The organism is Bacillus sp. ISL-45 (genome assembly GCF_018613195.1).
GTDB lineage: Bacteria > Bacillota > Bacilli > Bacillales > Cytobacillaceae > Mesobacillus.
Map to the genome: position 1 here is coordinate 1 of NZ_JAGGQQ010000013.1, position 57,671 is coordinate 57,671.

At 42.7% G+C, this 57,671-nt stretch carries 49 protein-coding genes, 1 tRNA gene and 2 riboswitches (1 of these 52 running past the window's edge); of the genes, 15 read left to right on the forward strand and 35 right to left on the reverse strand.

Features of this window, described 5'->3' with window-relative positions:
- The first annotated feature begins 428 nt into the window (after positions 1–428).
- Complete coding sequence (locus tag J7E35_RS17485; RefSeq protein WP_214781887.1) at positions 429–605, forward strand: hypothetical protein; 177 nt, start codon at positions 429–431, stop codon at positions 603–605.
- Between the two features lie 71 nt (positions 606–676).
- Here the strand turns inward: J7E35_RS17485 and J7E35_RS17490 are convergent, their stop codons facing one another.
- Positions 677–1,216 carry a GNAT family N-acetyltransferase gene (locus tag J7E35_RS17490; protein ID WP_214781889.1) on the reverse strand — a complete coding sequence of 180 codons (540 nt, stop codon included), beginning with the start codon at positions 1,214–1,216 and terminating at the stop codon, positions 677–679.
- Between the two features lie 9 nt (positions 1,217–1,225).
- The gene (locus J7E35_RS17495; protein WP_214781891.1) at positions 1,226–2,140 is read right to left on the reverse strand and encodes a DMT family transporter; all 915 of its coding nucleotides are present in this window, start codon (positions 2,138–2,140) and stop codon (positions 1,226–1,228) included.
- A 154-nt stretch (positions 2,141–2,294) separates the two neighbouring features.
- Between J7E35_RS17495 and J7E35_RS17500 the strand changes: the two genes are divergently transcribed.
- The 7 genes from J7E35_RS17500 (at position 2,295) to J7E35_RS17530 (ending at position 11,483) form a co-directional block, all read left to right on the forward strand.
- The gene (locus J7E35_RS17500) at positions 2,295–2,990 is read left to right on the forward strand and encodes an MgtC/SapB family protein (protein WP_214781893.1); all 696 of its coding nucleotides are present in this window, start codon (positions 2,295–2,297) and stop codon (positions 2,988–2,990) included.
- Between the two features lie 107 nt (positions 2,991–3,097).
- Positions 3,098–3,170 (forward strand) — tRNA-Ala (locus J7E35_RS17505).
- Positions 3,171–4,152: 982 nt separating this feature from the next.
- Positions 4,153–5,997, forward strand: a complete 1,845-nt coding sequence (locus J7E35_RS17510; RefSeq protein WP_214781895.1) for an IucA/IucC family protein — start codon at positions 4,153–4,155, stop codon at positions 5,995–5,997.
- A 329-nt stretch (positions 5,998–6,326) separates the two neighbouring features.
- Positions 6,327–7,988: an IucA/IucC family protein gene (locus J7E35_RS17515; RefSeq protein ID WP_214781897.1), complete on the forward strand. Its 1,662-nt coding sequence runs from the start codon at positions 6,327–6,329 to the stop codon at positions 7,986–7,988.
- Positions 7,985–9,196, forward strand: coding sequence for an MFS transporter (locus J7E35_RS17520; protein WP_214781899.1), 1,212 nt, complete (start codon positions 7,985–7,987; stop codon positions 9,194–9,196). Before J7E35_RS17515 ends, J7E35_RS17520 begins: the two co-directional genes overlap by 4 nt.
- Before the next feature lie 3 nt (positions 9,197–9,199).
- Positions 9,200–10,393 carry a type III PLP-dependent enzyme gene (locus J7E35_RS17525; RefSeq protein WP_214781901.1) on the forward strand — a complete coding sequence of 398 codons (1,194 nt, stop codon included), beginning with the start codon at positions 9,200–9,202 and terminating at the stop codon, positions 10,391–10,393.
- A gap of 322 nt (positions 10,394–10,715) precedes the next feature.
- A complete protein-coding gene (locus J7E35_RS17530; protein ID WP_214781903.1) occupies positions 10,716–11,483 on the forward strand; it encodes an alpha/beta fold hydrolase in 768 nt (255 codons plus the stop codon).
- A 168-nt stretch (positions 11,484–11,651) separates the two neighbouring features.
- Here the strand turns inward: J7E35_RS17530 and J7E35_RS17535 are convergent, their stop codons facing one another.
- The 8 genes from J7E35_RS17535 to J7E35_RS17570 all read right to left on the reverse strand — a co-directional run bounded on the left by J7E35_RS17535 (position 11,652) and on the right by J7E35_RS17570 (position 17,676).
- Positions 11,652–12,347: a polysaccharide deacetylase family protein gene (locus J7E35_RS17535; protein WP_214781905.1), complete on the reverse strand. Its 696-nt coding sequence runs from the start codon at positions 12,345–12,347 to the stop codon at positions 11,652–11,654.
- 61 nt (positions 12,348–12,408) lie between these two features.
- Positions 12,409–12,801: a MarR family winged helix-turn-helix transcriptional regulator gene (locus tag J7E35_RS17540; protein WP_214781907.1), complete on the reverse strand. Its 393-nt coding sequence runs from the start codon at positions 12,799–12,801 to the stop codon at positions 12,409–12,411.
- Positions 12,802–13,001: 200 nt separating this feature from the next.
- Positions 13,002–13,682: a Dph6-related ATP pyrophosphatase gene (locus J7E35_RS17545; RefSeq protein WP_214781909.1), complete on the reverse strand. Its 681-nt coding sequence runs from the start codon at positions 13,680–13,682 to the stop codon at positions 13,002–13,004.
- Positions 13,683–13,825: 143 nt separating this feature from the next.
- On the reverse strand, positions 13,826–14,383 hold the full coding sequence (locus tag J7E35_RS17550) for a hypothetical protein (protein WP_214781910.1): 558 nt from the start codon (positions 14,381–14,383) through the stop codon (positions 13,826–13,828).
- A 2-nt stretch (positions 14,384–14,385) separates the two neighbouring features.
- Positions 14,386–15,018 (reverse strand): SCO family protein, encoded by a 633-nt coding sequence (locus tag J7E35_RS17555; protein ID WP_214781912.1) that lies wholly within the window; start codon positions 15,016–15,018, stop codon positions 14,386–14,388.
- A 310-nt stretch (positions 15,019–15,328) separates the two neighbouring features.
- Positions 15,329–17,014: a cbb3-type cytochrome c oxidase subunit I gene (locus J7E35_RS17560; protein WP_214781914.1), complete on the reverse strand. Its 1,686-nt coding sequence runs from the start codon at positions 17,012–17,014 to the stop codon at positions 15,329–15,331.
- A 15-nt stretch (positions 17,015–17,029) separates the two neighbouring features.
- Complete coding sequence (locus J7E35_RS17565) at positions 17,030–17,491, reverse strand: cytochrome c oxidase subunit II (RefSeq protein ID WP_214781915.1); 462 nt, start codon at positions 17,489–17,491, stop codon at positions 17,030–17,032.
- A 17-nt stretch (positions 17,492–17,508) separates the two neighbouring features.
- Complete coding sequence (locus tag J7E35_RS17570) at positions 17,509–17,676, reverse strand: hypothetical protein (RefSeq protein ID WP_214781916.1); 168 nt, start codon at positions 17,674–17,676, stop codon at positions 17,509–17,511.
- A 375-nt stretch (positions 17,677–18,051) separates the two neighbouring features.
- On the opposite strand from J7E35_RS17570, the gene J7E35_RS17575 reads away from it, so the two are divergent.
- Positions 18,052–18,216 carry a hypothetical protein gene (locus J7E35_RS17575; protein ID WP_214781917.1) on the forward strand — a complete coding sequence of 55 codons (165 nt, stop codon included), beginning with the start codon at positions 18,052–18,054 and terminating at the stop codon, positions 18,214–18,216.
- A gap of 99 nt (positions 18,217–18,315) precedes the next feature.
- On the opposite strand, the gene opuFB is transcribed toward J7E35_RS17575, so the two are convergent.
- From opuFB to J7E35_RS17625, 10 genes are all read right to left on the reverse strand, one after another.
- Positions 18,316–19,833 carry an ABC transporter permease/substrate-binding protein gene (gene opuFB / locus J7E35_RS17580; protein WP_214781918.1) on the reverse strand — a complete coding sequence of 506 codons (1,518 nt, stop codon included), beginning with the start codon at positions 19,831–19,833 and terminating at the stop codon, positions 18,316–18,318.
- Positions 19,830–20,777, reverse strand: a complete 948-nt coding sequence (locus J7E35_RS17585; protein WP_214781919.1) for an ABC transporter ATP-binding protein — start codon at positions 20,775–20,777, stop codon at positions 19,830–19,832. The genes opuFB and J7E35_RS17585 overlap by 4 nt, the downstream gene beginning before the upstream one ends.
- A 565-nt stretch (positions 20,778–21,342) precedes the next feature.
- Positions 21,343–22,332 (reverse strand): L-glyceraldehyde 3-phosphate reductase, encoded by a 990-nt coding sequence (mgrA, locus tag J7E35_RS17590; RefSeq protein WP_214781921.1) that lies wholly within the window; start codon positions 22,330–22,332, stop codon positions 21,343–21,345.
- A gap of 32 nt (positions 22,333–22,364) precedes the next feature.
- Entirely contained in the window at positions 22,365–23,300 is a 936-nt protein-coding gene (locus J7E35_RS17595) for an aldo/keto reductase (RefSeq protein ID WP_214781923.1), read from the reverse strand.
- 29 nt (positions 23,301–23,329) lie between these two features.
- Complete coding sequence (locus J7E35_RS17600) at positions 23,330–24,700, reverse strand: MATE family efflux transporter (protein WP_214781925.1); 1,371 nt, start codon at positions 24,698–24,700, stop codon at positions 23,330–23,332.
- A gap of 141 nt (positions 24,701–24,841) precedes the next feature.
- A complete protein-coding gene (locus J7E35_RS17605) occupies positions 24,842–27,772 on the reverse strand; it encodes a carbohydrate binding domain-containing protein (RefSeq protein ID WP_214781927.1) in 2,931 nt (976 codons plus the stop codon).
- Positions 27,773–27,894: 122 nt separating this feature from the next.
- A complete protein-coding gene (locus tag J7E35_RS17610) occupies positions 27,895–29,229 on the reverse strand; it encodes a glycoside hydrolase family 30 protein (protein WP_214781928.1) in 1,335 nt (444 codons plus the stop codon).
- A gap of 20 nt (positions 29,230–29,249) precedes the next feature.
- Positions 29,250–32,429: a cellobiose phosphorylase gene (locus J7E35_RS17615; protein WP_214781929.1), complete on the reverse strand. Its 3,180-nt coding sequence runs from the start codon at positions 32,427–32,429 to the stop codon at positions 29,250–29,252.
- Between the two features lie 26 nt (positions 32,430–32,455).
- Positions 32,456–33,790, reverse strand: a complete 1,335-nt coding sequence (locus J7E35_RS17620) for a GH1 family beta-glucosidase (RefSeq protein ID WP_214781930.1) — start codon at positions 33,788–33,790, stop codon at positions 32,456–32,458.
- Positions 33,791–33,809: 19 nt separating this feature from the next.
- A complete protein-coding gene (locus J7E35_RS17625; RefSeq protein ID WP_353050043.1) occupies positions 33,810–34,616 on the reverse strand; it encodes a glycoside hydrolase family 16 protein in 807 nt (268 codons plus the stop codon).
- 209 nt (positions 34,617–34,825) lie between these two features.
- Here J7E35_RS17625 and J7E35_RS17630 point away from each other — a divergent pair, with 209 nt between their 5' ends.
- Positions 34,826–34,984, forward strand: a complete 159-nt coding sequence (locus J7E35_RS17630; RefSeq protein WP_214781931.1) for a hypothetical protein — start codon at positions 34,826–34,828, stop codon at positions 34,982–34,984.
- 727 nt (positions 34,985–35,711) lie between these two features.
- Here J7E35_RS17630 and J7E35_RS23760 read toward each other — a convergent pair.
- From J7E35_RS23760 to J7E35_RS17655, 5 genes are all read right to left on the reverse strand, one after another.
- Positions 35,712–37,223: a response regulator gene (locus J7E35_RS23760; protein ID WP_214781932.1), complete on the reverse strand. Its 1,512-nt coding sequence runs from the start codon at positions 37,221–37,223 to the stop codon at positions 35,712–35,714.
- Positions 37,216–39,078 (reverse strand): sensor histidine kinase, encoded by a 1,863-nt coding sequence (locus J7E35_RS17640; protein WP_214781934.1) that lies wholly within the window; start codon positions 39,076–39,078, stop codon positions 37,216–37,218. Before J7E35_RS17640 ends, J7E35_RS23760 begins: the two co-directional genes overlap by 8 nt.
- A 194-nt stretch (positions 39,079–39,272) precedes the next feature.
- Positions 39,273–40,928: a type 2 periplasmic-binding domain-containing protein gene (locus J7E35_RS17645; protein ID WP_214781936.1), complete on the reverse strand. Its 1,656-nt coding sequence runs from the start codon at positions 40,926–40,928 to the stop codon at positions 39,273–39,275.
- A 211-nt stretch (positions 40,929–41,139) separates the two neighbouring features.
- The gene (locus J7E35_RS17650; RefSeq protein WP_214782060.1) at positions 41,140–41,967 is read right to left on the reverse strand and encodes a carbohydrate ABC transporter permease; all 828 of its coding nucleotides are present in this window, start codon (positions 41,965–41,967) and stop codon (positions 41,140–41,142) included.
- A gap of 84 nt (positions 41,968–42,051) precedes the next feature.
- Entirely contained in the window at positions 42,052–42,987 is a 936-nt protein-coding gene (locus J7E35_RS17655) for an ABC transporter permease (protein ID WP_225650232.1), read from the reverse strand.
- Positions 42,988–43,327: 340 nt separating this feature from the next.
- Between J7E35_RS17655 and map the strand changes: the two genes are divergently transcribed.
- On the forward strand, positions 43,328–44,071 hold the full coding sequence (gene map, locus J7E35_RS17660; protein ID WP_214781938.1) for a type I methionyl aminopeptidase: 744 nt from the start codon (positions 43,328–43,330) through the stop codon (positions 44,069–44,071).
- A 324-nt stretch (positions 44,072–44,395) separates the two neighbouring features.
- On the opposite strand, the gene cysI is transcribed toward map, so the two are convergent.
- The 10 genes from cysI to J7E35_RS17710 all read right to left on the reverse strand — a co-directional run bounded on the left by cysI (position 44,396) and on the right by J7E35_RS17710 (position 53,967).
- Positions 44,396–46,114: an assimilatory sulfite reductase (NADPH) hemoprotein subunit gene (gene cysI / locus J7E35_RS17665; RefSeq protein WP_214781940.1), complete on the reverse strand. Its 1,719-nt coding sequence runs from the start codon at positions 46,112–46,114 to the stop codon at positions 44,396–44,398.
- A gap of 27 nt (positions 46,115–46,141) precedes the next feature.
- Positions 46,142–47,953: an assimilatory sulfite reductase (NADPH) flavoprotein subunit gene (locus J7E35_RS17670; protein ID WP_214782063.1), complete on the reverse strand. Its 1,812-nt coding sequence runs from the start codon at positions 47,951–47,953 to the stop codon at positions 46,142–46,144.
- A gap of 105 nt (positions 47,954–48,058) precedes the next feature.
- Complete coding sequence (locus J7E35_RS17675) at positions 48,059–48,817, reverse strand: sirohydrochlorin chelatase (RefSeq protein ID WP_214781942.1); 759 nt, start codon at positions 48,815–48,817, stop codon at positions 48,059–48,061.
- A gap of 21 nt (positions 48,818–48,838) precedes the next feature.
- The gene (gene cobA / locus J7E35_RS17680; protein WP_214781944.1) at positions 48,839–49,615 is read right to left on the reverse strand and encodes a uroporphyrinogen-III C-methyltransferase; all 777 of its coding nucleotides are present in this window, start codon (positions 49,613–49,615) and stop codon (positions 48,839–48,841) included.
- Positions 49,616–49,633: 18 nt separating this feature from the next.
- Positions 49,634–50,242, reverse strand: a complete 609-nt coding sequence (gene cysC, locus J7E35_RS17685; protein ID WP_214781946.1) for an adenylyl-sulfate kinase — start codon at positions 50,240–50,242, stop codon at positions 49,634–49,636.
- 12 nt (positions 50,243–50,254) lie between these two features.
- Entirely contained in the window at positions 50,255–51,370 is a 1,116-nt protein-coding gene (sat, locus tag J7E35_RS17690; RefSeq protein ID WP_483297668.1) for a sulfate adenylyltransferase, read from the reverse strand.
- 50 nt (positions 51,371–51,420) lie between these two features.
- The gene (locus J7E35_RS17695; protein ID WP_214781948.1) at positions 51,421–52,491 is read right to left on the reverse strand and encodes a sulfate permease; all 1,071 of its coding nucleotides are present in this window, start codon (positions 52,489–52,491) and stop codon (positions 51,421–51,423) included.
- Positions 52,492–52,505: 14 nt separating this feature from the next.
- Positions 52,506–53,222, reverse strand: coding sequence for a phosphoadenylyl-sulfate reductase (locus tag J7E35_RS17700; protein WP_214781950.1), 717 nt, complete (start codon positions 53,220–53,222; stop codon positions 52,506–52,508).
- Between the two features lie 78 nt (positions 53,223–53,300).
- Entirely contained in the window at positions 53,301–53,411 is a 111-nt protein-coding gene (locus J7E35_RS17705) for a YezD family protein (RefSeq protein ID WP_214782070.1), read from the reverse strand.
- A gap of 409 nt (positions 53,412–53,820) precedes the next feature.
- Complete coding sequence (locus tag J7E35_RS17710; RefSeq protein WP_214781951.1) at positions 53,821–53,967, reverse strand: hypothetical protein; 147 nt, start codon at positions 53,965–53,967, stop codon at positions 53,821–53,823.
- A 280-nt stretch (positions 53,968–54,247) separates the two neighbouring features.
- A riboswitch (SAM riboswitch) is annotated at positions 54,248–54,351 on the forward strand.
- 90 nt (positions 54,352–54,441) lie between these two features.
- Positions 54,442–54,545: riboswitch (SAM riboswitch) on the forward strand.
- An 88-nt stretch (positions 54,546–54,633) separates the two neighbouring features.
- Between J7E35_RS17710 and J7E35_RS17715 the strand changes: the two genes are divergently transcribed.
- The 4 genes from J7E35_RS17715 to J7E35_RS17730 form a co-directional block, all read left to right on the forward strand.
- Complete coding sequence (locus J7E35_RS17715; protein WP_214781954.1) at positions 54,634–55,665, forward strand: methionine ABC transporter ATP-binding protein; 1,032 nt, start codon at positions 54,634–54,636, stop codon at positions 55,663–55,665.
- The gene (locus J7E35_RS17720) at positions 55,655–56,305 is read left to right on the forward strand and encodes a methionine ABC transporter permease (RefSeq protein ID WP_144478840.1); all 651 of its coding nucleotides are present in this window, start codon (positions 55,655–55,657) and stop codon (positions 56,303–56,305) included. Before J7E35_RS17715 ends, J7E35_RS17720 begins: the two co-directional genes overlap by 11 nt.
- A gap of 16 nt (positions 56,306–56,321) precedes the next feature.
- Positions 56,322–57,158: a MetQ/NlpA family ABC transporter substrate-binding protein gene (locus J7E35_RS17725; protein ID WP_214781955.1), complete on the forward strand. Its 837-nt coding sequence runs from the start codon at positions 56,322–56,324 to the stop codon at positions 57,156–57,158.
- 217 nt (positions 57,159–57,375) lie between these two features.
- Positions 57,376–57,671, forward strand: the start of a protein-coding gene (locus J7E35_RS17730) for a M20 family metallopeptidase (RefSeq protein WP_214781957.1). 919 nt of this gene lie beyond the right edge of the window; 296 of the gene's 1,215 nt are visible here — the first part of the coding sequence; the start codon lies at positions 57,376–57,378; its stop codon lies beyond the right edge, outside the window.

A 57,671-nucleotide genomic window follows, 5' to 3' on the forward strand; every position in this document is an offset into this window, starting at 1 on the left:
TCCAAGAAAGAGTTATGAGTTAGCTCATAAGTTAAAACGTTGGCTCATGTTCTTATAGAAGAAACATGATCATTTATTGTTTGTTGACGCTTGTTTGTTTAGTTTTCAAAGAACAAGTTGTTCAGTCCGTCGCCCAGAAGCGACTTTATTAATATAACACGCTGATTTGTTATTGTCAACATCGTTTTTAGTTTTTCTTTTTGGTAAAAACCGATGTTTGATTTTCAATTCAACGTTGTTTTCCTGAAGCGAGATTAAATATACCATGGATAAAATATGTTTGCAATATAATTTTAAAAGAATTTTTCACAATAAGATCATTCTTTTCAGGTTTTCCGAGTTTCTTCTTATTTAATGTTTTTAATAATAATTTCTTACAAGTCCTCATATAATGCGTTGGACAAACTATTTTACAGAGGTGATCCTACTTGCTGCAATCAATTGCACTATATCTATCATTATTAATGGCAATCCTTTTATTTAGCATGGCCTATATTGAAGCCATTAAAATTGCAAACACTGAAGGAAAGGTACACGGAGGAACTCTTATTTTAAGCTCTGTCTGTGCATTATTATTTTCAAGGTTCACTTACCTATTCATTTAAAAACATTTAAAAAATCCCCTCTATGAAGGGGATTTTTTTTGTTTACACCTTAAGGTTTTGCATCTATACTCTTACAGTTTTTCTCTAGCAGCCTGGCGCAGCAGTTGTAAATCTCTCCACATATAAGCTACTTCGACATATTCTCTGCCTGCAATTTTCACAACTTCCTCCCCAGCTTTTTGCGGCTGAAGGCTTTCATAAAATTTCCGGCTTTCGTTATCGGCTAACACCCACACGAGGATGGATTCGTAATTTTGATTCAGCAAATCATCCACACCGGCTTGCAGCAGCCTCAGGCCCAGTTTTCCTCTTTGATACTCTTTAAGGATATAGATCACGTACAATTCTCCATCGGCTTTAAAATTCCCTGATCTTTCTTTTCCAAAGGATGCAAAGCCTACTATTTCCCCTTCTGGATTAATAGCGACAAAAACCGGAGAGATATTAGCACTTTCTGATAAGCTTTTTTCCCATAAAGGTTTCCGGTCCTCCACCTTTAAAGTATCCAAGTAATCCTGGCTTATAATCCCCTGATAAGTTTCTTGCCAGCTTCTGACGTGAACCCTGGCAATTCCGCTTGCATCATCTTTTGTAGCCTTTCTGATCTGCACATACATCCCCTACCCCGATATTGATTTGATTTCGGCTTGATTTTTCAGCTTCATTTTTCTTTCATCTACTAAAAACAAAGTTATGCCTACGATAACAACTAGTCCTCCGATAATCTGAGTCCAAATGACTTTTTCACCGAGCAGATAGAACGCAAGTACGGTTGCGCCAACTGGTTCAAAAAGTATCGCCATCGAAATAACTGAGGCGCTAATCCATTTTATAGACCAGTTAAACAATGTGTGGCCAAGCAAAGTTGGGATCAGCGCGAGGAGGATAAAGTAGACCCAATCGCTCGTAGGATATGGATAGAACGAGTCACCAACAGCTATTACATAGAAGAACAATGTAATTGAACTGATGCTATAGACGATAAAGGTATAGGTTATTAAAGACATCCTTTTTCTGACTGTTTGGCCAAATAAAAGGTATACGGTTACCAATGCACAGGCTACAATCGCCAAAAAGTCCCCAAACAGTGCACTTCCGCTGATTTTAAAATCACCCCAGCTGATGATGACGCTGCCGCCAATCGCAATCACACCGCTTAAAATCGCTTTAGCTGAAACACGCTCTTTAAAGAACAGATAAGCACCCACGAATGCAAATAGAGGCTGAAGAGTGACCAGCACAGTTGAGCTTGCTACCGAGGTATAGTTTAGTGATTCAAACCAGAGGATAAAATGGAAGGCCAGAAATATCCCGGCTATTCCGGTGAATACCCAATCCCGTTTCGTAATAAGACGAAGTTCCGAAACATACTTTATAAGAAATACCGGCAGCATTAATAGTACTGAAAAAAATAATCGGTAAAAAGCTATGACTCCGGACGGCGCGGATGAGACCTTGACCAGGATCGCAGAAGTTGAGACTGCCACGACGCCGATTGCTACCGCCATATAAGGATTTACTTTAGGTGACTGCATTTCTATTCTCCTTTAAGTTACACAATGTGAATTAAATGTATTTTACAATGAATTCGAACTTTTATCTTGAATTAAATTTTATTTTTTATAAAAAGTTTAGTCTGTGATTTTTAGGGAAAGTAAATACATCTTATTTAGGGGCAGGAGAAACGATATGTTCTATTCAATTGATATGGAAATATTGCTAAAGTTGGGGATTTCCGCATTCTTGGGCCTGGTGATCGGGCTCGAACGGGAGATTAAAAGAAAACCGGTAGGACTTAAAACAAGCCTTGTTATATCGATCGTCAGCTGTCTTTTAACGATTGTATCAAGTGAGTCGGCTTATATGTTCCCTGGGGATGAAGATGTGAATATCACGATGGACCCGCTCCGTTTGGCAGCGCAAATCGTCTCAGGGATAGGTTTCCTAGGTGCCGGAGTTATTTTACGAAGAGGGAATGACACAATTTCAGGTCTGACCACGGCAGCGATGATTTGGGGTGCCGCTGGAATTGGCATCACGGTTGGCGCCGGGTTTTACTGGGAAGCCATTGCTGGTGTTGCTCTACTCATTGTGAGTGTGGAATTCATACCGTTCCTGATGACTTTCATAGGTCCAAGACAATTAAGGGAAAAAGAGATCCGGCTGCAGTTTAATGTCAATAGCCGGGAAAGCATAGCCGATATTATTACCAGGATCAAAGAGGAAAAAATCGCCTTAAAAAATGTCCGTATTAAGGATCTTGCAGAGGGAAATCAGCTGGTGCAATTGATTGTAACCGTGGACTTCCGCAGAAAGACGACGGATGTGTATGAAACGGTGTCGGATATTGAAGGGATCAACAGGGTTGAAATTGAAGGTTTGTAGGAGGAAAGCCGCTGAATTGCGGCTTTTTTATTTTTACATAAAATTTTGTCTTGCATGTCCAGCGAGATGGTTATATAATCTTTCTTGTACCTTATCTATTCAGATACGGGGGATTAGCTCAGCTGGGAGAGCGCAACGCTGGCAGCGTTGAGGTCAGGGGTTCGAGCCCCCTATTCTCCACTTACTTAAAAAGCCGTCAAACCAATTGGTTTGACGGCTTTTTTCATTATTGATTATTTTTTTATAATAAACTAAAGTTTCATATGCTCTTAATTTACCTAGTTCCTCTTCTATAATTGAGTACAATCAACTCTGCACCAGCAAGCTTCGTTAATAAAGCTTCTTCTTCAATCACAAATTCATAGATACTAAAGTTACACAACACAACAAGCTTTTCATTCTCACTTCTTCGCAGCTGAGATGCAAAAATTTGGTCCTTAAATCTTAGATTGAAGTCACCTGTTGTGAGGACTTCTTATAACTGCCCGCCCATCTCCATAGAAATCCATGATAACTCGATATAAACTTACCCTTTTCAAGATATCCTTGTACTTTTGAATCCTTAATTTGGCCATTTTCTATTTTCAACTCTGTCTTAAAATAAACTCTTATAAAAATCCTTTCAGTCAGCTTTTGATTTTTAAAATAAGGACTAAAAAAATAGAACCTGTTCAATTTTAGATACAATCATATTTACCTAGTTCCATTTTGTTTATTAACAAAGGTGTTATACTTTAAAATTTTGTGCCTTTACACCAATGACTTCTAAATTCGCTAAATTAGAATGATCTCCTTCTTTCACTCCCCATTTGTTTAACAAAAACGGTTAATTCTTACTGGATCCATGTACTTAGTCGTAAGGAATAAGTATTAAAATTATAAACTTCCTACTAAATACACAAAACATCCTCTATTCGACCAATTAAGCCCACCGTTCATATTACCAGTTGAGTTGCTTTCCAATTTTTATTGTCTTTTAATCTCTCTTTTTTTCAGGAGTTTCTTTGGTATTTTGTATTTAAGCACACCTAGAAAAAAGGTAAAGCACTTTTGGGTCCTTTTTCCTTATTCACATTATATCGTTGACATTGATAATCATTATCAACTATTATTCATTGTAGTTGAAAAAGATTCTCAATTAAAATTGTAAGGAGGACCTTTTATGTCTTTGTCGTTTCCTGAAATTCGAACAGAAAAGAAGTACCAGAAATTTTTACCCCTCTCTCAAAAGAGAATCCTGCAAAAATTGATTCAAGCGGTGATTCGCGAAAAAGTATGTGAGTATGAGTGGAAACCAAACGGGTTTACAGGACGTACCTATATTCTCAAAGCTCCCCTCAATCGCACTATACAATTCGACGTAAAAAAGATCTACTATTTGGGACACATTGATATAGATGGACCAATCCTTCTTGCCGATAATCAAACTCATAGTGAATTGACTCATCCGGTACAGTTTCTTCAAGTGCTTTTCGAAACAGACATTACATCAAATTCAGTACAAACATTAATAAACGAACTGGATAACAGCGTGACCAATGATGCGATTGCCTTAACTGCAAAGGAATACAGGAGAGTGTCCGAAACCAGTACCTCTGAAACAAGGGCCTTTGATACCTTGATTAAAATGAAGAACAAGGATCCCCACTTTAGTCCATTGACTTATCTTGAACAATGGGCTACGGAAGGGCACACCATACATCCTTGTTCCAAAACAAGAATAGGCTTATCCCCGGAGGAGAATCAAAAATATTCTCCAGAGTGGGCTGCAGAAGTCCAGTTGGTACTGCTCGCAGTACATGAGAGCCATAGTACCTCCTCAAGTATGAGTGATGAGGAAATTAAGGATCTTTTACTTTCCGACTATCCATTTCTTTCAAAGGAAATGGACGAACTGGCCTCCTATGTCCTTATCCCGGTTCATCCCTGGCAGTATGAGCATATGATTAAAAAGTATTATCGGGAAGAGCTGGATAAAAAGCTTATCATCCCTTTACACTCCGTTATACCGGTTAAGCCTTTATTGTCTTTCCGGTCCCTGGCTCCAAGCCTTGGGAGGAAACTACATCATATTAAGACTGCAGTGAATATCCAGATGACCAGCGCCAAAAGGCTCGTCTCACCGGCATCTGTCAATAATGGGCCTGTCATTTCAAAGCTGCTGAAAGAGATTGAGAAAACGGATCCCCTTCTAAAAGAAAGGGTTGTTTTCCTTCCAGAGGTAGCCGGATGCCATTTTAGTTCCAGCCGGAAATTCCCCGGCATTGACCTCGAGAAGAATTTATCATGTATTATCCGCGAAAATCCTGAGGCTTACCTCGCTAAAGACGAGCTCGCTGTCCCGGCCGCTTCCTTAATCAACACATTACCGTTCTCATCGGGTACATTAATGAAAGACCTTATTTTAGGATATAGGGATAAAAATATGGTCTCCATTGAAAAGAGTGCAACCGAGTATTTGGATCTTTATGCAAAAACCGTTATACCATGTCTTGTGCAATTGGTAGTTCAATATGGAATCAGCCTAGAAGCACACCTTCAAAATGCCATTGTCGTTTTTAAAGAAGGGAAACCTTCTAAATTGATGATTCGAGATAACGGAGGTATTCGGATTCATAGAGGGAAATTTAGCCAATGGGTTGATTCAGTGAAACTTGATAATTCCACTAACCTTTTGACTGACAGACCAGAGGATCTCTATCAAATGTTCTCTCACGCTGTCCTTCATAATCACTTTGGGGAAATAATTCTCAATCTGACAAAGGAATTTGGAATTAATGAGTCTATTTTATGGACCCAGGTAAAAGACGTATTAAGCAAGGTCATAAGTATTATCGGTAATCAAAATAATTGTACTGAACAAGCATCTGAGTTTGAAACATGGGTTCTTGGACCGCACACTTACCTTAAAGCTCTCTTGAAAATGAGGCTAAATCATTCGGTTACCGATAACATTTATGTTCCTGCACCAAATCCACTATTACCAGGGAAGGGAGAAATAGAATGAGACGAAATCCATCATACAGCCAAAAGGCAGAATCATTTATAACCCAATGGTCAAAGGATGAATTAACTTGTATAACTGAGCTGCGAAGGAACAATTCTCCCCTGGCAGAGAGCTATCCATATTTCGCTAATCTTGGACGTCGTCATATATTGAATAAACTGGCTTCCGCACTGCTGCGGGAAGATGTGAAGAATCTTTATTCCCAGTCTGTAGAATTGAAGAGAATCGGCTCAGTTTACGTGACAAGTTTACTGAAGGTTTATAAAAAGTGGGAACCCTTCCTTCTTCAGCTGCAGACTTTATCTTTAAAAGAAGATTTAGTCTATCGAATGACAGCCTTTGATGATTATATACTTCTGTTCCCTATTAAAAAAGAGTACGCCTTTAACCGGCTGATTTTAGAGGGAGATATCCTCCTGATCGGCAAAGACTGGAACCGGACAGTCGAAACTGCTAGTGAATTGCTGAGGCTAATTGGCTTGGAGCAGAACAACAATGACCTAGGAAGGGAGCTGGACAACGGTACAGCCAATATTACAATGGCTTACGTACGCCATGACAGTTGGTCAAAAAAATTGAAAGACGAAGGGGAAGCACTTAAGGTTTCGACAATTCTTCAATATGCTTTAGCCAAAAAGGCAATGCAACCCGAGTGGAGCTCTTTGTTACTTTTTGAACAGCTTGCCTTAGAGGGGCATCATCTTCATCCGGGCACAAAAACTAAGACAGGCATGTCACCTTTGGATGTCGCTCGATATTCGCCAGAGTTTCATGAGGAGTTTCCAATTTGCTTTGCTGCAGTCCACAAGGATTATCTTCTCTCAACAGAAATAACACAAAATACAATCGAGAGACTATTTCCAATACAAAATAGGAAATGCAGAGAGATCCTAAGCGGAAAAGGTCTGAATCCTTCAAACTATCAGCTTCTTCCTGTTCATGAATGGCAATTCAAACATACACTGACCTCCATGTACGGGGCGGAAATCGAAAGAAAAATCATTGTTCCCCTTCCTTCTATAAAGGACATGGGAGCAGCTACCTCGTCATTTCGTACCCTGCTGCCTTCGACAAAAAATTGTTTTATAAAGCTTGCAGTAAACAGCCAAATGACATCAACTGTCCGTTCAATTTCTACAAATACAGCCATGAATTCCACCGCTTTCAGCTGTATGCTAAATGAAATCCTAAGAAGAGAACAACATCTGGACAACTTTTTACCGCTAAACGAGACGGCGGGCTTTGCTTTTACATCAAATGACAATGACCTGGCAAGAAATTTAACGGTAGTGATAAGAGAAAATAAAGAAAATGAACTTGCCCAAGATGAGATCCCTATTGTAGGCAGCTGTTTGTATAATAGCTCTCCGTTTACAAATAAGACCGTCCTTGAAGAAATTATCGAAGAGTATAATCAGCATCACCAGTTATCCAAAAAAGCCGGGGTCATCAGCTTTCTAAATGACTATTTGTCAATTACAGTTCCAGGATTTCTAACTTTAATGACTAAGTATGGTGTTGCTTTGGAGGGGCATCTCCAAAACAGCATTCCCGTTTTCAAACACGGAAAGCCGGTACGATTTTTTTTCCGCGACTGGGGTGGAGCGCGGATTTATATAAAACGGTTGGAATCCTGTGGCCTTGACCTGAAATTTCATCCGGGAAGCATGACGCTCACAGATGATCGTAACGAGATGTATGCGAAGGCACATTATACAATTTTCCAAAGTCATTTTGGGGAAATTATCCGCTTGCTGACAGAAATATCTGGCGTAAATGAAAGGATATTCTGGCGCGAGGTAAAAAGAGCATGTGATGAGGTATTTTCTTCATTATCTTTTGAAGTTGAGGAATCCGTCAAAGAAGATCAAGCATATTTTTTTCAAGACAAAGTGAAGCATAAAGCACTGGCAAGCATGAGAATAACTAAAGCGGACAACTACATGTACAGTACGGTAGCAAATCCATTAGGGAAGAATAATCAATCATGATGCTTTTCGAAACGTTGCGAAGTGATTTCGCTTTAAAATCAAGTTCATATCGTCGGTTTTTATACGGAAGCTTCTTTGTCAGGACAGCCGATTGGATGGAACTTACCATTTTAAACTGGGTGGTTTATCAATGGACCTCTTCGGCTGTTGCTCTGGGAGCAGTAAATGCCTGCAGGTTGCTGCCTGTCTTTCTCTTTTCTGCGGCTGCTGGTTCTGCAGCTGACCGGTTCCAGCGCAGGAACTCACTATTTATTCTTTACGGCGCTTTATTCCTGATGACAGTATGGATGTCCTTTAACATCAAAGACCCATCTTCATTCGGTATGCTCACTTTTATTATCGTCTTAAAATCTATCCTGATGAGTTTTGAAGTTCCTATTAGAAATGCATACCTGTCAGATATTGTACCAGCATCTATGCTCGGAAGTGCCATTACACTTCAAACCACCTGCATAAATGTTGCTAGAATGATTGGACCAGCCTTAGCGGGAGTATTGCTTGCATCCTTTCCTCCCGCCTTGTTGCTTTTTTATGTATCGCTTGGTACATTGTTTGTTTTGCTTTCTCTATGGACCATTCCTCAGGACGAACAAAATGTTTATAAAGGTAACCAAACTCATAAATCAATAAGCGAAACCTGGCAATATTTAAAAAAGGAACCAGCCATCCCCTCTATCCTTTTGCTGGCAATTGCACCTATGATCTTTGGGTTCCCATATACAACTATGCTTCCCCTGCTATCAGAGGAACTTATGGACACAGGATCAGAGGGTTTTGGCTTACTACTCTCCGTTTCGTCTGCCGGTGCAATCATTTCGACAGTAGTCTTATCGTGGAGGCAGCCATATACCGGAGGCAAGTGGCTGATTCTCTCATCGCTTGGTTTCGGTGCTAGTTTAATTCTGTTTACAGCCTTCAGCCAAATCAAGGTCCTTGCTTTTATATTAATCTTCCTAGTGGGATTTTCCAGCCAATATTACCGTACTCTTAGCAGGATTATAGTTCAATTAAAAGTAGCCGAAGAACACCGTGGCAGGATCCTCAGCTTCGCTTTAATGGACAGAGGGTATATTCCTTTGGGCGCTATACTGATTGGATTCGTTGCCAATATTTTTGGCGCTTACAGTGCAGGACTTTTTATGGGAATAGGAACCATAGTAATAACACTAATTATTTCACAAAGCAACCGAAGAATGTGGAAGGAGTAAACTATGAATCTTGAAAGACTCAAAGAACATTTGGGCTGTATGGTTAAAAAAATTGATAACAAGCCAATCTGTTCCTACATATATGATTTACACAGTTTAAAAAAACATGCCCAAAGGATTGTGGACTCTCTTCCAGACTTTTGTTCCGTTTTTTACGCCGTCAAGGCGAATCCCGATGAAAGACTGATATCGGTATTGACGAACATAGTCGATGGTTTTGAAACTGCATCGGAGGGGGAGGTTAATAAAATCAAGAGACTATCAACCCTCCCAATCATTTTCGGAGGACCAGTTAAAAAAGACCAGGAAATTTCCTATTTAGCCGATGGAACTCTTCGAATGATGAATATCGAAAGTGAACATGATATGCACCGGATCAACCAGTTTGGCAGAGAAGCAGATAAAATACTGCCTGTTTTACTGCGTGTTAATTTGAAATATAACGTTAGCAGCAGTTCTCATAAAATGGCAGGTGTCCCGACACAGTTTGGGATTGAAGAGAAAAGGATTCCTAAGATTCTGGGCCAGCTAGATCTTTTTCCATATTTAGATGTGAAAGGCTTCCATTTCCATGCAATGAGTAACAATCTTCTTGCTGATGAGCACCTTACTTTTGTTAAGATGTGCCTGGAAAATACTTTGAAATGGAAAAGATCATTTTCATTAGAATTGGAAACGGTAAATATTGGAGGCGGGATTGGTATCAATTATGATACGCCTTCAGAACCATTCGATTGGGATGTATTTAGTGAGGGAATTCATCAAATGAGAGAATCATTTCATGAAAATAAACTAAGGTTAATAATCGAACTCGGCCGTTATATGACTGCACATTGCGGGTTTTATGTGACAGAAGTAATGGATATAAAAAAGAATTACGGGGAATGGTTTGCTCTCGTTAGAGGCGGTACCCATCATTTGAGACTTCCCGCAGCATGGAAAATGAGCCATCCATTTTCAGTGTACCAAGTAGAGCATTGGAGGTATAAACCACTCCCAAGACCTAAAGTTAAAAACGAATTGATCACCATTGCCGGTGAGCTTTGTACCCCAAACGATCTTCTCGTCAGGAAAGAATTCCTTAAAGACCTTAAAGCAGGAGACCTTGTCATTTTCCATTTAGTCGGAGCTTATGGTTGGACCATCTCTCACCATGATTTTCTGTCGCATCCACGCCCGGAGTTTCAGTATCTTTAATAAACGGACTTGCAGCATGATTAAAAGGATTACTCTTCGCTTTCTCAGTCCAAAAGATGCAATGCCAGTAGGACTTTTTCTACTGGTTTTTTTACTCTCCTAGTAAAAAAGTTGATTCTAGCTGTACTTCTCTCCATCGGCATTTGGATTCCTTGTTTGTTAATGATGCATTTTTCTTAATAAAGTAAGGAAAAATACTCATTGAGTCCTTCAGTCTTTTTAAGGCGAATTAAATCATTGCAAGTTTTGTCTAATTAGTCAAAGAACTTTAGGTTACAAGGATATAAGTATTTGCTTATATAGGAATTGAGGTGACAATTAAATGCCATTGCTAAATATGAGTAGTGCCAGCCTGTACTATACAGTAAAAGGAAGCGGAACTCCGATTGTTTTTATCCATCCTCCAGTATTGACTTCAGTCAACTTTCAATATCAATTAGAAGAACTCTCGAAAAATTTTCAGATAATTACCTTTGACATTAGAGGACACGGAAAAAGCCCTTACTCCCCAGAACCCATAACCTATCAACTGATTATCAAGGATATCATTTCACTATTGGACCACCTTAATATAAACAAAGCGTTTATATGCGGATATTCGACGGGCGGTTCTATTGTTTTAGAATTCATGCTGACGTTTCCTGAGAGAGCTTTGGGGGGAATTTCGATTGGGGCAATGCCCGATGTAAATGATGATTACTTGAGAAGGAAGATATCCTTAGCAATCAAGCTTTCAAGCAAAGGGGCTATAAACTTGTTAGCCTGGTCTATTTCATGGAGTAATTCAAATAATATAAAGCTGTTTAAATATATGTTTTCGGAAGCTAAAAAAGGGGATTACCGCAATATTGAGCAATATTATCGGTTTAGTCTAAAATACAATTGTGTCAATCAACTACATAAGATAACTTTGCCTATCTTATTGGTTTATGGCAAGAAGGATAAGCCTTTTCACTCTTATGCAAGGCAATTGCATGAAAAATTGCCTCAAAATGAATTGCATTTTATCGAGAATATTGACCACCGGATCCCGACTAAGGCTGCAAAAGAACTTAACCAGCTAATTTCTCAATTTGTAAACACAAAATGACAGGTATCCAAGGGTATCTGTCACCCTTCTTTAGTGTTCGCTTTCTTTATGGGCACTTTGAGTATAACAGGAACATTTCATAGTATCCCTACTCGAGTTGATTCGGAGGTTAAAGTCCCATACTCTCCACTATCTAAAAAAAGCTAAAATCAAATTTTAAGTCATTCATCAACTCTGAAGTTCGTTTACCGTAATGAATCTATACCCTTCTGTACTCAATGTCTCCAAGATTCCATCTAGTGTCTTAAGCTCTTCGCCTGTCTGATCGTACATCGGATGCAGTAAAATAATGGAGCCCGGTTCTATATTGTTCTTGATGTAATTTATTTTGTCAGATGAATTGGCGTAATAGGAATCGGGTTCCAAATTCCAGGTGATCGTGTCGATATTTTGCTGGTCCAGGTAATAAGGGAGGGCGAGCAGTTTTTTACCATTAGGCGGCCGGAAGTCAATTTCACCGTTAAAGCCGGCTTTTACTATCAGTTTATTGGTTTTCTCGATTTCCTCTTCGATAAAGGAAGGGGATTTGAACACCATCCGGTTGTGGGAGTATGTGTGATTCCCGATTTGATGTCCTGCCCTGGCAATCATTTCTGCCGCTTCTGGATTTTTTTCGATTTCATTGCCAATCAGGAAGAATGTTGCCTTAGCATCGTACTTCTCTAGTATTGGCAAAATGTCTGCCACTTGTTGTGTCGGGCCATCATCAAAGGTTAAAGCGACTACTTTTTCGTCGGTAGTAACATGGGCTGTCAGTCCGCCGAACAATTGAAAAGTCCTCGAATTCATCAATGTATAAGCCCCTAGCAAAAGAAGGATGATTACTATAGTTATAGTTCCAAAATAGATGATTCTTTTTTTCATAAGTTACCTCTTAATCAACTGATTTTTTCGCCATTCTGTTGTATATTTCCCTGCTTTATATTCAAAGCTTCTCCTTAAACAATCCGATCCGCTTTATTTCTTCAAGATGAATCGCAGACAGGCCCTCAAGGATTTCCATTCCTTTATGTGTCACATCTACAAAGACACTCCGCCCATCTTCCGGGTTTTTCCTGCGTGAGACCAGTCCTGACTTTTCACAGCGGTCAATCAGGCCAACGCATGAATGATGGGTGATTTGCATTCGTTCTGCCAGCTCGCTCGGTGTAGCATAATCTCTTTCCGGGTACCCTTTTATGGCTAGCATCAATTGATGCTGCTGGGCTGTGATCCCCATATTTTCTGCTGCTGTTTCACTGAATTTCTGAAACTTTCTCAATTGGTATCGAAACTCAGCAAGGTACTCATATACGTCTTTACTAAGCAAAAATTCCACCTTACTTTCTTATTGATAAATATATCTTAACACGATATAATTAAAATACAAAATATCGTAATACGATATTTATATTTAAATAAAGGGGTGCTTTTTATGGATTTTTTTCATTATCTATCTCCACACTCTATTTCCGGAGTCATTATTTTTCTAGCCGGCAGTTTATTAACCATTTATTTGAACATTAAAGTTTATAAGCTTTAATACGGGATTAAATCTATATACAGGAATCGATCTTTTTTAGTAAAATAATCCTTTGTCACTTTTTCCTCGCCTAATCTATAGTTGATAGGGAATGCAAAGTTAGGTCCATCGAACACAAATGAATGGAATTCTCCATTCTCTCCGCAAATATCATGGTCTTTCGGATAATCCTTGATAAACTCCCTGTCATATACTTTGCCTGCATAGGATGGGGCCAGCGCTTCTAAATCAACACATGTAAGGACCGTTTTGAATCCAAAATCGATAAACTCCCGGCTTACTTCCTCCACTGGTAAACCCCAGAGCGGAAAAACAGGGGATAATCCCGATGCTGCAAACAATTTCTCCCGATATTCCCGAACATCCTGAAGATGTATGTCGCCAAAAGAGATATGGGTAACTCCGTCTTCTGTCATGCCAGCTATAGCTTTTCCCATTATTTGCTGATACTTTTCATCCGGACAGTCCTGCGGAAGCCAAACCTCTCGTAATGGAATTCCCAATGACTCAGATTGGAGCTTCAACAGCTCATAGCGAACTCCATGAATCGATACCCGATCGAATCCTTCTGTCAGCGTCACGAGCAATGAATCAACCTCAAAATCAGGGTTGTTTTGTATTTTGTAGAGTGCCAGCGTAGAGTCCTTGCCGCCACTGAATGAGATTGCAATTTTCATTTTGGTCCTCCTATACTCTGATTCGCCTTTTTCCGCTGATTGTAAATGCACCAATTACCGCTTTTAATAAAACACCTTCAACTTATTATACCTGATTACGCAGCTTGTGACATGTTGGCCAAATGGTTACAGAGTTCAACTTCCTACTCATATAATGAAGGATCCACTACTGCCGTATAGACTAAGTAAACCACCATACAGATGGCCATTGTGATGAATCCCCATCCGAGAATGATTTGATCAACTACTAAATAATTATTGCATAGCTGATCGTTTGCTTGAATATATAAGCAGCCCATACCCAGAAAAGCCAATGTAAAAAATCCAATGGTATAATTTTTCCGGTTCTTGCTGAGTTTTTTCCAGGAATCTCTTAGAGGCACTCCCGCGAGGAATGGCAAACTGATAAACTTGAAAAATTCTATACTATTTACAGTCAAGGCTTCATCCATGGTGCGCGGCAGCATCCAATAACCCATTATGATGATAAAAAGAAAGATTCCAGGGATGCCATCTTGATTATATTTTGAAAAGAAATGAGGAAAGCGCTGCTGGAAAAAAAGCCCCATGAAAAAGCCGGCGATTACCAGCATCGGCATTTGCATATGCATGTGAATGATCATGACGGATTCCATTAAGTTTGCAACTGGAGGAAGCATTAAACCGATTAAAAGGACAAGCCCGATTAGAAACTGATTCATCGTTATTTCCCCCTGTCTGCTTTTAGAGTCTCTAACAACTTATCTGCTGCCTCATTTACCTTTGTAAAATCCATTACATCCACTAGTGCGCCTTGCCGGTCAACTAAATAAAACGCTGAATTATGAGCGAAGTTCCCATATCCATCTGGAATCACAATGACGCCAAACTTCTCCAGCAAGGTATCTAACTGATCCTGATCCGGTATCCTGGCCATTCTCCATGTCTCCCCATTACTTCCGAATAAATCCTTATACTTGTTTAAGGTAGCGGGATCATCTTTGCCCGGTTCAAAGCTTATGCTTAAAAAAACAATATCCTTGCCTATATATTCACTCGGAAGCAGATCATACACCTGCGACATATTTTCTTCTAATTTAATGCATATCGTAGTGCAGCCTGTATAAATAAAAGTGATAAAAACATACTTACCTTCAAATTCAGATATAGAATAGGTCCGACCCTCACTATCCTCAAAGGTTACTTGTGGAAACTGGGGCTGTTCCTCAACCAGCTTTGACACTCTTGCTGTCTCAGCTGTATAAGCAGTGAATCCGTCTGTTCCTGTATAAAATAAAAGCAGTCCAAACACCAGAACAACTATACAAGATACGGTCGTTTGCCGATTTTTGATCAAATTGATCACTTCCCATTTTTTCTTTGGTAAAAATCTCGATTTCACATATCGTGCTGATTTGAAAGAGATAGCCCTGAAACAGGAGCTATCTCTTCGATTACTTTAAAAAAGGTTTTTGCATGGAGATTGGTGTCCAGCTCCAGCGCCTAGCCAGTTTTCATCCTCGAATTTGCTCCTCGAGTATCTTGCGAGAAGCGGCAGCTTTGAGCAGCTCGAGTCGTTTCGGTCCTGCCAATGAAGTCAAAGAACGACTTCAATGGCAGGCCCTCCAACGCTTGTCGGGGCTGACCAAGGCGCTTGCGCTTTTTTTTTACCAAGTTTTAAAGGGCGGTGATCCTGGAGGAGCATTCATGATCATGTCTGCGATTGGCAAGACGTAAGCCATTGAAACAACCACCAGCATAAGTACAACCCAGATTCCCCAGCGCTCTGTCCAGTATGGAGTTTTCGCCGCTCCTGCTTCCTCTTCCGCAATTGGGAATTCGGTTACTCCCTTTGGTGCAAAGAACATGAGGTTGAACACCGCATAAACCTGGAGGATCACGCCAATCAGCAATAAGCTTGCTCCAATGCCTACAGCTGCCATATAAGGATTCCATCCAAGCGTTTCTGCAAAATTTCCATAGGTTGTGAATGAAGTTCTTCTTGGTGAACCGAAGAGACCTGCAGCATGCATGGAAATCGACATGATCACCATACCGATAGTCCAAATGACGGTTTGAATGACACCCAGTTTATTCATGGCAGGAGTCAATACACGTTTTGACAGGTACGGAACCAGCCAGTAACTGATGCCGAAGAAGGTCATGATGACAGACATACCAAGCGTTAAATGGAAGTGGCCTACCACCCACATCGTATTGTGTACAACCTGATCCAATTGGTTCGTGCTTTGCGCAATTCCGCCAGCTCCAGCGGGAATGAAAGCTACCATGGCGATAAACGGCGACAGGAATCGTACATCTCCCCATGGCATCTTTTTATACCAGCCAAGTAAACCTTTTCCGCCTTTCGCTCTTGCTGTACGTTCAAAAACCCTGAACATCGCGTATGCGGTCATTAGAGAAGGAAACCCGATTGCAAGGCTCATGAATACGTGCATATATTTGATGGACTCTGAAATGCCCGGATCAATGATCTGATGGTGAAAACCGCCGGTTATGTTCATGATTACTAACGGGATGACAACAATACGTGTTAAAAGATCATTCCAGCGGTTTCCCCCGATTATTTTTGGTACGATTACATACCATGCTGATACAGCCGTCAGATACCAAATGTTAACGGCAGTATGGCCAAATGCCCAGAAAAGAGTACGCGCCAGCAATACATTTATGCCGTCAGTCCATCCAAGTGTCCAAGGAATGATCATGAAAAGGACTTCTACGGCAACAAAAGCTGTTGCGCCGACTAACAGGACAAAGACACCAGTTGCAAAGAAGGCGAGGATCGGGAGATGTTGTCCCTTGTGATTCCTTCTCCAGTTTGCGACCTGAGTAAACGCTCCCAGCGAAAGCATCCAGATGCCCAGAACAATGAATACCAAGCCAAAGTAAAACATTGGCGATGCAGCCATTGGCGGGTAGAAGGTGTACATGACGGAGGCTTCATTCTTTAAAATCGGAATGACGACCAAAACAAATCCGAAAATCTTCATCCAAAAACCGATCCATGCCATTTTTCTTACTTTAGGAAGCAATCCTCCAAGTGTGTGGGAGAGGCCGGCATAAAAATATCCTATTGTGAAAAATGCGGATAATACAACAACTAACAGAATTCCATGGGCCGTCAGCACCTGGTAATAGTTAAGCCATGGCGGCAGTTGCAGGACACCGGCACGATTGAGCCCTTGCAGCAAGCCCAAGAAACCGCCTAGCAGCAATGCGATAAATGCGATAGATAAGTATGATTTCGAGATTCTTGCATCTTCCTGGCTGATTCCTAATATCTGATTTGTTTTGTGATTAAATGAAGTTGTTTTTAATGCAGGTTGCACATTCTTTCCCCCCTTTTATTTTACGATGATTTTCGTGCTCATTGCCTGGTGCCCAGCACCGCAATATTCGTTGCATAACACCAAATATTCACCTGGTTCATCAAACTTTTGAGATATTTTTTGGATATGCCCCGGCATAACCATTGCGTTCAAATTCGTATTTGCCACCTGAAAACCATGGACAACATCTTTTGACGTTAAAGTGAAATGGACAGTTGATCCAGCAGGAACTTCGATTTCCATCGGTGTAAAACTAAATACCTGAAGGGTCATGACGACTTCAAACGCATTTTCACCAATTTGTTTGATTCCCGGCTCGTCAAACGGAGCTGTTTCATCAACCTTTTGGGGATCGATCGTTTCTTTATGGCTTGGGGGCCCCATTCCCAATGCCACTGCCTGGTACCCAGTAAAAATCATGAACCCCATGATCATGCCAAAACTTAAAAACAGCCAGATTTTTTCATCCAAATGCATCTTGTTCGCTCCCCCTTCTATACTCTTGCCATATAGAGTCCAAATAGAATAAAGTACGTAGCAAGAATCACTGCTCCTACTACTCCAACTGATATCCAGGTTCCTATCTTCGATTTGTCACCACTGGCAACCTCTCCGATTTCATCCTGAACTTCTGCCTGGGCCTTTCCGTCTGTTGCTTTCAACCAAATCCCCTCCTTTGATTTCTTACCTTCATCTTAATTGCGAATGATTATCAATGTAGTGAGTCAAATCACATATAAAACCCCTGGGAGTACTAGAATTTTATCTTTTTTTAGGAATGAATTCCGAATCTTAAGCAAACAAAAACCCTCGCTGCTTGTGACGAGGGTTTTTAAAAGTAAGTTGAAATTTCCCGAAAAAATTTTAGCTCGATTACTCCCCTTCATACGCTTCGAACTCCCTATGTAGTTCGAAATGAGTTTATTAGTTTTCAAAAGAGGGTAAACAATCATCTATCAAGAAAGCTAACTTCGGTTTTTCCATCATGGGATTTTTAAATTTCTCAGCACGTAAATAGTACAACAGGAGGATTTCATATGTTTAAGGATATTTTGACTTCAGAAGAACATAATTTAGTGAAAGAATTAAAATATAGGGTTATAGATGTGGCTAATAAAAACGAAAGAGAATCCATTCATGGCGAAATCAATGCCATTTTTGAACAGGCAAAAGCTCGTTTTCTATCCAATTTAAATAATTAGTCTTTATTAATTCTCCACTGACAAAGAGGCAGAAAAACCAATTGGTTTTTCTGCCTCTTGTCTTTATCAATCCTTTTCTTAACTGATGTTCCTGAATTTTCATTTCAATAATCCAGCTTCTCTTAAATACTCCCGTGCTGTCTCCTCAGCCGACTCCCCTTCTACATTCACCTGGTAATTCATTTTCCGCATTTCGTCATCAGTGATTTTACCGGCCAGTTTGTTGAGTGCCTTGACGATTTCGGGATATTTTTCTGCTGTTTCAGCTCGCATAAGAGGGGCTCCCTGATATGGAGGGAACAAGTTTTTATCATCTTCAAGTACAACTAGGTTGTATCGTTGGAGCTCACTGTCGGTTGAGTAGGCATCAACCAGATTTATCTCACCATTTTTGATCGCCCTGTACCTGAGTTTCGGTTCCATTGTAATCAGGCTTGGCAGGTTGAGTCCATAGAGTTTTTGGAGTCCTTTATATCCATCTTCCCTATCTGAAAATTCAAGTGTGAAGCCTGCTCTTAGCGAGGGTTCAATCACTTTTAAGTCAGAAATGGTTTTCAGGCCATTTTCTTCAGCCAGCTGTTCAGGAACCGCTAGAGCATAGGTATTGTTATAGTCCATTGGCTGAAGCATTTCCATACCAAACTCTTTTTTCATCCCTTCCCTTGCCTGCTGGTATACTTCTTCCCTGTTTGTGCTGCTGGCTGTTTCTTTTAAAAATTCCGAAATAGCCGTGCCGGTGAATTCAGGATAGATGTCAATATTGCCGTTTTCCAATGCTGCAAAAACAAATGAAGTCTTTCCCAGTCCAGGTTTCAACTGGACAGAATGGTCCGTTTCTTCTTCAATAAGAAGTTTATACATATTGATCAAGATCTCTGGTTCGGAACCCAGTTTTCCTCCAATGACAATCTCTTCTTCATTTTTTCCGCCTAAAAATGGAATGACCATTATGAAAAGGACTGCTAAGGATAAGGCACCAATGGTGATAAGGGATTTTTTAAAAGAAACCGTTTCAAACCTTCTAAGCACAAGGTCGAACAGGATGGCAAGCAAGGCAGCGGGTATTGCGCCAAGAACGATTAATGCCGTGTTATTCCTGTCGATTCCGAGAAGGATCAGGTCACCTAATCCGCCCGCTCCAATCAGCGCGGCAATCGTCGCAGTTCCTACAATCAAGACCATCGCTGTTCGAATTCCAGCCATAATGACCGGCATCGCCAATGGGAGTTCAACTTTAAGCAAACGGCGCTTGCTGTTCATTCCCATGCCCCGAGCGGCTTCAATTAATGATGGATCCACCTCATTTATTCCTGTATATGTATTCCTTAAAATCGGCAGCAGCGCGTATGCCACAAGGGCAATGATTGCAGGGACTTTGCCAATCCCGAATAAAGGAATCAACAACCCGAGCAGCGCAAGGGATGGGATTGTCTGGAGGATCGCAGTAATCCCAATGATTCCTTCTGAAATCCGCTTCCTTCTTGTCAGGAAAATTCCAAGAGGAATGGCGATTAAGACTGCAAAGAACAGCGCAATGAAAGAAATCTGGATATGCTCCAGCAGAGCACTTAAAAGCTCGTCTTTTCTATCTGTAAAAGTGGAAATCCAGCTATTCATTTAATCCCCTCCATCTGCCGGGATAAGATCCGGATCATTCCCTGTCTATCTATGGTGCCGATAATTTCTTCCATTTCTTTAACAGCTACCTGTTCATGTTCACTCAATAAGGCGAGGATTTCATTTATCGGCATACGGGAGGATATGACAGGTAGCTGGTCCATTTCTCCTTGATTTGCAGGCTTGACACCTTCACGAATATCCACGATTTCTGCCTGGGCCTGGTCAATCCCGACAAACTCTCGGACAAAGTCATTCGCAGGCTGTTGGAGCAGCTCTTCCGAAGTTCCGGTCTGGATAACTTCTCCATTCTTCATCAGGCAAATCCGTTCTCCGAGTTTAAGTGCTTCACTCATATCATGCGTCACAAATACGATGGTTTTCTTTATGTTCTTTTGCAGTTCGATAAGATCATCCTGAAGCTTCTCTCTGCTTAGGGGATCCAAGGCGCTGAATGGCTCGTCCATTAATATAATGGGCGGGTTTGCCGCAAGCGCCCGGGCGACGCCAATTCTTTGCTGCTGCCCTCCTGATAATTCATGAGGCAGTCTTTTCCGGTACGTTTTTGGATCGAGTCCAACCATATCCAGTAATTCATTTATTCGGTGATCGATTTTTTCATGCTCCCATCTTTTCATTTCCGGAACAACCGCAATATTTTCTTCAATCGTCATATGTGGAAATAAAGCAATCTGCTGAAGGACATATCCAATGTCCCAGCGAAGCTCGTGAATATCATAGTCACTGATTTTCTTATCCTTGATTTTAATGTATCCTTTTGTAAGAGGAATCAACCGATTGATCATTTTTAGAGTTGTCGTTTTTCCGGAGCCGCTCGGACCAATCAGGACAAGCAGTTCCCCTTCTTTGATATGTAAATTAAAATTCTTTACCGCAAAGGTTCCATCGTCATATTTTTTCGATACATCTTCAAAGCTGATCACTTTTTCACCCCTATATCTCTCTTGATTTTCTTTGATATTGTTAGCACTTTGAGGATTTCTTATTTTTGGTTATGTATTAGAAAGGCTTTCACAGGAATACAAACTACATACTATCAAAAGTTCAGCCTTTTTGAAAAAAGAAGGGCTGCTGAGCAGGTACTTTGATAGGTGAAACATTAAATCCGTTATCCTAACCGGCTATATCACTTCTTTATGTGACCCGTTTCCTCATTGCTTCCCTTAACCGGGCACATATCTCTGCTTTATGTGACCCGTTTTCTCCTTGCTTCCCTTAACCGGGCACATATCTTTGCTTTATGTGACCCGTTTCCTCATTGCTTCCCTCAACCGGGCACATATCTCTGCTTTATGCGACCCGTTTTCTCATTGCTTCCCTTAACCGGGCACATATCTCTGCTTTATGTGACCCGTTTTCTCCTTACTTCCCTTAACCAGGAACATCCTTAATATGATTGATTTCCCCCCTTCCTTTACCCTGACCTAAGAAAAATATTCCAATAAAAAAACTGTAAAACCATTTGGCTTTACAGTTTTTTTGTAGTCCTTATTTTAAAATTTCATCAATCATGTTCAGTTCTGCTTCACTGAAATTAAGACGATTCAGCGCAGCGACGTTTTCTTCAATCTGGCTGACCTTGCTTGCACCGATGAGTGCTGAGGTGATTTTCTGTTCCCTGAGCACCCATGCAAGTGCCATCTGGGCAAGTGACTGGCCGCGTTCCTGCGCCACTTCATTTAGCTTTCTTACCTTTATCAGAACCTCTTCAGATACATCTCCTTCGTTCAGGAAGCTGTTTGGCTTCAAGGCCCTGGAATCTGCCGGAATTCCATTGATATACCTGTTGGTCAGCAATCCTTGTGCCAGCGGAACAAATGCGATTGATCCGACTCCTTCTTCTTGAAGCAAATCAGTGAGTCCATCTTCTACCCAGCGGTTGAGCATCGAATAGGCAGGCTGGTGGATCAGCAATGGAGTGCCCAGCTCTCTTAAAATTCCGATTGCCTGCTTCGTTTCTTCTACACCATAATTGGACAGCCCTACATACAACGCTTTTCCTTGCCTTACGACATGGTCAAGCGCCATCATTGTTTCCTCCAAAGGCGTTTCCGGATCTGGTCTGTGATGGTAAAAGATATCGACGTAATCAAGGCCCATCCTTTTCAGACTCTGGTCGAGACTGGACACGAGATATTTTCTTGAACCCCAGTCGCCGTAAGGCCCCTGCCACATTCCATAGCCAGCTTTTGTCGAAATCACCATCTCATCACGGTATCCTGAAAAATCCTTCCTGAGAATTGCACCAAAGTTTTCCTCTGCTGAACCAGGTGGCGGACCATAGTTATTCGCAAGATCAAAATGAGTAATGCCTAGATCAAAAGCTTTCCTAATTAACGAACGGCCATTCTCAAAGGAATCCTGTCCTCCGAAATTGTGCCATAAGCCCAGGGAAATGGCCGGTAATTTAAGGCCTGATTTGCCTAACCTGTTATATGTCATTGAATTATAGCGATTGCTGTCTGGTTGATAAGCCATTAATTAAAACCTCCATTAAGTAGTCTGTTTTTTTACCAACCCAACGGGTCAGCTTGCAGCTTTTGTTCCCAAATCTCCTTTATTTTTTCTGCTTTTTCAATAGAGATGCTTGTATCTGAAGCAGATAGATTTTCAATCAGCTGCTCGAGATTCTTGTTTCCAGGAATGACGGCAGAGACCTCCTGATAATAAAGAATATACCTTAAAGCCAACTGGACCAACGATTCTCCCGGCTCCAGCAATTCCCTAAGAACAGGCAGGAGCTCTGCTCTTTTCATAAGCTGTTCCCGGCCCCAACGACTCCGGATGTCAGTGAAAATACTGTTCTCATCATATTTGCCTGAAAGCCACCCAGAATCAAGCGGAACTTTTACAATCAGTCCCACTTTTTTTTCTGCTGCCTTTTTGAAGGCTTTTCTTGGCTCCTGGTGAAAAATGTTGAACATCACCTCAATAACCTGGCTTCCGGTATTTCGAATCAGCTCGTCCATTTCTCTCGCAGTGTCCACTGAAGCTCCATAAGCACGGATCTTGCCTTCCTGTTTGAGTGACTCCAATACTTCAAAATGATTTGTGCTTCCAGTCAGGATTTCAAACGGCGGATTATGAAGCAAAATGGAATCAAGATAATCCGTTTTAAGCCGGCGCAAGCTATTTTCAACCGAACTGCGGATTTTCTGCGAATCAAAATTCAGGGTGTTATCTGGATGATGACCGAACTTGCTATTAATCACGGCCTCACTCCTTCTTCCAATAAGAGCTTCCCCAAGCAATGACTCACTATTGCCTCCGCCATAATTAGGGGCGGTATCAAAGAAATTGCAGCCCTGATCAAGCGCTTCATGCACCAGCTTGATTGCATGATTGTCCTCCATACCTTCCCAGTCCCTGGCGTTCCCGAGCTGCCATGCACCAAAACCAACTTCCGGCACCTTTATCCCTGTGCTTCCAAGCTGCCTGTAATTCACCTTCTTGCCCTCCTCTCAAAAATCAACGATCACGCTGTTTGCACCCTGTCATCAACCAGGACCTTCTTCTCCCAGACTCGGCTCTTCCATCTAATATACATGATGATTCCTCTGAACCATTCATCAATGATAAAGGCAATCCAAATGCCAGAAAGGCCTAAACCCATTGTGATCCCTAAAAAGTAGGCGAGCGGAACACTGATCCCCCACATCGAGACAAGAGCCATCTTCACCGGGAATACCGCATCTCCGGCTGCCCGGAGAGAACTGATCACAACTATATTAAAGGTTCTCCCAGGTTCAAGGATCAGACACAAGAGCAGAACCTTGCTTCCCTCCCTGATGATTTCCTTGTTATCGGTAAAGACCCCAAGTATAGGTTCTCTGATTGCAACGATTACCACGGTAATCGCCATTGTGATGATGATACTTAGTTTCAAGCTTTTTAATAGTTGATGGTAGGCCTTATCAAACTCTCTTGCCCCTACTTTGTATCCAATCAGTATTTGCGTGCCCTGGCCTATCGCGATGCCGAATAGCATCATAAATGACATGATGTTAAAGGTGTATACCCTTGTTGTCAGTGCCACAGCCCCAAGCAATCCTATAATGACGGTAATTGCCATCTGGCTGGTGTTATAAACAACATTTTCGCCAGCGGAAGGAACACCTATCTTCAAAATCTTTTTGATAAAAGATTTATTGAAGTTCAGATAGTCTTCTAAAGCAATTCTCATAGGGAGCCTGCGGTATAGTAATCGGAATATTAGAATCACTGCGATTGCACGAGATATGGCTGTCGAAATAGCCACACCCTGAACCCCCAATTCCGGGACGCCGAATAGTCCGTAAATAAATAAACTGTTACCTGCTAGGTGGATGATATTCATGACGACCGAAATCAACATTGCCTCTTTTGTTAATCCATTTGCCCGCAGTATAGCTGATGCCGTAACAAGGAGCGCCTGGGTAAAAAGTGTTCCGCCAACAATCGTTAAATACTGTTGAGCAAGACGGTGTATTTCGGGCGTCAGATTGAACAATTGTAAAAATAAATCGTTGAAAGCAACAACAATGATACTGACCAGCACTCCAAATATGAGATTCAGAGAGAGTGAGAGACCTGAAATCTTTCTTGCATCAACCTGGAGTCCAGCTCCAAGGTTTTGTGATACCAAAACTGCAGTTCCTGTGGCAACAAAACCAAATACGAGGATCATGAAAAATACGAGCTGATTGGCCACCCCTACAGCCGCAACAGCTTCGTCCGAAATATGGGACAGCATGAAAGTATCTGTGCTGCCCATTAACATATGCAAAAATAATTCTATAAATATAGGCCAGGTTAGAGCTAATAAGCCAATCTGTTTAGGCAGACTGTTGATTTTCTGTATAGTCATATTGCATTTCCACCTTTTAAAGTTCACTATGATGGTCAGTATTACGCTGGCCTTGTCATATTCAAAAGCAAGTTCAAACTTATTTTCTAAAATGGAAGAAAAAGAGGCAGAATGTAATTGCTGTTCTGCCCCCTTGAGAACTTAGTTTTTTGTGATGCTTACATTGTCCAGATAGACATTCGTTGCGGCATTACCTTCTAAAATATTGCCAAGCTCGAAAACGATCTTTCCATCAGCATAGGTTTCTTCAGTCATAACAAAAGTGACGCTGTGATGGACCATTTCTGTCGTTAAATCAACTGTGTGTGTTGGCATATAGGCTATGAACCAAGGGTCGTATGACAGCTCTTTCCCTATATTGACATTCATTTTTCTTGGTACTTCCGCTCTTGCATCAAACGTTACTGTATATCTGCTGCCATTTTCAAATAGCAGCCCCTTTTGAAAGACCTGCGGGGCATATGATTGAGCGCCGACCTGTGAAATCGCAACCTTCAGTTGTTCATTTTCAATGGTCATCTCTCCACCTGCATATCCGCTCCATTGATCGCCCCACCATGCTGACCAGCTTTCAGTTCCATCCGAAAATGTTCCGTTGTCAATGCCAGGTGTGGAAACAGGCTCTTGCTCGGACGGAGCGTCTTTGACCTTTAACACCACGTTATCGATAAATACGTCATGTGCGCCGATTGGAGACGAAGCGTTTTTGCCAAGAAGCAGCTTCAAGGATACGATTTCATCGGCAGGCATAGTGAATTCATACGTGAATTGCTGCATTTCGGTATTAAGTGGTAACACTTGACTGAAAAATCTAGTGTAAGCAGCGTTTTCAACCGTAACCTCAGCCTTTCTCTCCTTTGTAGAACGAGCGGCAAAGCTAAGCTCATAGACTACTCCCTTAGCAAGGCTTAAATTCGGCTGTTCAAAAAGGACGCTCCATGGTTCATTGCCTTCATGGCCGATTGCCACTTTTGCTTCGCTGTTTTCCACAGAAATACTTGCTCCAGCATCAAAATGAATGTAACTCGTCCATGGAGAGATGCCGTCCGAGAAATCACCATTCTTCAATGGGTACAAGTCAATGTTCCCGTAATCCGGAATGTTTGAGGTCTTAAGCAAAACTACATCATCCAAGTAGACATCTCCAGTTCCCGATCCAAGATTAAAGACAATTTGTGCCTCCGAATCAGAAATTTCTTCTCCCATTGTAAAATCGAGAGTCTTCTCTTCCATACTGGAGGTAAGCTCGAATGTTTGCATTCCTGAATAATCCACAGAACCATCCTTATTCAAAATGCCCACCTGAATCGTTCTCGCTTCGTCAGCTCTTGCCTTAAATGTCGCTTTATAGTCATTTCCATTAATAAGATAAAGTCCTTGTTGGTTCAACTGGACAGCTGCAGGTTCAGTACCTCCATCTTCAATCGCTACATGGAGCTCTCTAGAGTTTTCAGAAACAGATGCCTTTGCAGCTGCCTCTCCGACAGAAAAATTCCAGAACATTAAGCGGTCCATTCCACCCTGGTCAAACGTTCCGTTATATACATGATTTCCATCAGGTAGCGGCTGTTTTGGTTCATTTTCGTCTACTGGTGTCCCCGTGATATCCTCGACTCTCACATTGCCGATCCATACTGGGTTTGTTCCGTTCCCGCCAAGATTAAATTCAAGCCTGGCTCCGATATCCGTTCCATTCAGCATATCAAAAGTAAATTCATAGGTTTGCAGATCGCTCGTCAGGTTGAAAGACTCTTCATTTGAATATTTCACCCAACCTCGGTCAGCGCCCGCACCGACCTTTACCATCATGCTTCTGTCTGCTGTCGACTTTGCATCAAAGCTGACTTTGTATTTTCCGCCATTGCCAAGCGAGATGTTCTGAATCATTTGCAGGGAATAAAGCGCCGACCCCGGATTTAAAATTTCCGTTTTGGCAAAATTGGTGCCATCCAGGTTTTCAACTGAAAGGCTGCCAGCTCCGCCAAAATCCGGTAAGTGGACAAAATTCCAATACGTTGAATTCAGCTCATCACCAGGCATACTCACATCAGTAATTGCTTCCTCAAAATTCTGGTCATAAACTAAATTCCCGTCTTCCAACGGCTGTTTCGCATCTGCAGGCAATTCGACAGGCTCAGCAGACGGTTCTACCGGCTCACGGTAATCGCGTTTTTTCAGATCATATACCCTTACATAATCTATTTCCATCTGACTCGGAAATTTCGTCGTCTCGTCAACTTCCCCGTCAAACCAGCCGCCAACTGCGAGGTTCATAATTAAATAGAATTCCTGATCGAAAGGTGCTGGATAGGAAAAATTCGCAGCATTATCCTTTCCCTTTGAATACCATTTATTCTGAGTTTGATAGAGTTCTCCATCGACATACCAGCGCAGCTCGCCAGGCTCCCACTCGAGGGCGTATGTATGCCACTTGTCGATCCCTCTGTTTTCAGGAAGCTCGAATTCCTTGCCGGTATACTTGTTATTCGGCCAGCCTTCGCCATAGTGGATCGTTCCTGCCACTTTATGCGGACTGCTTCCCCATGCCTCCATAATATCGATCTCACCAGAGGCTGCCCAGGACCCATATTTGTCTTCCTCAGGAAGCATCCAAATCGCCGGCCAAAGCCCTTTGCCTGTCGGCAGCTTCGCCTTGATTTCGTATCTGCCGTATTTTTTGCTGAACAGGCCCTTGGTCTTTAACTTTGCAGAAGTATAATCATAGGTGCCGAATTGGTCAGTAACCTGCTCTTTTTTTGCTTTTATCACAAGCTTGCCATCATCGATGAAGGCGTTTTCACTAGAATCCGTATAATACTCTTTTTCATTATTCCCCCATCCATTGGTGATTCCATTGCCATCCTCGTCCACAATCCAGTTCCCGATATCATAGGTCCATTTGCTGCGGTCGATTTCCGGGCCGCTGAACTCATCTGACCAGACAAGCGACCACTCTGATTTGTTCTGTTTGTTTTTCGTTTCATCATTTCCAAGTTTATCTTTTGGAGCCGCAATACTTGCTGCAGGCAAAATCATCATGGCACTCAGCAAAAGAGCCAATGTCTTCTTCATACCAATTCCTCCTTCATTATTTTACAAGCGTTAAGATCGGTTCCTAAAATAAATCCACCTCCTTATCATGTAGATCACTTAGCGTAAAGCACATTTTGTCATGACAAGGAGGTGGGCAGGCCTTAACTTTTTATAATGAATGTTGTAATCGAATGACCAGGCAGCTCGGCTTTGGCAGTCTTGCCTTCGACCGATAGTGAGAATGACTCTGTGGTGTCTGTATCATTCATGACGACCGCGACAATTGAGCCATCTTCATTTTTAAATGATACTGCTTTTAATGTTTCATGATTTAATTCATGCCCGATTCTAACTGCATCCGGCTTAATGAACTTGCTGAAGTGTCCAATATAATAAAAGGAACTGTTATAGTGAACCTCTCCGGTTTTAGTATCGACGATGACCGGTGCATCGCAATAATTGCCTACATGGTTCGGCCCGCCCTGTTCGTTCAGGACGATATTCCAGTCAATCCAGCCTTCAAGCCAGTTGTTGATATCTCCCATAATGTTCCTTGCGTAGCGTTCTCCAGTATGCCATGCACCCAGCTGTACTCCGCCTTCAATGCATCCTTCTGTGAAAATAAGGTGCTTATCAGGAAAGTCTTCATGAATCTTGCTCAAATTCTCGAATTCCTCTGATACATACCAATGGAGACCTGTGCCCCAAATATATTTTGCAGCCTCGGAATCTGATAAAATCGTTTTTGCCCGCTCATAGGCGATATCCCTGTTATGATCCCATATGATGATTTCTTTATCTTCCAGGCCTTCCTGTTCCATTACAGGCCCTAAATGATTTTTAACGAAATCGCGTTCTTCTTCTGCACTATATCTGCAGGAGTCCCACACTTGAGTTGCCTCCGGTTCATTTTGAACGGTGATGCCCCAGATTGGGATTCCTTCTGACTCCATTGCCTTGATGTATTTCGTATAGTACAAAGCCCAAGTATCATAAAATTCAGGCCTCAGCTTCCCGCCGTTGTTCATTTCATTATTCGTCTTCATCCAGGCTGGAGGGCTCCAGGGAGAAGAAAGGATCGTTAATCCTTCCCCCCTGGCCTCTACAGCATCCTTAATGAGCGGCAGTACGTATTTCTGTTCGCGCTCTATCGAAAACGTTTTGAGTTCGACGTCATTTTCCTCGACATAGGTATAATTCTCAAGGGCGAAATCACAGCTGTGGATATGGGTCCTGCCAAGGCTGTAACCGAGACCTGTCTCCTTGTTAAAATAGCTGTCGATTATTTTTGCGCGTTCTTCCCCGGGGATTTGCGCCAATGTGTACGCAGCTGCTTCTGTAAAAGCTCCCCCAAATCCCATGAAGCTTTGATATTTCTTTTCTGGATCAAGCTTCATCACGAGATCTTGGCCAGGCTCATCTGTAAAAGAAATATTACCCTTGTCCGCAAAGCGTTCCCCTGTATTCTTAGCTGTCTGAATCATTTTTAATTCCATGCGTCAGCACCTCAGTTCTATTAATCTAGATAAACATCTATCTTTGTTACTTTTCCTTCCCTAACAGCTTTTGCATATGATTCCTGCAGCTGCTCGCTATGAATCTCAACCTCCTCACCATTCATATGGAGGACATATTTTACTGTCTTGGCACCATCGTCTCCGAAAGTATCTCTCTTTGATGGATTATGATAGGTTACCTGAATTTTGCCCAGCATTGTAAATTGCACCTTGCCCTCTGAATCGAAAAGCCATGAAGGAAGAATCGGCCCAAGCTTCAATGTCAACCCTTCTTCATTTACGTCGAAAAGCTTTTTCCCCATCATCATCAACTGCCAGATGCTTAAGAACTCTGCCGTTGTTCCACTCAGCCTCGCAACAAATCCTTGTCCATGGAGGCTTGAATCAGGGTTCACGCTGCTCGCAATAAAGGATGAATTTTCAAGGACGCTTCTTCCGTACACTTCCGCATCCATGAATGGAGGCATCGCATAGTTGATATCTTCATAGAACTCTTCATACAATCCGGACTTCAGGACACTGAGCAGATACTTGAATTCCATATGCATGAAGATGGATTCGCGCTCAAGCCATCCAGGAGTGAATGCCCTCGCCCGGCCGATATCAAAGGTTTGGTCTTCAAGAGACCCAGAAGTTTTGTACATTTTCAGCTTACTGTCGTAAATTTCCGAGTTCCTTACATGCTGATATGTCAACCTTGCTGTTTGCTGGTCTGCAGTCTTCAGGGCCCTTGCAGGACCTTCAAGGAAATGCGGCAGAACAGACACTTCAAAGCTATTGACCTTAACTAAAGGCAAGCCCTTTTTATTCTGTTTTTCATTTCCGCTATCATCCACAATTTTTTCCCAGTCAACAGCTTCGAAGGAAAAATAGGTTGGGATAAGCCCCTTGCCAAGATCTGTCGCTTTTTCGATTCCTGCTTTTGTTTTATGAAGCATTTGCTTCGCATAAGCAGTAAGCTTTTGCAACTCGATATTCTTTTCCATACCTTCAAAACCGTTTTTCACTAACTCGCGATATTTTTCTCGCGCCGCTGCTGTTTGATCCCAGTAGCTGTAATCATTCAGCTTGCCATTTTCAAATTGATTCAGGAATTCTACAACTGTCTCAGTCAAATCGGCTACTTCTGCGGGCAGGCTAATCTCCAGCTCGCCAGCCTCTCCAGAAGTGATGACAAATTCGAGCAGGCGTTTCAGCTCCAATGTCTCACTCATGGCTGAACCGAAAATTCCTGGCAGGCCATTCATGGAATCATTCCAGCCTGGCTTATTGGCTTCCATTTCCACACCCATACCATAAGGATCCAATGTGGAAAATTTCAGCAATGCCAGCGAGAACAGTTTGCTGTAAAGATTGGATGTAAAGAACTCACCGTCAGGCTTCCTCACCCAATTTGACTCTTTCTGATGTCCAAATTCAGTAATGGCATCGTATTGGCGGACCTTGCCATTTGCCAGGACATATTTTTCAGAACGCGGGTTCACAAATACTGGGCTAAGGAAGTATTTGTAGCAATAATCATCAAACAAAAGCTGCGCTTTATTTTCCGGATAAACCTTCAAATAGTTTTCAACCAGGTCAAGATTGTACGTCCAGTGGTCCATCCAGTAGCCTTCTCCAAACTCAGCTTCAATGTTCTGGGCACTCCTTGAAAGGACTTTTTTCAGGAAATCCGGAAGTGACAAGGCAAGCTGAATGTCGCTATCCGATATCGTTTGAAGTAAATCGCCTGGTGTATAGGTTCCGCTCAGCTTCTTCTTAATGAATTCAGCATCCTTTTGCAGAGGAACCAGCTCATCCAGCCATCCCCAATCAGACTGATCTTTTAGTTCAAAGCTTGCTCCTTTTACAACGAGCGGATTATAGCCATCCGCCTGAATCAGGCTCATGAACAGCTTGATATTGTAGTCTCCCGTCTCAGGATGGAAAAAGACATCATTCCTCCGGTTCTGGTTCACATCCCGGAAGTTTCCGTTCCCCTGCGAGAAAAATTCAGGCGCAAGCGAGAAAAAGTTATAATCCCGCTCTAAATCCCCGTGCTTGCGGGAAAAAACATAATAAGTAAATGCCGAATCATCACTCTCCAATTCAATCGGTAAACCGCCGCGCAGCACATTGTCAAGGTAGCTTTGGTTTACATAAGCATCGAATAGCGGTGAAGCTGTCTTCGTTTCAACATCCTTCGTTATCTCTGTAACAAGACTTTGCGCTTCTTCGTATTTTCTTTGCATATATCCGGCAGTTCGAATGTCAGCTGCTTTTTTATTGATAATTTCGATGTCCTTGACATGACCGATTAGTGTATGGAAGCTCAGCTTTCCACCCTGTTCAAGCACTTTGCCCATACCGGAGAAACCGGAAGGAACCTTATTTGAGGTTACCGGCTCAGCTGCTATTAACTCATCAATAGACGATTTTCCAAACTCATCAGGATAAGACAGTGAACTGTTGGAACCAAAAATCAGTTCCGCGTCCACGATTGGCTTAATCAGCTGACCTTCATCATCAAAGCTTAAATAAAAGTGTCCCTTGGATACCTCTTCTACTTCCGCTGAATCATTCGTAGATGAGCGGACTCGATAGTATGGGATACTATTTTCAAGATTGAATACATCCATCCAGCTTTTCAGCGTATTCCCTACTGCTTTATAGGCAGCGTCATCAATTCCGTAGGGGATGATCGCGGGAAGCCCATCTATAATCTCAAGTGCTATCGGTGCCTCAGAAAGATTTTCGACTTCCACCTTTCTTGCCAGAGCGCCAAAGTTCTCATTCGGAAGCGTGAAATACGTTACTACTGTTTTCACGCCATATTGATGGTTGATTTCTTCGAGCTTCATCTCATTTTCTTTTATATACATCGTTCTCTTTCGGTCTTTCTTGCTTCCATATGAAGAAAACGGCTCAAATACGGTATTTCCATTCAGCTTGATGAATGTGCGGAATCCATTTGTTCCTACTCGCTGGTACGCCTGGTTTGCCGGGAAAAATTCAGTTATAGCATGATTTTTATCCTGCACACCGAAGCTGACAATTCCCTGTCCGCGGTTGACGTAGAACGCCCAGATCGGTATACCGTATAACCCTGCCAGGCCAGGGAGAAAGCTTGAGAATGTTTTTGCCTGGTCGAATTCCTGTATTACAAGATATTGATTATCATCAAAGCTGTATCTTTCCATTATTGATCACTCCGAAGTCATTGGATTTAGATTGAACGGTTCCTGATAATTTCTGCATAACGGTAACCGCTATCTTTAAGGATTCTTTCCTGAGTTTCAAAATCAACATAAGTGATTCCAAAACGTTTGTCGTAGCCAAATGCCCATTCGAAATTATCGAGCAATGACCATAGATAATATCCAGCGATATTCATGCCCTCTTCATTAAGCTCGGCCACGGCCCGAATATGTTTTTCAACATAGTCCTGTCTGTCAGAATCATGGACACGATGGTCCTCCAAAACATGATCATCGAACGCTGAGCCATTTTCGGTTATATAGATTGGCAGATTCGTATATTCCTTGCGCAAGCGATGGATCAGCTCTTTAAATTCTGCCGGCGATATATCCCATCCCATTCCGGTCTTCGGATAATCTGAATAGGCACTCTTGAACAGGAAGTCCGATGCTGCATTGAATTCTACAAGACTGCGATTATAATAGTTGATTCCAAAGAAATCACATTCTGCAGAAATCTTCTCCATATCTCCTTCATGGATAAAATCAAAAGAATGAACATATTTGGAGAACAGGTTCATCATGTCCACAGGATAATGTCCCTTCAGCACAGGATCCAGGAACCATCTGTTCGTGTAGCCATCCGAATTATTGGCAGCCAGCTGATCATTTGCAGAATTGCTTGCACCGTACATCGGTGACAGATTCAGCGTGATTCCGATCGGAGTTGCGGAAGCAAATTTCCCTTTAAGCAAGGAAACCGCCTCACCATGGGACAAAAGCATATGGTGAACAGCTTTCAGCGCCTCTTCCATATTGGTATGGCCTGGCGCATGGACTCCCTGATGGTAACCGAGGAAACCTGCACACCATGGCTCATTATGGGTAATCCACATCTCGACATGTTCATCAAGTTCCTCAAAGCATTTCTCTGCATACTCGATAAACCAATTCACGGATTCTCTGTTTGTCCAGCCGCCGTTTTCATGGGCCCACATTGGCAAATCCCAGTGGTAAAGAGTCACCGCAGGCTTTATTCCGTTTTCGATCAGGCGTGTGATAAGCTTTTTATAAAAATTCATCCCTGCTTCGTTATACTTACCTTGCTCAGGGAAAATCCTTGGCCAGGCAATCGAAAAGCGATAGGAATCCACTCCAAGTGTCTTTAAAATTTCAACATCCTTCTCATATAAGTGGTAATGGTCACAGGCGATATCCCCGTTATCCATATTGAAGACTTTGCCGGGAGTGCGTGAAAATGTATCCCAAATGGAAAGGCTCCTGCCGTCTTCTTTATACGCCCCTTCAATCTGATAGGAAGATGTAGCCGTTCCAAAAATAAAATCTCTTGAAAATCTAGTCATCTATTTCTCACCTCAACTGTTATTGGTCTTCTCTTTTGTAAACTTTGATGTAATCCACTGTCATCCGCTGAGGAAACTGGGTTGTTTCATCAGGATATCCAGGCCATTTTCCCCCGACAGCAAGATTCAGCTGGAGGTAAAATTCACGGTCAAATGGTGCAAAGCCAGGCTGCTGTTCCTCTGAATCCGGAGCCTTGCTGAACCATTCAGTCTGCCTGGCATACAGGACATCATCTACATACCATCTGAATTCGCCTGGTTCCCAATCAAGGGTGAATACATGAAAATCATCAGAGAATTTTTTACTGTCGGGAAGCGTATAATTTTCACCTGTATATGTGTGAGGCATGCCGTAATGTAGCGTTCCATAAACCGTACCAGGCTGATGGCCGATCAGCTCCATGATGTCAATCTCCCCGCAGGCAGGCCAGCCTGTATACTGTTCCATGTCTTCCGGCATCATCCAGATTGCAGGCCAGATCCCCTGTCCTTCCGGCAATTTTGCCCGAATTGAAAATCTTCCGTATGTCCAGGCTGCCTTGCCTCTGGTCGTCAATTTGGCGGATGTATAATCCATCCCGTTGTACTCTTCATTCCTGGCCTCAAGAATGAGCAGGCCATTTTCGATTCGCGCGTTTTCATTCCGTCTTGTATAGTACTGGGATTCTTCATTCCCGAACCCAGTGCCGGCCTCAACAAAATTCCAGTTGTTTTCATCTATTTCAGAAAGACTAAAGTTCTCTTTCCAAACTAACTTCCACTCTGCTTCCGCTTTTGAAAGCGTCATCATTTCTTTGTGCAATTTCCCATGTTTTTTTGACTCCACCTAAATTTCCCCCTTCTGAAAAAACTGAATGCTTTGAACAAAACATATCTCACTTCCTATTCTACCTTTGACAGCCAGGCTTCTTGAGATAGAGAATTTTGTTTAGGGTGTCAATATTTTAGAAGAGCGGAATTCCCTGTGAAAATGCTTCCAAAAACTCCTAAAAACGCGTGAATTTTATAGAGATGTCTTGCGGGGGGATGTTAAAGATGGCTGAAAAAGGAATATGGGGATGCTTCGGACAATATGGAGACGGTCCGATGGGTTTTTGTCCGAACTTGGGATCACTTCAGACAAAATGGAGATGGTCCGGCGGGTTTTTGTCCGAACTTGGGGTAACTTCAGACAAAATGTACCCGCTCCAATGATTTTTTGTCCGAACTTGGGGTCACTTCAGACAATATGTACCCGCTCCGATGATTTTTTGTCCGAACTTGGGATCACTTCGGACAAAACGAAGCTGCTCCGGCGGATTTTTGTCCGAACTTGAGGTCACTTCAGACAAAATGGAGACGGTCCGGCGGATTTTTGTCCGAACTTGGAGTCACTTCAGACAAAATGGAGACGGTCCGGCGGGTTTTTGTCCGAACTTGGAGTCACTTCAGACAAAATGGAGACGGTCCGGCGGGTTTTTGTCCGAACTTGGGATCACTTCGGACAAAACGAAGCTGCTCCGGCGGAATTTTGTCCGAACTTGGAGTCACTTCAGACAAAATAGAGACGGTCCGGCGGGTTTTTGTCCGAACATGGAGTCACTTCGGATACACTGGAGACGGTCCGATGTTTTTTTGTCCGAACTTGGGATCACTTCGGACAAAACGAAGCTGCTCCGGCGGTTTTTTGTACGAACTTGGAGTAACTTCGGACAATATGTACCCGCTCCGATGTTTTTTTGTCCGAACTTAGTATCACTTCAGACAATATGTACCCTCTCCGATGATTTTTTGTCCGAACACGGGACAGCTTCAGCAAATGGAGTCACATACGAGATAAAAAAATACCCAATCAGAAATTTTGACAGTACTTTTGCAATCTCCGTCTTGAAATTTCAGCAATAACTTTAAAAACTGAAAAAGAGAGCCAATTCAGCTCTCTTCATCCATTCATTTCCCGATATTCTTTTGGTGATATACCTTCGACTTCCCGGAACACTCTCGCAAACTGTTTAGGGTTCTTGTAGCCGACCATCTCACTGATTTCCAGTATTTTAAAATCAGTCTCCTTCAACAGCCGCTTTGCACTTTCTACTCTGACCATTTTCAGATAGTCAACGAAGTTTTGTCCAATATACTCCTTGAACATATGGCTGAAATAGGAGTAATTCAATGAAATGTAATTGGCAACTACGGCTAAATTCAAATCCTTATGGTAGTTTTCTCTTATATACGCAATTGCCCGGTCCATGTACTTTTGCTCTGAATACACTGCTTTTACCTGTTTATTGTATTCATGGATTCTCATCAGCAAATCCTCAAGGGCATGGAAGTATTCATGGAAGTTGTCAAAGTTATAAATATTGTCTATCTTATTTAAGAGCTCGAACGTTACAAGAGATTCTTCCCCCAACCTCTTGAAAAAGCTTTTGAAAATCGCCTCATTGATTTCCTCGTTAAGGTTTTCAAGATAATCGATGCTGCTGTGGGCAATGACATCAAAATCCATAATCTGTCTAAGGTTATCTTTAATTTCCTTTTCACGGTCAGTCCCCAGCATATTGGAAATTTTATTGATCAGGTCTGCCGGAAGGGAGGCTACTTCTGGTTTCTCTTTAACATTCTCATATAAAATGATTTGACGACGCGGATAAAGGAAATGATACTTGATCGCTGTGGCTGCCTGACCATAGGTTTTTTTAAACTCTCTTATATCCTTTGACTTTTCGCTAATTCCAATGGTAAAAATCGAATGCCTGTCCCTGCCAAGCTGTTCTTTCAGAATGGAGAATTTCTCAAAGTCTGCTGAAATGATCGTCACCCGGCCGTCTTTATCAAGGAATGGTATACTGTCGCTGCTGGAATAGAGCAGCTGATTAATCTTATTAAGAAAGTCCTCTCCATCTATATCTCCATCCACCTGGATGATTCCCACGTAGTACCCATCCGGATAAGATTCTATTTTCATTTTCTTATAAAGATCTTCTACAACTTCCTGTTGAATATTAGGATTAAGCAAAATGTAATTCAGTTGGCTGGCACGATAGTCATCCATGTGCTGGTAGGTCATTTTCTGGCTATTTTCCAGTTCTTCTATGATGGTATTCAAAGTTTTGAATAACTCTGTGCGGTTTACCGGCTTCAATAAGTAATCTTTTACCTTATGTTTGATTGCTTCCTTGGCATACGTGAAATCATCGTATCCGCTGAGGATCACAATCGATGTTTTTATTTCTTCTTGCTGTTGGAGCTCTCTGATTAATTGAATACCATCCATCCTAGGCATTTTAATATCAGTGATCACGATATCCGGTTTATTTTCCAATATACCTTCAAGGGCTTCCTGTCCATCTGAAGCGATGAATGTTTCAAAAGCTGGAAATTCTCGCTTGATCATCGCCTGTATACCCAACCGGATATTTTTCTCATCATCTGCTATAAGAACTTTATACACTTTGGCTGCCTCCTTTCATGATTTTACTAGGCATTTTTACCGTCACCATTGTGAATTTGCCTTTCTCACTTGTAACAAACACTCCATACTCCGTCCCGTAGTAAAGCTGGATTCTCTCATTCACATTTTGAATACCTATGCCATTTCCACCTTTAGAACCAGAATTTTGATTTTCGGCCCCTGTTTGAATAGATAAGTTGAGCGACTCACACTCTTCTTTTGTCATCCCCACACCATTATCTTTTATCTCAATGATGATATGGTCCACTGCACATCTCGCATTCACCTGCAGGATGCCTTCATTTTTCTGGTCGTTAGGAATGATTCCATGTTTGATTGCATTCTCAACGATCGGCTGCAGCGACATTTTCAGAACTTCCTGGTCATACAGTTCATGGGGGACGTCAATATTCAAGGTTAGCAAGCCATCTAAACGCAAATTCATAATCTCCACATAGTTCTTTATATAATTCAACTCTTCATCAAGTACTACAAAGTCATTCTTCCATTTAAGATTGTAGCGCATCATTTCACCAAGGGAGGTCACGGCATCAGAAATAGGATACTGTCCTTCTATTTCTGCCATCATCTTGATGTTTTCCAATGTGTTGTAAAGGAAGTGAGAATCAATTTGGGTTTTCAACGCCTTTAATTCTGTTTCTTTTGCTGTTGCCTGCTTGTTAACAGCTTCGGCGATCAATCCATTCATTTTACCAAGGAGACTTTTAAAATGAAATGCCAGCTCCGAAATCTCATCTTGTCCATCAATTTCAACATCAACAGAAAAGTCGCCTTGTTCTACCCGCTTCATTGAATCTCTCAATTTGTACATTTTTTTCAGAAGCAATAAAACCAGGACATAGGTGACAAAAGAAAGAATAATAACAAGAAAGATAATTCCGCTAAAAATGACATTCCTCGTCTTGGCCGTTTCCGCATATAGGCTTTCAAGCGAAATAACATTCAGCAAATAGGCATCCAAATCATCAATATAGGCAGTGATGACAAGATAAGGTGTTTCATTGTTTTCGAATTGAAAACTGCCCGTGCCTTCGTGTTTTGATTTGTTTAATTTAAGTTTGAGTTCTTCAGTGTCAATGCCCTCATCTTCAAAATAGGTGTGATGGAAATTCCTGATCATGTTGTTATCCTTATCAATGACGACATAGACCGAATCAGGGTCCTGCACCGTTCCGAACATCTTTGGGAAAAAGTTTTTAAGGAACATATTGATTTCAATGATGCCTAAATGTTCATCCTTTGGGTAATCCAATTCCCGCAGCAATGAGATTTTCGCTGTGTTTTGCGAAGGCAGTCTTTCAAGGACATCATCTGTCTGCTGGTCAAACCACCAAACTTCCATTCCTTTCCTGTTGATGACCTCTTCTCTCCATGGCTTATCCATGATTCGATCCTCTTTAAAGAGAATCGGCCACATCTCGGTTATATATGGGTTGGTGGTATACAGGCGGATATTTTCAATCGCAGGGTTATTGGCCTGCAGCCTGGTTACATTCGACAGCTCATTCATTCTGAAATTAATCAACTGATCAATATTTGCTTCGTTCCTGTTTTTCACAAAGTCAATGAATTCTATGTCCGAAACGACCATTTGGGCCGTTCGTCTCATTGATTCAATATTGTTTTTTATATGGATTTTCTCGATTTCAAGAGCATTTTCACTTTTAATCCTGATTTCATTGATCGCTCTGTCATACACATTACTGGAATAAATAGAAATGAAAATGATAATAGGAATAATGATAATAATGATATATAAGGCAATCAGCTTTTGCTGCAGGGAAAGTTGATTTAACCACGATGCAGCTTTGTTAATTGTTTTTTGAAAATCCATATTTTCACATCCATTTTATCCGCATAAAAAAATTATAAATTATATTCAATATTAATATTGTGGTAAAGTGTTTCAATTTGATGAAATTATGTTGTGTAATCTATAGCAGTGATTCTTGCCTGTATGCAAAAAGAGGAATAGACTGCCCCCTCAAGAAATTTAATTCTAGAAGGAACAGTCTTTCCATCAGTTATTTATTTTGCTGCATCAAGTTTCTCTTTGTTCTTTTCATAAATTCCTTGCTGATACTTTTCAACTTTTTCATAGCCGAAAGAATCACGTTTCTTCAGGAATCCTTCAAAGATTTTATCGAACTCTTTATCGGATTTAGCTAAAAGCAGCTTAGGAAGAGTTTTGCCCCATTCCTGTGCGATCTTGCTTGCTGCTACACCTTCAGCTGAAGTTCCAGTCGGGCTGATGCCGTCAAATTCCGCATAGCTGACTGTCTTACCTTTTGTCCAGTCTTCCATTTGCTTAAATGGTTCAGAAGCAGGCGGTGCCCATGCAAGGCTCATATTTGTATCCATCAGCATCCAATATTTGAATGATGCGCCATATTGCTGGTCAAATGCTGCACGGTCTTTGTTCAAAAGATCCAGTACTTCTGGCTTGAATTCAGGCTTACCGTTTACCATATCATACGTTTCGCCTTCTTTACCCATGTAAAGGTCCATTTGTCCTTCTTCACTGATCATGTAAGTCAGGAATTGAATCGCTCTTTCCTTGTCTTTAACATCTTTAGAGATCAAAGTGACTGTCCAGCCTGAGATGCTGTCACCTGCTAATGCAGGGTCGTCTCCATTTGAGTTCGCTGGTCCGTCAACTGCGATATACACTGAATTAGGATCTTTTGCATACAATGCGTGCTGTTGTGCTGCCAGGTCACTGCGCTGGTATAGCATAGCGAAGTATCTTCCCTGTGAAATCTTTTCTTCCATTTGCGGGCGCTTATCGATAAAGATATCCTTTGCAAGAAGACCTTTGTCATTTGCTTCTCTGAAAGTCTTTAACCATGCAAGATACTCTGGATCCTGGCTGCGGTCATAGACCTTACCGTCTTTTTCCATTGGGATATTAAGGAAGTTTTGCAGATAACCTTCAAGAGAAGTATTACCTACATCAGTAAACTCATTCAAACCGAACGGAATCAATGGTGCACCGTTCACTTCTGGGAATTTTTCTTTAGCAGCTTCAAGTGCCTTCAAGAATCCTTCAGGCGTGCTCATATCCGGGCTGCCAATTGCCTCGTACATATCTTTTCTAACAAGGAAAGTCTGGTTAGAAGGCTTAAGGTCTTTATATTTGTCAAAATCCTTTGGCGAAGAAGAAGCATTCGGGTAGCCATACGTGTTGCCATCTTCTTGCTTATACCATTCGATTTTTGCTCCGTCTGCTACTTTATAAAAATATGGATCATATTGATCTGCAAGTTCATTCAACGGAAGGACTAGCTCGCCTTCGATCATCTTCTTAACTGCATCTTCCCACCAGCCAATTGTGATGAAATCTGGAAGTTTGCCAGAAGCGATCATCGTGTTCATTTTTTCCGCTTCGTTTCCTGCTGGTGAAATGAAGTTAACTGACACACCAGTTTTATCGGTTACATATTTGGAAACAGCATCGTCGCCCCATTTATGTGCGAACCAGGAAAAGTTAACATACCAATCAAAAGTAATTGGTTCCTTATTGGATTGCCAGCCGGGAGCATCAGCACTTGCCTTTGGTTTATCTGCTTCCTTTTCATCGGAAGCGTTTTCATTTGTCTTGCTGGAGCAGCCTGAAAATAGTGCTAAAACCAATGACAGAACAAGCAATAGTGAAAAGCCTTTGGAAAAGAATTTTCTCCTCATTTTTTGACCCTCTCTCTTTTGTGTTATTTTGGGCCACATTACTAAATGTACACTGCTTTGAAAAAGCGGGAAAGGCTTTTTTCCTAAGTACCAGCCTTTCCCAAGATCAGAAGGGGGTATCCTTCATGTATAAAGCAGGACATATCAATAATGAAGCCTGGATTATTTAAATTTCTTCTATGAAGAAAAATTTAAATCGAAGTTTAGTAGATCAACCTTTTACAGATCCAATCAGCATTCCTTTAACAAAGTACTTTTGCAGGAATGGATACACTAGCATGATTGGAAGTGTTGTTACAACCATCGTTGCCAGTTTGATAGACTGGGATGTTACAGTCTTCGTGGCAATCGATCCTGCTGCATTCGTCATCATTTGGTTCGAGCTTGACTCAGCAACTACTTTGTATAAATAAGTCTGGATCGGCTGCAGGTCTGGATTATTCACAAAGATGACTCCGGCAAAGTAGTCGTTCCACTGGTATACTCCCTGGAACAATGCAATGGTTGCAATAACCGGCATTGAAAGCGGGATGATTACTTTGATAAAAATCATAAAGTCATTTGCGCCGTCAATTTTTGCTGCTTCCTCCAGAGACGTTGGTAGCTCCCTGAAGAATGATACAAAAATGATCAAGTGGAAGAAGTTAAACATTGTCGGAATGATATATACAAGGAAGTTATCAAACAATCCAAGATCCCTGATCAACAGGAAGTAAGGAATCAATCCGCCGCTGAAAAACATTGTGATGACACCGACCAGCATGTAGAAGTTCCTGCCGTAAAGGTCACGTCTTGAAATTGCATAAGCAACCATTGCGGTGAAAAATACATGGGTGATAGTCCCGATAACCGTTTTGGCAATTGTCACGCCAAATGATGTGACAATACCCGGAGTTTCAAAAACAGCCTTGTAGTTTTCAAAAGTAAACTCTCGCGGCCACCAGTAAATCCCGCCTCTCATGGCGTCCACACCATCATTCAATGAATTGACGAGTACATACCAGATTGGGTAGATCGTAATGGCACAGATAAAGAGCATGATCAGAATGTTAATGTTGTCAAAGATGTATTCGCTTGTTGTTCGCCGGTTCCGTTTAAAAAGCTTAAACACAACCTCACCCCCTTAGAATAAAGATGTTCCATTCAGTTTCTTCACAATCTTGTTAGCAGACAGGAGCAGGATAAAGGCAATGATCGCTTTTAATAAACCGACTGCTGTTGCGTAAGAGTAGCGTGCATTCTGAAGTCCCATTTGGTAAACGTAAATGTCAATTACATTACTTGCGCTTTCATTCAATGAGTTACGCAAAATCAAGATTTGGTCGAAGTTTGAATTCAAGACACCGCTTACAGCAAGGATGAAAAGAATTGTGATTGTCGGGCGAATCGACGGCAATGTGACATGCCACATCTTTTGGAAACGATTTGCTCCGTCAATTGTTGATGACTCGTACAGCTCTGGTGATACGCCAGCGATTGCCGCTAGATAAATGATTGCTGACCATCCGAGCTCTTTCCATATATCCGAAAGAATGACGATTGCCCAGAAGTTATCAGGTGAAGCAAGGAAATTCGTACGTTCACTGATCAACCCTAAACCTAGCAGGATATCATTTAAGACACCGATATCTGCCAGCCAAGTTGTCAAAATCCCTCCAAGTACAACCCATGAAATGAAGTGCGGCAAGTAAGAGATCGTTTGAACCGCTTTCTTTAACTTCATTGATGTAAGTTCATTAAGCAAAAGAGCAAAAATGATTGGAAGCGGGAACCCGATAATTAATTTGATCAAGCTGATTCCCAGTGTATTTTTCAGGACAATCCAGAAGTTCTCATCCTGCAGGAATTCCTTAAACTGCATCAATCCTACCCATGGTGCTTCTGAGATCGTTTTGATAATGCTGTATTCCTTGAATGCGATGATCAACCCATACATCGGGATATAGTTGAAGATGAACATCCACACTACACCGAGAAGCGCCATCGTCTGCAAATACTTTTGAGAAATGATTGTCTTTTTGATTTTTTTGTATTTTTCTTTTTTTGTAGGCTCTACCATTATGGTGTCACTGACTTGTTGTTCGACTGGCTGTTGAATCTTGACTTCCATTTCTTCACCACCTTAGTTGCTTTGTCTTTCTTGTACCTTAATCATAAAAAAAAGGGCTTACATTTATAAGCCATGGAATTTTGCTTATGGTACCAATTTTTTAGTTTTAGGTTTATTGAGTAAAATATTGATACCATCGTGTTGGTATCGTTTACAAAGGAGGCAGGATTTTGACACTGTGGCCATCTGCCTATATCATCCTCAAACCTAAAGGATGGATTTTCATAACCAAAAAGGATAATCTAATCGTAGAGTTTTTTAAATCGATGCTAATGGAAAGGAATATATTATGATTGCAAAAACAGAAGAAGATTTTAACGGCTTGAAAGAAATCGGCAGGATTGTCGGCTTGATACGTAATGAATTGGTTCAAAAGGCCGTACCTGGAATTACCACAAAGGAACTTGATGAAATGGCGAGTGCCATTTTTGAACAGCATGGTGCGATTTCCGCGCCAAAGGGTGAGTACAATTTCCCGGGGTACACATGCATCAGTGTGAATGAAGAAGTGGCCCATGGCATTCCAGGGAGCCGCGTTATCAAAGAAGGGGATATTGTGAATATCGATGTTTCCGGTTCAAAAAATGGATATTTCGCTGATACTGGCATCTCATTTGTCGTTGGCGAAGGTGACCCTATTTTAACAAAAATATGCGAAACAGCCGTTGAGGCCTTTGAAGCAGGTCTGAAAAAAGCGAAACCAGGTTCGAAGAAAAGCGGATTGGGAAAGGCAGTAATCGCGACTGCGAGAAAGAATGGCCTGACTGTGATCAAAAACCTTACAGGACACGGAATCGGCAGGACCATCCATGAGGCACCCGATCACATCTACAACTATCATGAGCCATGGGATGACGAGCTTTTAAAAGAAGGAATGGTCATCGCTTTTGAGCCCTTCATTTCAACTCGTGAGGAAGAAGTCTTCCAAAATGAAAACGATGAATGGACATATGTAACAGAAAACAGCTTTGTAGCACAATGTGAGCATACGATCATCCTTACGAAAAATGGGCCGATTGTGATTACTTTATAGGTAAAAAACGGCTAGCAGGCAGGAACTCTTATAAGTGTCTGGCTATACTAGTGCCTATTTGCTTCGCCTTTATTCTAGTATGGTTGATGCTACTATTTAATGGGCACTGGCTAAGGTCACATTACCATTAAACCCTTGGCTGCAACGGTTTTTTATTTTTCATATGCTGAATAATGCTCTATTTAGTAAGATAACCTGAAAAAGCCGCGGCTTATTAAATCCTTTAGCCACGGCTTTTCCCTATTTCACTTTGTTATGTTGCTATCTGTTGTACATAAAAAATTGAAAAACGAATTAAGATTTGCCTGTTCCAGCCCTAAGCTTTCAGTCATGAAAATTCGTTCCGTCTGTGACTGCTTCCACGATGCCTGCACGGACAGTAAAGTCTCCGAAGTGCTCACCTGTGAACCGCTCCTTGGCATAACGTGCTAAAAGTATCTGTAATTCAGCTAGAATTTCCTCTTCACCTATATTTTCACGGTACATTTTGCTTAGCCTGCTGCCGTCAAAGGCTGCGCCGAGATACATATTGTATTTGCCGGGCGCTTTGCCGATAAAGGCAATCTCTCCAAGGGTATGGCGTGCACAGCCATTCGGGCATCCGGTCATCCGAATGGTAATCTCTTCATCCCTCAGTCCGTTTTGATCGACAATCTCATCGATTTTATCAATGAGGCGAGGCAAGTAGCGCTCTGCTTCGGCCATCGCCAGGCCACATGTCGGAAGGGCAACACATGCCATTGAATTCCTGCGCAGTGCCGAAACATACTTGCCGTCTGTAAGGCCGAATTGTTCGATCAGATGTTCAATTTCTTTCTTTTTCCGGCCGGATATATTGGCGATGATCAGGTTCTGGTTAGGCGTCAACCGAAATTCACCTGTGTGCACCTTGGCAATTTCACGCAAACCGGTTTTAAGTTGGTAACCCTCATAATCAGCTACCCGTCCGCCTTCAACAAACAAGGTAAAATGCCAGTTCCTTTGAACTCCTTCCACCCAGCCATAACGGTCGCCATTATTGTCGAATTTATATGATTTGGCTTCCTCCAGGGAAAATTCCAGCCGATTCTCGAGTTCAGCCTTGACTGTTTCCAGGCCGAGTCGGTCCACCGTATATTTAAAGCGGGCGTTTTTTCGTTCCGAACGATTTCCATAGTCTCGCTGGATTGTAATGACCTTTTCTGCCACTGAATAAATTTGTTCGGGTCTGCAGAAGCCGATGACTTTGCCGAGCTGAGGATATGTTGCTTTATCCCCGTGCGTCATGCCCATGCCTCCGCCGATTGTTACATTGAAGCCTGTCAGCTTGCCTTCTTCCACGATCGCAATAAATCCAAGGTCTTGTGAAAAAACATCAACGTCATTGGAAGGAGGAACCGCCATTCCAATTTTGAACTTACGAGGCAGGTAAGTAGGTCCGTACATCGGTTCAACTTCTTCCGTATCCGGTGTAAAGGCCACCTTTTCCCCGTCGAGCCACAATTCATGGTACGCAGTGGTTTTCGGCAGCAAATCATCGCTCAGCCGTTTTGACCATTCATATATCTCGGCATGGATTTCGGACTGATAAGGGTTCGAGTTGCACATGACATTCCTGTTTACGTCACCGCATGCAGCAATCGTATCCAATAGGGATGCATGGATTTCCTGGACTGTTCTTTTCATATTCCATTTTAAAATCCCGTGCATCTGGAAAGTCTGCCTTGTAGTTAATTTTAATGTGCCGTTCCCGTATTTCTCGGAAAGATCATCTAATGTAAGCCATTGTTCAGGTGTTGCAACACCGCCAGGCAGCCGGACCCGCAGCATGAACTGGTAAGCAGGCTCCAGCTTCTGCTTTTGGCGCTCATTGCGAAAATCCCTGTCGTCCTGCAGATAGCTGCCATGGAACTTCATCAGGCGATTGTCATCCTCGTTAATCCCTGCACTAATCGGTTCAAGCATCGATTCCGCAAGTGTTCCCCGCAGATAATTGCTTTCTTCCTTAATTCGCTCAACATCACTTGGCGGGCCGGAAGGGGCTTTTAAGGTTTGGTTTTCCATGTTGTACTTCTCCTTTCTTGGCAAAGATCAATAAACATCTCTTTGATATCGTTTTTGCTGCTGCATGCCAGCCAGGTAGGCTTCTGCTTGCTCAAGCGACATGCCGCCCTCTGTTTCGATTATTTTTATAAGAGCCTTCTGGACATCATGGGCCATGTTTTTCTCATCGCCGCAAATGTAAACCACTGCTCCTTCTTCAAGCCATTTAAACAGCTCATTGCTGTTTTCAAGCATACGGTGCTGGACATATACCTTTTCAGCTGAATCTCGAGAAAACGCCACATCCATCTTCGTCAGGACTCCCTCTTTCATCCACCTTTGCCATTCGGTCTGATAAAGGAAATCAGTCACGAAATGCTGGTCACCGAAGAAGAGCCATGATTTCCCCGGAAATCCCGATTCCTCACGCTCTTGCATGAAGGCGCGAAACGGAGCTACTCCCGTCCCCGGACCAACCATGATAATTGGTGTTTCAGGATTGTCCGGCATCTTGAAATTGTCATTTTGCTGAATGAAAACGGATAAAGTATCTCCAAGGTTAATTCGCTCCGCGCATAAAGTGGAACAGACACCTTTCCTTTCCCGTTCATGTGCCTCATACCTGACTGTACCGATTGTCAGATGCACTTCATCTGGATTCGCAGCAAGGCTGCTCGCAATTGAATAAAGGCGGGGTGGAATTTTCCGCAACACTGACACAAATTCCCCGGCAGAATTTCCCCAGACACCAAAATCACTGACCAAATCGAGCAGGTCCCGGCCATATAAATAGGAGTTCAGTTTCTCTTTATTGTCTGGCGCTGCGAGGTCATGCAATTCCAGGTTCGCGGACAGCTTTGCTGCTTTTTCCAACAGCGGCTTGGTCAAAACCGTTATTTCAAAATACGCGGTTAATGCCTCTTTTAAAGTAAGAGGCCCTCTTTGATTATTTACTGTCACCTTTATTTCAGGATCCCAAGGCAAAGTGGCAAGAATTTCACCGACAAGCGCTGGATCGTTTTCAGGATAGATTCCGAGGCTGTCACCAGGCTTGTATGTAAGACCTGAGTCCTCAAGCGATAACTCAATATGGCGTGTTTCTTTATTAGAGCCCCGTCCATTCAAATTAATATTTTCCAGTACTTCGGCTTTGAACGGGTTTGTCCGAGAGTATGCAGATTCGGCCGCTTCTGCCGCAGCACCAGCTTGCGGGCGGGGATTTTCGCCTCCCCATTCATTCAAATAATTTAGAATCCCTTCAATCCACTCTGCTGCCGGCTCATCAAAATCCACGTCGCAGTCAACTCGCGGGTATATTCGGGTTGCGCCCAATTCTTCCAGCCTGATATCAAATTCTTTCCCTGTCTGGCAAAAGAATTCATACGAACTGTCACCCAGGGAGAGTACCGAATAGTTGACTCCCTCAAGCTTGGGTGCACGCCTTCCATTGAGAAATTCGTGGAAAGACAGGGCATTATCAGGAGGATCGCCTTCCCCATGGGTACTGACTAAAATAAGCAGGTTTTCAATCTTCTTTAAATTATTCGTTTTAAAATCGCTCATCGAAGAAACCACAGCTTTAAAACCGTTTCCTTCAAGCGTTTTGCCTGCCCTTTTTGCAAGAGACTGTGCATTGCCAGTCTGCGACCCATAAAGAATCGTCACTTCCCTGGAACGAGCAGGCGCTGCCGCTGCCGGATTTGCTTGGCCTTCCATGGCCCCGTCTGCGGCGGCAAATTGTACGGCTGCGAAATATCCGCTCAGCCATAGCTTTTGTGCTTCTGACAATGTTGGCAAAAGCTTGTTTAGCAGTTCGGTCTGCTCCTGATTGAACGGGCTGTTTGTAACCTTAAGCTGCAAAAAAATCACCTCGGAAAATTTTAAATGGTAGCGTGTTGTCATAATGCGTGATCAGAGCCTGTTGAAAAAGGAAATCTCATCCACGAACCTAAAAGGATTCCCTCTTTAATGAAATGCTGTTGTTCCCCAGACACACGATGTTCCTTCGAACGCCCGGGCAATGACTATATCTTCAATACTCTGGTGGCTACTTAAGGGAGACGTATGTATAATTTCCTGCCCCTGCCTTGTAAGCCGTGAAACCTTTTGATTTATTTCTGCCATAAGAAGTCCAGAGAATAATAGATATGGTACGACGATCACTCTGCTTCCGGCTTTCTGGGTAATAGCTTCCAGCCCCTCATCCAAAGTCGGTTTAGCGGCCGCTAGATAGCATACTGCCGCATGGCCAATACCAAGCCGTGCCTTAAGTCCTTCAGCAATAGACGCAAAGTCAGCAAGGATTGCCGGATCACTGCTTCCCCTTCCGACTATCAATAATCGATCCGTCGGGTCCACTCCGTCCGCTATGGCAGATACCAGCTCAGCAACTCCGTCAAGGATGCTCCCCTGTACGCCAAATGGATCCTTCACAGCTATGTTGATTTGCGGATATTTTTCCTGTAAGGAACCCAGCACCATAGGGATATCCTTTTTGATATGCCCTGCTGCCAGCAGGAAAAGAGGAACAACTGTGATTTCGGTCGCTCCTCTTTCCACACAGCGGGCAAAGCCTTCGGCAATCAACGGATCGGTGAGTTCCAGGAAGCTTATTTCCTGGATGGGAACATCAATACGGTCCATGACTCTCTGTACAAAGGCTTTTGCTTCGCTTGCCCCCTTTTTGGAACGGGTGCCATGCCCAATATAAAGAATAGCCTTCATGGATATGTCCTCCTTATGTGCTTACCCGTGGACAACCGGCAGATTGGGGGCAATTTCTTCCTGAAACCAGTTCAATTTATCGTGGAGGCGTACAACCTCCCCGATTACGATCATGCTTGGGTTTGAAATCTCTGAATCTCTCACCTTTTCTTCAATTGTCTCAAGAGTTCCAACGACGGTTTTCTGGTCACTTAATGTACCCCAATGAACAAGTGCAATTGGAGTTTGCGTGGATTTGCCGTACTCGATTAATTGCTTCACTATGGTGGAAAGATGGGACACGCCCATATAGACACAAATAGTATCAACTGCCTTTGCCAGATGGGACCATTGGTGTTCAGCAGCGACGTCACCGGCCTGGTGTCCGGTAATAAAGGCGAAGCTTTTGCTCAAGGTTCGATGTGTGACTGGAATTCCTGCATAGGCTGATGCTGCAATGCCGGATGTTATCCCCGGAACAACCTCAAATTGGACATCGTTCTTCCGGCATTCCTCGGCTTCTTCCCCGCCGCGTCCGAATACAAAAGGATCCCCGCCTTTCAGCCGGACAACCTGAAGTCCTTTTTTGGCATATTTCACGAGGAAGTGGTTAATGGTTTCCTGTTTCATAGTGTGATAGTTTGGCAATTTCCCGCAATAAACCAATTTGGCGTCTCCTTTTGCATGCTCCAATAATTCGGGATTGACAAGCCGGTCATAGAGGATGACATCGGCTTTTTGCAGACATCTCAATCCTTTTACCGTTATCAAATCGGGATCACCGGGACCTGCACCTACTAAGTAAACCTTGCCATCCATAGCTTCACATCCTTTCTACTACTGTGGCTTTATTATGTTTCTCGATTGGAGGTATCCAAGTATTTCAGTGACGGCTTCATCCACAGACAGAAGGTCAGAGCGAATCGTGATTTCCGGATTTGCCGGTTCTTCATAGGGGGAATTGATGCCTGTGAAATCCCTTATCTCACCTCGACGTGCTTTCGCATAAAGCTGCTTGGGATCACGCCGTTCACATTCCTCCAGAGGACAGCTGACGAAAACCTCAATAAACTCTCCTTCTTCAAACAGCGCGCGAACCTGACCGCGGTCGGCCTGGAACGGCGAAATAAACGCCGTAGTCACAATAGCACCGCCATCAACAAACAATTTGGCAACCTCGCCAATCCGCCTGATGTTTTCAGTCCGGTCATGGTCGGTAAAGCCCAGGTCACGATTAAGACCGTGGCGGATATTATCACCGTCAAGGACATATTCAGTAAAACCCCTGCGGTACAATTCACCTGAAACGGCATTGGCAATAGAAGATTTTCCGGAGCCGGACAGCCCGGTAAACCACAATACACAGCTTCCATGCCCGTTTTTGGCACGCCGGTCTTGTTTGGTTACGGTTGCTTCGTGCCATGTAATATTTGTTGCCTTCGTCATTGTGAAACCTCCTTATGCATGGCTTTTCTCCTTCATCCCTTCAATCAGCACTTCCACTACCTCTTTCCGGCTGAAAGTAGATGGCGGCAATGTCCCGGAGCGCAGCAATTCCCTGACTTTCGTGCCTGAAAGAATCACGCGGTCTTCCTTGCTGTGAGGGCATGTTTTATCAGAAGCCATCCCTTCGCATTTATTGCAGTAAAAGCTATGTTCAAAGAATAAAGGCTTTATGCCAAGCTCCTCTTCCTTGAATTCATTGAAAATAAGCTGAGCATCATAGGTTCCGTAGTAATTCCCTACGCCGGCATGGTCACGTCCGACGATGAAGTGTGTACAGCCGAAATTTTTGCGGGCGATGGCATGAAAAATTGCTTCTCTCGGTCCTGCATAGCGCATTGCCGCTGGATAAACACCAAGATGCACACGGTTATCAGGATAATAATTCTCCAGTAAAACCCTGTAGCTTTTCAGCCGGATATCGGCAGGGATATCATCTGACTTCGTTTCGCCGACAAGCGGATTGACGAAAAGGCCATCGACTGTTTCCAGAGCCGCCTTCTGAATGTATTCATGCGCCCGGTGAATCGGATTTCTCGTCTGAAATCCAACGACTGTCCTCCAGCCCTTTTCTTCAAACAAGGACCTTGTTTCCTTCGGCTCAAGCCAAACATCTCCAAATACGCCCTTTTCTGGCTTCCTTACAAGTGTGACTTTTCCTGCAACATAGACGGGCCCTCTTTCATAAAGCCTTTTCACTCCCGGATGGGCGAGCTCCTGTGTCTTATAAACCTCGAGTGCCTCTCTGTCCAGATCTGGCTCAAACCATTCAGAGACATTAATGACACCGTAAACCTCTTTGTCAAAAACCAGCTTGATTTCTTCTCCGGAAACAAGAGTGTCTGCAGTTTCCCTTGAAACAGGAAGTGTCACTGGAATCGACCAGACGGTGCCATCTGACAGGCGCATTCTGTCAACAACAGACTGGTAATCGTCCTTCCCAAGGAACCCTGTCAGCGGGCTGAACAGCCCCACACCGATCAATTCCAGGTCACTTAAGGCAATAGCATCAATTTCAAGTTCTTTTTTAATATGTGTCAGCTGATAGGATGGGTCAAAAGCCTGAACCAGCTTCCCCCCATGCGGTTTTGGCAAAAATGACAAGTTAATCAAACCTTTCTTCACTTTATTTTTACTGTTTCCTGTTGTACCTTTAGTTGCGAATTATTTCCCTTCATCAGGAAGAGCACCCCAAAAAGGGAAATGGCAACCCCTGCCATGGCGATGATCGGATAAACATTTTGTTCAATCATTAATTGAATAAGCGTATAAGTAAGGATCATTGACAGGACCGGTGAGACTATCCAAATCGTGAGCATCCGGACGACAATACCCTTTTTTAAGACCTTCAGGCCATCCTTGGCATAACCAATTCCAATGATGGAAGAAGTGGTGATTTGTGTAAGCGGGACTGGGATCCCGAGTAATGATGCAAGGACCACAATCGTTGCACCTGTGCCAGAAATAATGCATCCCTCTTCCAGCCTGAGCTTCGTGATTTTCTTCCCGTTTGTCTCCACGACACGCCGTCCGAAAAGAACAACCCCAAAAGCTACAAACAAACCGCCCCAGAAAATCCCGTCCCCGGATGATAAAATGCCCGCGCCCACCAGCGGGCCAACTGCATTTGCCACATTGTTCATTCCTGCCGAAAAGGCTTCAAACAGGCCCATTACTACCACCATGACTGACAGAATTGGAATTGCCCTACGCGACTCCACCCAGTTTTTGACGCGTTTGTTTTTTAAAAAACTGGAAGCAAAAATCGCTAAAACAAAGGCAATGATGGGTGTCAGGAGCCAAAAAGACATGATCCAGAGAAGTTTGCCAACGAATACGGATTGGTAAACAAGTCCTGCACCAACCACAGATCCGACAGCCACTTCACTTGTCGAAAGAGGAATGCCAAAAATATTTGCCAAAAACAAGGACAAAGCGGCTGAGGCGACAACAATCAAGGCAATTTGAACGGTGAATGTGCTCTCCGGGACAATCCCGCTGCCCATCGTTTTGACTACTTCACCTCCTCCAAGCCAGGCTCCAAGAAAGACAGCGATACTGCACAGCAGCAAGCCCAATCCTTTTTTGACGACCCCTGAACCGTATGAAATCCCCATTGAAGCTGCCGCCCCGCTGCCCCCTATGTTCATAGCAAAAAATAAACCCAGAAGAATGGCAATGTTAGTAAGCATTGGAAAGGCCTCCTTTAGCGGGCATGCAGCCCGCATTCCGTCTTGCCGCTTCCAGACCAGCGGCCAGCTCGTGAGTCACCATCAGCAGTGACAGGCTTTGTACAAGGAAGGCAGCCAATGCTTGGATATTGTTGATCATGCAGGGCATTGTAAGGCAGCCCCTTTTCGCGGATGTAATTCCAGACATCATCCCAGCTCCAATGAATCAATGGACAGATTTTGATATTTCGGAATTTCTCATCCTTGTTGACAAAATCCGTGTTTGCTCTTGTGGGAGATTGCTCCCTGCGCAGTCCAGATATCCACGCTTTTTTCGCTGTCAGAGTTTTCTGCAGCGGAATCACCTTGCGGATATTACAGCACTCGTTTGGATCTCTCAGCCACAGTGCTGACCCATATTGCGCACCCTGCTCTTCAAGACTCATTTCAGGTTCTTTTTTCTCAATCCTTAGAGATGGAAAGCGGGCTTGTATTTCGTCAATGACCTGATAGGTCTCCGGAAAGTGCAGTCCGGTATCCAAAAAGACAATATGTGCATCCGGCTTAATCTGCTGGATGAGATCGATTAACACAATCGCTTCTGCACCGAAGCTGGACGCATATACAATCTCTTCCTCCGGGTATGTCCTGTACGCCCAATCCAAGACAGAAAAGGCTCCTTTGGTCTCATCATCATGAGTAAAATCCCCGGAAACTTCCTTCCAGTTTTGATAAGTTACTGCAGCAGACATAACTTCAATCCTCCCATTCTTATAAAAAAAAGGCAGTCTCCCATCAAGAATGATGGAGACCGCCTCTAGTTTTTCTAGTCAGCGTTTCTTATTTGATTGGAGACGAACCTTTTCATTTTTCTCAATTTGGACTATCCTGCCATCCTGGACAACCAATGTGATGGATCCGAACTTTAAAGTTTTCAGCATATTTTCCAGAACCTTATAGAGTTCTTCCGTCTCCTCTGTTTTCAAGCGGCTCCGCCTCCCTAAATTATTGTCTACCCAGGAATGCTTTGCTGTTTGTGCAGCTTAAAATGATTTCTTTTCAATGCAGAAAACGTTAAACGGAATTGGTTTGTGTTGGGTAGTGGTTCGCGTTGGAATAAATCCTACCATACCAGTAGGATTAATGCAATTTATTTTTTGAAATTTATAAATTCTTTCTTTAGTACTATTTTAGTTACTTAAAAGGGTGAATATTAATATATAACTGTAGGCTGCCAACTATTTTTTGACAGCGTTCCGTTATATTTTGTTTGCTTAATAGCATTAACAAAATGATTCTTCCCTTTCAGCACTTCCGTATAAATCTTGCTTTTTCCCATATACGGGCTAATCATTCGTTGTGACAATACGGCAAAAATGCAACACTGTATTCGGCTTGATCAATTTTCCCTGCGAAGAACATAATTTTCCTTCGCTGAACAATTTCAACTTCAAGGATAATGATTGGACTGACACCTGTTACTACAGCTTTCTCCATAATAAAAGTAAAGCAACTTATAATATGCCATTTTTCGCCCTCTTGCTACGACGTAAAATTCCAGTCTAAAACGAACCGGACTTTAATAGAATCCTAGCCCGAATTCCTGTCTGGATTTCAGATAGCTTTGGCACTCTTTCCCCAATGAACTTCCCCTTAATTTCTAAATGCTTCTATTTTCCCATTTTTGGATTTCAAAAAAAATTCCTAAGAAAATGATTGACACACACTCTTTGCAGCATTAGAGTAGTAAACAAGATTTAAAACCGAATATTGTTACTTCTTATCAAGAGAGGTTGAGGGACTGGCCCTATGACACCTCGGCAGCGGACTCCTTTGGAGGACTGTGCCAAATCCAGCAAGCATGAGCTTGACAGATAAGAAGAGGCCGACTTTTCACTTGATGTCCTCTTCTTTCTGAAGGGGACTTTTTGTTTTTCAAAAGATCCCCACCTACAAATCCATATCGATACTTTCTTATCAAGAGAGGCGGAGGGACTGGCCCTATGAAGCCTCGGCAGCGGACTCACATTGAGGACTGTGCCAAATCCAGCAAGCATGAGCTTGGGAGATAAGAAGAGAAATTGTCCAGCAATCGTTGCGGCATGCCCTCTTCCTGTTTCCAGGAAGAGGGCTTTTTTTATAATCCACAAAGGAGGAAGACTGATGATCACATTTGAGCAAGTGGAAAAAGTGTATGAAAGCCGCGGGAACAAGGTAGCGGCACTGAATGGAATTGATCTGGAAATCAAAGAAGGAGAGATATTCGGAGTCATTGGTTTTAGCGGTGCAGGAAAAAGCTCGCTGATCCGCTGTGTAAATTTACTGGAACGGCCCACATCAGGCAGGGTGATTGTGGATGGCTGCGACATGACTTCCCTTTCAGTAAAAGAAGTCAGGGAGATAAAAAAGAATATCGGCATGGTATTCCAGCATTTCAATCTGTTAAACTCGAAAACTGTTTTTGATAATGTCGCGATGCCGCTCATTCTCGCAAAACTTCCAAAAGCCAAAATTAAAGAGCGGGTCTATCAGCTCCTCGATTTTGTCGGCCTGGCTGATAAAGCTGACAATTATCCAGACCAGCTATCGGGAGGCCAGAAGCAGCGAATCGGAATTGCCCGGGCTCTGGCAACTCAGCCGAAAATCCTGCTTTGCGATGAAGCGACATCTGCGCTTGATCCGCAGACAACCAGTTCGATCCTGCAGCTTTTGAAAAAAATCAACAAGGAGTACAACATAACGATTTTAATCATTACCCATGAAATGTCCGTCATCCGTGAAATTTGTGACAGAGTTGCTGTCATCGAGGATGGAAGAATCATCGAAGAAGACACTGTCTTCAGTGTTTTTTCAGCTCCTAAAACAGAAACTGCAAGAAATTTCGTCAGCACCATCATGAATGACAGTATTCCTGATTCCGTGCACAGGATTATTGAAGGACACTCAGGACTGAATAAGGTATTCCGAATCAATTTTGTCGGTGATTCAGCCGGTCAGCCGCTTCTTTCCCAGCTATCAAAGAAATTCGATATCAATGTCAATGTTCTTTTCGGCAATATCACAGAGCTTCAGGGTATACCTTTCGGAAACCTGATTGTCGAGTTCCAGGGCAGTGATAAAGAAATTTTGAGAGCTCTTAATTTTATCGATCAACAAAAAGTAAGCATAAAGGAAGTGACAGCACATGCTAGTTAACTCAGAGCAAATTATTCAGGCTTTAATTGAAACACTTCAAATGGTGGCGTTCTCGCTTCTGTTTTCGGCAGTCCTCGGAGTGCCGCTGGGAATCGCGCTTGTGGTCACCAGGAAAGGCCATTTGCTTGAAAATGCACCTGTCTTCAATGTACTCAACAGCGTTATCAACGTCTTCCGCTCTGTGCCATTCATCATCCTGCTGGTCGCAATCATACCGCTGACCCGGCTGATTGTTGGCACGTCAATTGGTACAGCCGCGGCTGTCGTGCCGCTCGTCTTCTATGCAGGTCCGTATATTGCCAGATTGGTAGAGAATTCCCTGCTGGAAGTGGATCCGGGCGTGATTGAGGCAGCCGAATCAATGGGAGCCACTCCCTGGCAGATTGTCTTCAAATTCATTCTACCCGAAGCGATGAGCTCGCTGATCCTCGCTTTTACGATTGCGACTGTTGGATTGATTGGTGCATCAGCAATGGCCGGGGCAATCGGCGGCGGCGGACTGGGCGACCTGGCGATTACATATGGCTACCAGCGTTTTGATACCCAGACGATGTTCATCACCGTTGGCATCTTGATTGTTATGGTACAGGGACTTCAATCCCTTGGAAATATATCAGCTAAAAAAATCAGAAGAAGATAACCAGGAGGAAAACAAAATGAAAAAACTTTTATTAACATTGATCGTACTTAGTTTGGCAGTATTCAGCTCTGCATGTTCCAGTTCTTCATCATCCGCGAAAAGCGAAGAAACCGTCAAAGTGAAACTTGGCGTCAGCGGCACGGATCACAGGGTCTGGGATTTTGTCGCTAAAAAAGCGGAAAAAGAAGGAATTGATGTCGAAATCGTCACTTTCTCAGACTATGTCCAGCCAAACCTTGCCCTAGCCGAAGGTGAATTGGATGCCAACTCATTCCAGACTGTTTCCTATTTTGATGCGTTTATCAAGGAACATAATTTAAATCTTGTACCAATCGCTACTACTGTGATCGCACCAATGGGTATTTACTCAGATAAATACAAAGACGTGAAAGATATTCCGGAAGGCGGAAAGATTGCCCTTGCAAATGAAGCTACGAATATGGGAAGAGGACTTCTGTTACTCCAGGAAGCTGGTTTGATCAAGCTTGAGGACGGCTTCGATGGCATAGGCTCCCTCGATAAAATCGTTGAGAATCCGAAGAATCTTGAACTTGTTACGCTTGTTGCCGGACAGACTCCGAGGGTACTGCCTGATGTGGCAGCATCCATAGTCAATAATGGAATCGCAGTCGACGCAGGACTTACACCGAAGAAGGATGCGATCTTCCTTGAGAGTGCAACTGCCACTCCATATATCAACATCATCGCAGTCCGTGAAGAAGACAAAGACAATAAAAGTTTGAAAAGATTAGCTGAACTTTACCAGGAGGATGACACAAAGGAGTTTATCGAGAAAGAGTACAAAGGAAATACAATTCCTACCTTTGTGCCGCTTAGCAATATTGGCTGGTAAAAAGACATCGGCCATTCTGTGACCGTAATTTTGGAAACTTCCCTTTTACGGTCATAATCCCAATCTTTTTGCGACCATATGGTGAATAATATCACCTTTATTGGGATACATCATCGAGCGTGCTGCGAGAACAATGTTATTTTTTCAGTCCAAAGAGATTGCACAAGTTGGATCAATATCATCCATTTTTCAAAATACAACTCAAGGAGGATTCAGGATGACAACACCAGTTAAAGTACTTAAGGAGTTAAAGGAAATTATTACAGGTAACGTTGAGCTTAATAAGGAACTTTACTTATCGACCAGCCATGATATCCATGAAAGACCGGAAATCGGCAATGAAGAATTTTTCGCCTCTGCCCGGCTTATCAAGATTTTAGAGGATGAAGGTTTTCAAGTAGAAAAAGCTGTGGCGGGACACCAAACCTCCTTTGTTGCACGGAAAAAGGCTGAAAAAGGTGGACCATCAATCGCCTTTCTGGCAGAATATGATGCCCTTCCGGGGTTAGGCCA

Bases quoted from the DNA above. Each gene is read 5' to 3' on its own strand.
- J7E35_RS17600 (WP_214781925.1), bottom strand. From the start codon at position 24,700: ATGACTATACAGAAAATCAACAGTCTGCCTAAACAGATTGGCTTATTA.
- J7E35_RS17565 (WP_214781915.1), bottom strand. From the start codon at position 17,491: ATGCATTTGGATGAAAAAATCTGGCTGTTTTTAAGTTTTGGCATGATC.
- opuFB (WP_214781918.1), bottom strand. From the start codon at position 19,833: ATGAATAGCTGGATTTCCACTTTTACAGATAGAAAAGACGAGCTTTTA.
- J7E35_RS17610 (WP_214781928.1), bottom strand. From the start codon at position 29,229: ATGGAATTAAAAATGATTCAGACAGCTAAGAATACAGGGGAACGCTTT.
- J7E35_RS17645 (WP_214781936.1), bottom strand. From the start codon at position 40,928: ATGAGGAGAAAATTCTTTTCCAAAGGCTTTTCACTATTGCTTGTTCTG.
- cobA (WP_214781944.1), bottom strand. From the start codon at position 49,615: ATGGATGGCAAGGTTTACTTAGTAGGTGCAGGTCCCGGTGATCCCGAT.
- J7E35_RS17500 (WP_214781893.1), top strand. From the start codon at position 2,295: ATGTTCTATTCAATTGATATGGAAATATTGCTAAAGTTGGGGATTTCC.
- cysI (WP_214781940.1), bottom strand. From the start codon at position 46,114: ATGGAAAACCAAACCTTAAAAGCCCCTTCCGGCCCGCCAAGTGATGTT.
- J7E35_RS17675 (WP_214781942.1), bottom strand. From the start codon at position 48,817: ATGAAGGCTATTCTTTATATTGGGCATGGCACCCGTTCCAAAAAGGGG.
- J7E35_RS17695 (WP_214781948.1), bottom strand. From the start codon at position 52,491: ATGCTTACTAACATTGCCATTCTTCTGGGTTTATTTTTTGCTATGAAC.
- map (WP_214781938.1), top strand. From the start codon at position 43,328: ATGATTGCAAAAACAGAAGAAGATTTTAACGGCTTGAAAGAAATCGGC.
- J7E35_RS17550 (WP_214781910.1), bottom strand. From the start codon at position 14,383: ATGAATCAGTTTCTAATCGGGCTTGTCCTTTTAATCGGTTTAATGCTT.
- J7E35_RS17530 (WP_214781903.1), top strand. From the start codon at position 10,716: ATGCCATTGCTAAATATGAGTAGTGCCAGCCTGTACTATACAGTAAAA.
- J7E35_RS17620 (WP_214781930.1), bottom strand. From the start codon at position 33,790: ATGACTAGATTTTCAAGAGATTTTATTTTTGGAACGGCTACATCTTCC.
- J7E35_RS17615 (WP_214781929.1), bottom strand. From the start codon at position 32,429: ATGGAAAGATACAGCTTTGATGATAATCAATATCTTGTAATACAGGAA.
- J7E35_RS17510 (WP_214781895.1), top strand. From the start codon at position 4,153: ATGTCTTTGTCGTTTCCTGAAATTCGAACAGAAAAGAAGTACCAGAAA.
- J7E35_RS17725 (WP_214781955.1), top strand. From the start codon at position 56,322: ATGAAAAAACTTTTATTAACATTGATCGTACTTAGTTTGGCAGTATTC.
- J7E35_RS17605 (WP_214781927.1), bottom strand. From the start codon at position 27,772: ATGAAGAAGACATTGGCTCTTTTGCTGAGTGCCATGATGATTTTGCCT.
- J7E35_RS17535 (WP_214781905.1), bottom strand. From the start codon at position 12,347: ATGAAAAAAAGAATCATCTATTTTGGAACTATAACTATAGTAATCATC.
- J7E35_RS17700 (WP_214781950.1), bottom strand. From the start codon at position 53,222: ATGTCTGCTGCAGTAACTTATCAAAACTGGAAGGAAGTTTCCGGGGAT.
- J7E35_RS17650 (WP_214782060.1), bottom strand. From the start codon at position 41,967: ATGCTCTTTATCTGTGCCATTACGATCTACCCAATCTGGTATGTACTC.
- mgrA (WP_214781921.1), bottom strand. From the start codon at position 22,332: ATGGCTTATCAACCAGACAGCAATCGCTATAATTCAATGACATATAAC.
- J7E35_RS17720 (WP_144478840.1), top strand. From the start codon at position 55,655: ATGCTAGTTAACTCAGAGCAAATTATTCAGGCTTTAATTGAAACACTT.
- J7E35_RS17655 (WP_225650232.1), bottom strand. From the start codon at position 42,987: ATGGTAGAGCCTACAAAAAAAGAAAAATACAAAAAAATCAAAAAGACA.
- cysC (WP_214781946.1), bottom strand. From the start codon at position 50,242: ATGACGAAGGCAACAAATATTACATGGCACGAAGCAACCGTAACCAAA.
- J7E35_RS17545 (WP_214781909.1), bottom strand. From the start codon at position 13,682: ATGAAAATTGCAATCTCATTCAGTGGCGGCAAGGACTCTACGCTGGCA.
- J7E35_RS17520 (WP_214781899.1), top strand. From the start codon at position 7,985: ATGATGCTTTTCGAAACGTTGCGAAGTGATTTCGCTTTAAAATCAAGT.
- J7E35_RS17525 (WP_214781901.1), top strand. From the start codon at position 9,200: ATGAATCTTGAAAGACTCAAAGAACATTTGGGCTGTATGGTTAAAAAA.
- J7E35_RS17495 (WP_214781891.1), bottom strand. From the start codon at position 2,140: ATGCAGTCACCTAAAGTAAATCCTTATATGGCGGTAGCAATCGGCGTC.
- J7E35_RS17515 (WP_214781897.1), top strand. From the start codon at position 6,327: ATGACAGCCTTTGATGATTATATACTTCTGTTCCCTATTAAAAAAGAG.
- J7E35_RS17640 (WP_214781934.1), bottom strand. From the start codon at position 39,078: ATGGATTTTCAAAAAACAATTAACAAAGCTGCATCGTGGTTAAATCAA.
- J7E35_RS17710 (WP_214781951.1), bottom strand. From the start codon at position 53,967: ATGGAGAAAGCTGTAGTAACAGGTGTCAGTCCAATCATTATCCTTGAA.
- J7E35_RS17705 (WP_214782070.1), bottom strand. From the start codon at position 53,411: ATGCTGAAAACTTTAAAGTTCGGATCCATCACATTGGTTGTCCAGGAT.
- J7E35_RS17630 (WP_214781931.1), top strand. From the start codon at position 34,826: ATGGCTGAAAAAGGAATATGGGGATGCTTCGGACAATATGGAGACGGT.
- J7E35_RS17715 (WP_214781954.1), top strand. From the start codon at position 54,634: ATGATCACATTTGAGCAAGTGGAAAAAGTGTATGAAAGCCGCGGGAAC.
- J7E35_RS17575 (WP_214781917.1), top strand. From the start codon at position 18,052: ATGTTTAAGGATATTTTGACTTCAGAAGAACATAATTTAGTGAAAGAA.